Annotated in this window: 39 protein-coding genes, 6 tRNA genes and 1 riboswitch; of the genes, 27 read left to right on the top strand and 18 right to left on the bottom strand. The window is 47.7% G+C overall.

Annotation, left to right across the window (positions count from 1 at the left end; translation table 11 throughout):
- Positions 1-117: 117 nt before the first annotated feature.
- The 4 genes from HNR77_RS27510 to HNR77_RS27495 all read right to left on the bottom strand — a co-directional run bounded on the left by HNR77_RS27510 (position 118) and on the right by HNR77_RS27495 (position 4,936).
- Positions 118-1,536, bottom strand: coding sequence for a helix-turn-helix domain-containing protein (locus HNR77_RS27510; protein WP_184190962.1), 1,419 nt, complete (start codon positions 1,534-1,536; stop codon positions 118-120).
- Positions 1,537-1,808: 272 nt separating this feature from the next.
- On the bottom strand, positions 1,809-3,095 hold the full coding sequence (locus HNR77_RS27505) for a DUF5050 domain-containing protein (protein WP_184190960.1): 1,287 nt from the start codon (positions 3,093-3,095) through the stop codon (positions 1,809-1,811).
- Positions 3,096-3,207: 112 nt separating this feature from the next.
- Positions 3,208-4,041, bottom strand: coding sequence for an ABC transporter permease subunit (locus HNR77_RS27500; RefSeq protein WP_184190958.1), 834 nt, complete (start codon positions 4,039-4,041; stop codon positions 3,208-3,210).
- Positions 4,034-4,936: an ABC transporter ATP-binding protein gene (locus HNR77_RS27495; protein WP_184190956.1), complete on the bottom strand. Its 903-nt coding sequence runs from the start codon at positions 4,934-4,936 to the stop codon at positions 4,034-4,036. The genes HNR77_RS27500 and HNR77_RS27495 overlap by 8 nt, the downstream gene beginning before the upstream one ends.
- A 397-nt stretch (positions 4,937-5,333) precedes the next feature.
- Here HNR77_RS27495 and HNR77_RS27490 point away from each other — a divergent pair, with 397 nt between their 5' ends.
- Together HNR77_RS27490 and HNR77_RS27485 are read left to right on the top strand one after the other, a co-directional pair.
- The gene (locus HNR77_RS27490) at positions 5,334-7,169 is read left to right on the top strand and encodes an HSP90 family protein (protein ID WP_184190954.1); all 1,836 of its coding nucleotides are present in this window, start codon (positions 5,334-5,336) and stop codon (positions 7,167-7,169) included.
- The gene (locus HNR77_RS27485; protein WP_184190952.1) at positions 7,169-8,224 is read left to right on the top strand and encodes a hypothetical protein; all 1,056 of its coding nucleotides are present in this window, start codon (positions 7,169-7,171) and stop codon (positions 8,222-8,224) included. Before HNR77_RS27490 ends, HNR77_RS27485 begins: the two co-directional genes overlap by 1 nt.
- 71 nt (positions 8,225-8,295) lie before the next feature.
- Here HNR77_RS27485 and HNR77_RS27480 read toward each other — a convergent pair whose 3' ends face one another.
- The 4 genes from HNR77_RS27480 to HNR77_RS27465 all read right to left on the bottom strand — a co-directional run bounded on the left by HNR77_RS27480 (position 8,296) and on the right by HNR77_RS27465 (position 13,310).
- Positions 8,296-10,527 carry a serine hydrolase domain-containing protein gene (locus HNR77_RS27480; protein ID WP_311768685.1) on the bottom strand — a complete coding sequence of 744 codons (2,232 nt, stop codon included), beginning with the start codon at positions 10,525-10,527 and terminating at the stop codon, positions 8,296-8,298.
- Positions 10,528-10,576: 49 nt separating this feature from the next.
- A complete protein-coding gene (locus tag HNR77_RS27475; RefSeq protein ID WP_184190950.1) occupies positions 10,577-11,344 on the bottom strand; it encodes a DUF3169 family protein in 768 nt (255 codons plus the stop codon).
- A complete protein-coding gene (locus tag HNR77_RS27470; protein ID WP_111270466.1) occupies positions 11,344-11,571 on the bottom strand; it encodes a helix-turn-helix transcriptional regulator in 228 nt (75 codons plus the stop codon). The genes HNR77_RS27475 and HNR77_RS27470 overlap by 1 nt, the downstream gene beginning before the upstream one ends.
- 200 nt (positions 11,572-11,771) lie before the next feature.
- A complete protein-coding gene (locus tag HNR77_RS27465; RefSeq protein ID WP_184190948.1) occupies positions 11,772-13,310 on the bottom strand; it encodes a serine hydrolase in 1,539 nt (512 codons plus the stop codon).
- A gap of 251 nt (positions 13,311-13,561) precedes the next feature.
- Here HNR77_RS27465 and HNR77_RS27460 point away from each other — a divergent pair, with 251 nt between their 5' ends.
- From HNR77_RS27460 to HNR77_RS27435, 6 genes are all read left to right on the top strand, one after another.
- The gene (locus HNR77_RS27460) at positions 13,562-14,806 is read left to right on the top strand and encodes an outer membrane lipoprotein-sorting protein (protein WP_184190967.1); all 1,245 of its coding nucleotides are present in this window, start codon (positions 13,562-13,564) and stop codon (positions 14,804-14,806) included.
- Positions 14,807-15,211: 405 nt separating this feature from the next.
- Positions 15,212-16,399, top strand: a complete 1,188-nt coding sequence (alr, locus tag HNR77_RS27455; RefSeq protein ID WP_184190946.1) for an alanine racemase — start codon at positions 15,212-15,214, stop codon at positions 16,397-16,399.
- Between the two features lie 259 nt (positions 16,400-16,658).
- Positions 16,659-16,940: a CopG family ribbon-helix-helix protein gene (locus HNR77_RS27450; RefSeq protein WP_024630715.1), complete on the top strand. Its 282-nt coding sequence runs from the start codon at positions 16,659-16,661 to the stop codon at positions 16,938-16,940.
- A gap of 3 nt (positions 16,941-16,943) precedes the next feature.
- On the top strand, positions 16,944-17,294 hold the full coding sequence (locus HNR77_RS27445) for a type II toxin-antitoxin system PemK/MazF family toxin (RefSeq protein ID WP_024630714.1): 351 nt from the start codon (positions 16,944-16,946) through the stop codon (positions 17,292-17,294).
- A gap of 245 nt (positions 17,295-17,539) precedes the next feature.
- Entirely contained in the window at positions 17,540-19,729 is a 2,190-nt protein-coding gene (locus HNR77_RS27440; RefSeq protein WP_184190945.1) for an alpha-galactosidase, read from the top strand.
- Between the two features lie 462 nt (positions 19,730-20,191).
- Positions 20,192-22,405, top strand: a complete 2,214-nt coding sequence (locus tag HNR77_RS27435; RefSeq protein ID WP_311768684.1) for a Tex family protein — start codon at positions 20,192-20,194, stop codon at positions 22,403-22,405.
- 738 nt (positions 22,406-23,143) lie between these two features.
- Here the strand turns inward: HNR77_RS27435 and cmpA are convergent.
- Together cmpA and HNR77_RS27425 are read right to left on the bottom strand one after the other, a co-directional pair.
- Positions 23,144-23,287, bottom strand: coding sequence for a cortex morphogenetic protein CmpA (gene cmpA / locus HNR77_RS27430; protein WP_111270471.1), 144 nt, complete (start codon positions 23,285-23,287; stop codon positions 23,144-23,146).
- Between the two features lie 580 nt (positions 23,288-23,867).
- On the bottom strand, positions 23,868-24,218 hold the full coding sequence (locus HNR77_RS27425) for a hydrolase/acyltransferase (RefSeq protein ID WP_111270472.1): 351 nt from the start codon (positions 24,216-24,218) through the stop codon (positions 23,868-23,870).
- 118 nt (positions 24,219-24,336) lie between these two features.
- On the opposite strand from HNR77_RS27425, the gene HNR77_RS27420 reads away from it, so the two are divergent.
- The 3 genes from HNR77_RS27420 to HNR77_RS27410 all read left to right on the top strand — a co-directional run bounded on the left by HNR77_RS27420 (position 24,337) and on the right by HNR77_RS27410 (position 25,062).
- Entirely contained in the window at positions 24,337-24,798 is a 462-nt protein-coding gene (locus tag HNR77_RS27420; RefSeq protein WP_184190942.1) for a SprT family protein, read from the top strand.
- 93 nt (positions 24,799-24,891) lie between these two features.
- Positions 24,892-24,967, top strand: a tRNA-Asn gene (locus HNR77_RS27415).
- Between the two features lie 6 nt (positions 24,968-24,973).
- Positions 24,974-25,062 (top strand) — tRNA-Ser (locus HNR77_RS27410).
- Between the two features lie 311 nt (positions 25,063-25,373).
- Here the strand turns inward: HNR77_RS27410 and HNR77_RS27405 are convergent.
- Positions 25,374-26,072: an ArsR/SmtB family transcription factor gene (locus HNR77_RS27405; protein WP_184190940.1), complete on the bottom strand. Its 699-nt coding sequence runs from the start codon at positions 26,070-26,072 to the stop codon at positions 25,374-25,376.
- Between the two features lie 88 nt (positions 26,073-26,160).
- Here HNR77_RS27405 and HNR77_RS27400 point away from each other — a divergent pair, with 88 nt between their 5' ends.
- On the top strand, positions 26,161-26,808 hold the full coding sequence (locus HNR77_RS27400; RefSeq protein WP_184190963.1) for a flavin reductase family protein: 648 nt from the start codon (positions 26,161-26,163) through the stop codon (positions 26,806-26,808).
- Between the two features lie 119 nt (positions 26,809-26,927).
- Here the strand turns inward: HNR77_RS27400 and HNR77_RS27395 are convergent, their stop codons facing one another.
- Positions 26,928-27,824, bottom strand: coding sequence for a Cof-type HAD-IIB family hydrolase (locus tag HNR77_RS27395; RefSeq protein WP_184190938.1), 897 nt, complete (start codon positions 27,822-27,824; stop codon positions 26,928-26,930).
- Between the two features lie 4 nt (positions 27,825-27,828).
- Positions 27,829-28,605, bottom strand: a complete 777-nt coding sequence (locus tag HNR77_RS27390) for a DeoR/GlpR family DNA-binding transcription regulator (RefSeq protein ID WP_184190936.1) — start codon at positions 28,603-28,605, stop codon at positions 27,829-27,831.
- 380 nt (positions 28,606-28,985) lie between these two features.
- Here HNR77_RS27390 and HNR77_RS27385 point away from each other — a divergent pair.
- From HNR77_RS27385 to urtE, 11 genes are all read left to right on the top strand, one after another.
- Positions 28,986-29,057, top strand: a tRNA-Glu gene (locus HNR77_RS27385).
- 237 nt (positions 29,058-29,294) lie between these two features.
- Positions 29,295-29,370, top strand: a tRNA-Lys gene (locus tag HNR77_RS27380).
- A 20-nt stretch (positions 29,371-29,390) separates the two neighbouring features.
- Positions 29,391-29,473 (top strand) — tRNA-Leu (locus HNR77_RS27375).
- A gap of 155 nt (positions 29,474-29,628) precedes the next feature.
- Positions 29,629-29,976: a DUF3221 domain-containing protein gene (locus tag HNR77_RS27370; protein ID WP_184190934.1), complete on the top strand. Its 348-nt coding sequence runs from the start codon at positions 29,629-29,631 to the stop codon at positions 29,974-29,976.
- Between the two features lie 375 nt (positions 29,977-30,351).
- On the top strand, positions 30,352-30,777 hold the full coding sequence (locus tag HNR77_RS27365; RefSeq protein ID WP_260410951.1) for a helix-turn-helix domain-containing protein: 426 nt from the start codon (positions 30,352-30,354) through the stop codon (positions 30,775-30,777).
- Positions 30,778-31,072: 295 nt separating this feature from the next.
- The gene (locus HNR77_RS27360) at positions 31,073-31,498 is read left to right on the top strand and encodes a helix-turn-helix domain-containing protein (protein WP_184190932.1); all 426 of its coding nucleotides are present in this window, start codon (positions 31,073-31,075) and stop codon (positions 31,496-31,498) included.
- Between the two features lie 543 nt (positions 31,499-32,041).
- Complete coding sequence (urtA, locus tag HNR77_RS27355; protein ID WP_397367676.1) at positions 32,042-33,241, top strand: urea ABC transporter substrate-binding protein; 1,200 nt, start codon at positions 32,042-32,044, stop codon at positions 33,239-33,241.
- 126 nt (positions 33,242-33,367) lie between these two features.
- The gene (gene urtB / locus HNR77_RS27350; protein ID WP_184190928.1) at positions 33,368-34,273 is read left to right on the top strand and encodes an urea ABC transporter permease subunit UrtB; all 906 of its coding nucleotides are present in this window, start codon (positions 33,368-33,370) and stop codon (positions 34,271-34,273) included.
- Positions 34,274-34,300: 27 nt separating this feature from the next.
- Entirely contained in the window at positions 34,301-35,416 is a 1,116-nt protein-coding gene (gene urtC, locus HNR77_RS27345; protein WP_184190926.1) for an urea ABC transporter permease subunit UrtC, read from the top strand.
- Positions 35,355-36,164 (top strand): urea ABC transporter ATP-binding protein UrtD, encoded by an 810-nt coding sequence (gene urtD, locus HNR77_RS27340; RefSeq protein WP_184190924.1) that lies wholly within the window; start codon positions 35,355-35,357, stop codon positions 36,162-36,164. The genes urtC and urtD overlap by 62 nt, the downstream gene beginning before the upstream one ends.
- Positions 36,142-36,837 (top strand): urea ABC transporter ATP-binding subunit UrtE, encoded by a 696-nt coding sequence (urtE, locus tag HNR77_RS27335; RefSeq protein ID WP_184190922.1) that lies wholly within the window; start codon positions 36,142-36,144, stop codon positions 36,835-36,837. Before urtD ends, urtE begins: the two co-directional genes overlap by 23 nt.
- 89 nt (positions 36,838-36,926) lie before the next feature.
- Here the strand turns inward: urtE and HNR77_RS27330 are convergent, their stop codons facing one another.
- The 3 genes from HNR77_RS27330 to HNR77_RS27325 all read right to left on the bottom strand — a co-directional run bounded on the left by HNR77_RS27330 (position 36,927) and on the right by HNR77_RS27325 (position 38,765).
- Positions 36,927-37,550 (bottom strand): nitrogen regulation protein NR(II), encoded by a 624-nt coding sequence (locus HNR77_RS27330; RefSeq protein WP_184190920.1) that lies wholly within the window; start codon positions 37,548-37,550, stop codon positions 36,927-36,929.
- A 28-nt stretch (positions 37,551-37,578) separates the two neighbouring features.
- Positions 37,579-37,782 carry an XRE family transcriptional regulator gene (locus tag HNR77_RS30020; RefSeq protein ID WP_111270484.1) on the bottom strand — a complete coding sequence of 68 codons (204 nt, stop codon included), beginning with the start codon at positions 37,780-37,782 and terminating at the stop codon, positions 37,579-37,581.
- 281 nt (positions 37,783-38,063) lie between these two features.
- Positions 38,064-38,765, bottom strand: a complete 702-nt coding sequence (locus tag HNR77_RS27325; protein WP_184190919.1) for an urease accessory protein UreF — start codon at positions 38,763-38,765, stop codon at positions 38,064-38,066.
- 406 nt (positions 38,766-39,171) lie between these two features.
- On the opposite strand from HNR77_RS27325, the gene HNR77_RS27320 reads away from it, so the two are divergent.
- A tRNA-Leu gene (locus HNR77_RS27320) sits at positions 39,172-39,254 on the top strand.
- Positions 39,255-39,459: 205 nt separating this feature from the next.
- Here HNR77_RS27320 and HNR77_RS27315 read toward each other — a convergent pair.
- Complete coding sequence (locus tag HNR77_RS27315; RefSeq protein ID WP_111270486.1) at positions 39,460-39,936, bottom strand: glutathione peroxidase; 477 nt, start codon at positions 39,934-39,936, stop codon at positions 39,460-39,462.
- A 378-nt stretch (positions 39,937-40,314) separates the two neighbouring features.
- Positions 40,315-40,490: riboswitch (cyclic di-AMP (ydaO/yuaA leader) on the top strand.
- A gap of 117 nt (positions 40,491-40,607) precedes the next feature.
- Between HNR77_RS27315 and HNR77_RS27310 the strand changes: the two genes are divergently transcribed.
- Together HNR77_RS27310 and HNR77_RS27305 are read left to right on the top strand one after the other, a co-directional pair.
- The gene (locus HNR77_RS27310; RefSeq protein ID WP_184190917.1) at positions 40,608-41,036 is read left to right on the top strand and encodes a hypothetical protein; all 429 of its coding nucleotides are present in this window, start codon (positions 40,608-40,610) and stop codon (positions 41,034-41,036) included.
- Positions 41,037-41,156: 120 nt separating this feature from the next.
- Positions 41,157-41,888 carry an HAD family hydrolase gene (locus tag HNR77_RS27305; RefSeq protein WP_221444026.1) on the top strand — a complete coding sequence of 244 codons (732 nt, stop codon included), beginning with the start codon at positions 41,157-41,159 and terminating at the stop codon, positions 41,886-41,888.
- A 176-nt stretch (positions 41,889-42,064) separates the two neighbouring features.
- On the opposite strand, the gene HNR77_RS27300 is transcribed toward HNR77_RS27305, so the two are convergent.
- A complete protein-coding gene (locus HNR77_RS27300) occupies positions 42,065-43,414 on the bottom strand; it encodes an Nramp family divalent metal transporter (protein WP_184190913.1) in 1,350 nt (449 codons plus the stop codon).
- Positions 43,415-44,002: 588 nt separating this feature from the next.
- On the opposite strand from HNR77_RS27300, the gene HNR77_RS27295 reads away from it, so the two are divergent.
- The gene (locus HNR77_RS27295) at positions 44,003-44,422 is read left to right on the top strand and encodes an organic hydroperoxide resistance protein (RefSeq protein ID WP_184190911.1); all 420 of its coding nucleotides are present in this window, start codon (positions 44,003-44,005) and stop codon (positions 44,420-44,422) included.
- Positions 44,423-44,643 lie beyond the last annotated feature (221 nt).

Below are 44,643 nucleotides of genomic sequence, written 5' to 3'. Positions count from 1 at the left end.
ATGATACTTTAATTATAAGCGAAAAAGGTACAGTCTCCACAATTTTCTTGAGAGCTGTACCTTTAACATGGAATGGACTTTTTCAGTGGCCTCTCTGCCTGAGAGGGTCTTTTTGTATTATTGTCCGATCACACTAAGGCTGGATTTTTTCACATGTGCAGAAGCTCGGGATGCCGCGGGCTCCACTGTGTTGCCTTTTTGCATCCGACGGGAAGGCATCCATGATTTGCTGCCACGAGTTTGCAATGGGCATGATGCCCCGCGAGTGTTTACTTGCTCTGCCCAAACGGTATGTTTCCGCTCCTGATGGGAATCATGAGATGCTCCAGCTTCCAGCTGTTGGAACGCTGCCTGCTTCAGGTACAGCTTGGCTTGCGGCTCGCGGCCAGTGAGCTCAGCCAGGCGTAAGCAGGTCTGCCTCCAGTCGCTTGTTACTTCGATCATGACGGTGGGAGCAATATTTTTCAGATGTTCATAATACGGTTCACAGGAAGCATCCCCGATAATCAGATCAGGCTTGGCGCGGCGTAGCCGATCGAGCTTGCTCGTTAACGCAGGTGTTTGCGCTGCGGGTTTTGCCGAAGTGGCTGCAATGGCTTGATTGGTTTTTGGATGAAAACTCAAATTCAGTGATTCAACAGGCTGCAATCCTAACGAGCCTAGCTGTTCATCCAGGCCAATGCTGGACACTATAGCAACTCTTAAACGGTTTTTCTTCATATATATACTTGGTGCAATACCAAGCAGCTGTTTGAACTTGCGGCTAAAATAATATTCATTGCCATAACCGAGCGATTCGGCTACATCTTTGAGCGCGCAGTTATCCTCAGTTAATTGTTTCTTTGCTTCTTCAATACGCAGCTGGTTCAAATAATCGGTAGGAGACATGCCCTTGGCTTTTTTGAAACTGCGAGAGTATGAGCTTGGGGTGAGCCCCGCAATTTTCGCCAGATGATCCATGCTGATGCCTTCACTCATGAACCGTCGCATATAAGTAATGCTGCGTTCTACCGCAGGATCTACCTTTTCAAGATTAGCTTCCAGACGGTGTTCAGACAGGAAGTGCAGCAGCTCATGCAGCTGGCTATGTATGCTTATAAAGTAATCCGCATGCTCGCCACGATAACAGTCGTAAAGCTTGCTCATGCGTGATGCGGCCTCGTGTTCGTTTCGAATTCGTATTTTACCTGTTTGCCAATCCGAGGGCAGAGAGAGGGCGGGAGTCATTTGCCACTGACCACGTACTCGCTTCATTCGCATATGCTCCATACTTAACATTAGAAATTCGGTCATATCTGAATGGGATACTGCTTCGATTGTGGTACCTTGTTTAATCATAAACAATTCTCCGGCTTGTGCTTCATGCACGATATCATCCAGAGCCAGCAGGCCTTTGCCTTGTAAAATAAGACAAAGTATGGGCCGGGTTACCGTCATGCCTTGTACACGAAAATGTCTTCTGCGGCGTACACGGCACATTGAAGAGAGCAGTGGCAGAGAAGAGGTTTCGGTTAATTGGGGAAACGATTCATTCATTCGGACCATCCTTTTGTCTTATTTTCTTAATGATAACAATTATCATTCTCAAATGGAAGGCGTTTTGAAAAAAATATTTTGACGAAACACAAAACACGAAACACAAATCATAAATCGCAGATCACAAATCACAAAGCATAAATTGCAAAAAGAAATTAAAAAAGAGATTAAAAAAGAAATTAAAAAAGGATGACCGTCAGCCCTGTGGCTGAAAAAGTCATCCTTATTCTGGCTATACATAGTCATACATGAAACAACGTTCATGCATGTTTTTAATTCGGTGTGATCAACAGAATGTCATCCAGGAAAATGTCACTCAGTGCTTTTTGTCCTTTTCCATTGGCCGCTGAATAATATAAACGGTATTCGTCATTGGCATGAATGTAGAAGATTCCCGGAACATCATCACGCATGTGGAAGGTGTCCCATTCCTCGCCAGCAATTTTGCTGACCTTAAGCCCAGTGTTGACTGCATAGAGCCCGTTTTTACCAGAGATGTAAGCTACCTCGGCCTTGTCATTCATGTACTGATTCATAATGTAGGTGACATTGCTCAGATTCAGGTTGGTCGTTTTGCTTACCTTGGCAGCAGTGACGGTTTTGGCATAAGCTTTTTTGTCCGCATCAATAATTACGACCTTGTCGCTTCCCACCGAGCTGACCTCACGCACACTTTTGGAGTGAAGCTGGAACGTTTTTCCTGAGGTTGTCAGGGCATACGCTTTACCTTTGGTATAGTTGTACTCCTTGTCGGCGTCCAGACTGATTCCCTTATTGTACACGTACAGATTGCTGCTCCAGCCACCTGAATACACGGCATTGACATCCAGCTTTGCTTTGGCATTTACTGCAGTGCCTTTGCCTGTATTGTAGTTGGCTTTGTACATGACGATGGCATTGGTGGAGTAATAGCGCTCGTCAGGATTGGTGTTGACCATAAGCTGTAATTCATTTTTCGTAAAGTTTACAAAATAACGACTCTCTACAGCGCCTTTGGCAAGGCTTTGCACTGACCCTGTGCCGTTAGAGGCTTTGGACGCAACCCAGGTCTTGCCGTTAATCAGAGCGTTGTAGTAGACACGTCCTTTGGTCACGACAAGTAGTGGAAAATCCGTATCCGCCTTCTCTGTGATTTTGGTAGCCGAGGAGGCAGCCTGATCACCATTGGCACGGTAAATGTTACCCTTGGAGTCCAGGTAATAGATAAATCCGTTATCTGCATAATAATTGATTACATCGGTGGCAAAGGTCTCGGCTGCATCACTGGAGCCATCATTCGGAACGCGAAGCAGCGTGGAGGAGGTTGGAGTCTGTGTGTAGTATAGATACGATCCAGCCGCAACCATATCCACGCCTTCAAAATCAAGCAGTACCTCAGTTGTCTGGCTGCCATCACCGGATACTTTGTAGAGCACGCCATCCGAATCATAATAAATGGTAGATTGGCTTAGTGAAGCTGCTTGTGTATTGGTTCCTCCACTTAATGCCCCGACTGCCACGAAACTCAGTAGCAGTAAAGTGCAGAGGGCGCGCTGCAAAAATGCAGACTTTTTCTTCATTTGAACATCGTCACCTTTCATCGTGTTATGTATGTATTGCTTTTTTTCTATCGTAGCTTATATCGGTAAACAATGGAAGATTTGTTAGATGAATAAGGCAAAGAAGATAAGCTTAAATCTGACTTTCCGCGAGCTGCTGGCGGCGATTCCAGACGGTCACCAGACGAAGCAATATCCAGCTCATAAGCAGCATGACGGCTCCGGTGCCCAGAAGCATCCACGGCCCAATCATTAACATGCCCGTTGCCTGACCAGCAATTAGACCCAGCAAGGGCAGTACGACAAGTCCGCCGAGCTGATAGGCTTCCTGGAATCCCCGTACTTTCGCGGATATAAGTACATTGAGCAGAATGACAGCAAGACTGCAGGTGGGCACAACCCAGAGGATCAGAATGATCCAGTTCACATTCGGGAACATCAACTTGTCGAACAGGGGATACATCAGAATATTGGCAATGATGCCATACAGGATAAATGTAATCCAGGATAATAAAATAGAGGGAATCAGAGCTGCGAGCACTTTCCCTTTGAACAAGGTTTCCATGCTCATAGGGGTAAACAAGAGTCCCTCCAGTGTTTTGCGTTCCTTTTCTCCGGCGAAGCTGTTCGCAGTCAGTATGCTGGAGGCCATCACCGGAATGATGAGAAATAATGGTGCGAACATGTATAAACCCAGATAATAAACGATCCGTTGATTGTCTGTGGTCATGCCAGCAAGAGAAGACAGCTGTCCGCCCTGCATCGCTTTATTCAATGTTTCCATAATGACGTTGATATTGTTAATCGAATGCAGATTCATGCTGGATGCTGCCCAGATCAAAGCAGAGGGCACAATGATGCCAATAATCAAGGGTACGATCAGCATAGGCAGCCACAGCTGCACACTGGATGTAACCGAACGGATATCTTTACGAATGATTGCACGCAATGCTTGACGATTATTCATGAGCATTCGCCTCCCTGATGGCAAAATAGATGCTTTCCAGATCATTGCCCTCGATTCGTGCCTGATACACTTGACCACATTCAGTTAACTGCCGAAGCAGCTGTGGAATCTGTTCACGAGAGGATAACTGAAACGTAGCTGAATGTGAATTTGCAGCAACAGGCGAGAAGGCTCCAGTTATCCAGCCATTCGGCATATCTGCCTCGACCTCCAGTCGTGGTTCAGATTGATACCGCTGAATGATCTCCTGTTCGGTGCCCTTCTCCACAATGCGACCTTTCTCCATAAAAATATAATGATCACACACAGCGGACAATTGGGTCAGCACATGTGATGAGATCAGAATAGTCATGCCTTGCTCCGCATTCAGCCGGCGAAGGATACGCAGAACCATCTGAATTCCATCAGGATCAAGACCGTTGGTCGGCTCATCGAGGAAGAGAACAGAGGGACGGTGAAGCAGCACACGGGCAAGGCCCAGCCTTTTTTTCATACCTGTGCTGTATGTGCCGACCTTGCGATGCTGATATTCCTGAATTTCAAGCAATTCAACCAGTTCGTCAATTCGTTCAGCAGGACGTTTTAATGCAAAGGCATCCGCGAAAAAAAGCAGGTTGTCCCGACCGCTCATATTTTCATACAAGCCGCTTTTCTCGGTCAATGTGCCGCAGATGGACAGCACCTTTTCTGTCTCTTGCGACGTATTCATGCCCTGGATCATCACTTGGCCATCGTTTGCCCCAAGTACGCCGTTCATGATGCGGATCAAGGTCGTTTTACCCGAGCCGTTAGGCCCGATCAGCCCCGTCACGCTGCCCTGCTGAATAGTGAAGCTGACATCCAGCAATGCGGGCAGTGTGCCGAAATGTTTGGTTATGTTACGTACTTCAATCATGTACAATCACCGTCCAATTCCTGAGTTTGATGATTATACGTGCAGCTGGCTCCAATCGTTCAATGCAAGACTAAAGAAGTGTATTTTCACTTCTATAGTCCCGGGTTTTGAGTGCATAATTCCCCGGGAAATTTCAATAAATCGGGTCTAAGGTTTGTTTTTTTGACAAGCTGTACGAGGTATCCTTGAAAAGAAGAACTTATTTTATCGTTTCATAGCTATCGTAAATGGCGTAATAGAGTATAGGCCCGTAATTTGGTCTCTGACCTATGGAGCGTATGCCCTTTATTACGATGCTTACATAATGAATTCGTCTAACACATCAGTATGTTCAGTGTGGTTGTCTTGCAACTGCTTACCTGCTGTGTCGGACTTGGAAGGAAAGGTGAATAGATTCATGAGTACACCCAACGAATATCGTTTTCAGGTAAACCTGAGCGGTATGATCCAGATTTTATCGAATCATCTATACAGCAGTCCAAAAGTATTTCTGCGCGAGCTTATGCAGAATGCAACAGATGCGATTACTGCTCGCAAGGAGGTGGAGCCTGGTTATCAGGGAGAAGCTCGGATCGAGCTGACAGGAACCGGGGATCAATTAACGATGATGGTGGAGGACAACGGGGTAGGTTTGACCGAAGCGGACATCCATGAGTTTCTGGCAATGATCGGACAATCATCGAAGCGTGGGCAGCAGGCGCTGCTGGATGGCGAGACCTCGTTTATCGGCCGTTTTGGCATCGGGCTGCTTAGCTGTTTCATGGTCAGTCATGAGATTGTCATGCTGACGCAATCGGTCAAGGGCGGTCCGTCCATGGAGTGGCGTGGCAAGCCGGACGGTACATATACGATCAGGCAGCTGGACACACAATTGTCCCCGGGAACCAGAGTATATCTGCGATGCACGCCGGATGCAGCTCACTATTTCGAAGCGGAGTATGTGAAAGAAGCATTATTCTATTACGGCGCTCTGCTGCCTTATCCAGTCACACTGATTCATGACGGAATCCAGACGATTGTGAACAACGATTCTCCGATCTGGCTTACACGTCCTGAGCTGGCACGTTCCTGCCGGGCGGAAGTGCTTGCTTTTGGTGAACGTCTGCTGGGCGAGAAGTTTCAGGATTTTATTCCGCTGACGACAGCTACCGGACGTACAGGAGGTATTGCGTATGTGCTGCCGCATGCAGTGAATCTGAACGCGAAGCGGTCTCACCGGGTGTATCTGAAGCGCATGCTGATTTCGGAGAAAGCCGAGAACATTTTGCCGGACTGGGCCTTCTTTGTAAAGTGTCTGATCTGGACGGATGAGCTGCAGCCAACAGCTTCGAGAGAGCATTTTTACGAAAATGAAAAGCTGGAAGAAGTGCGCTCCGAGCTCGGAGACGCCCTGCGGATGGGGCTGGCAGAGATGGCCGAGCAGCAGACCGAACGGCTGCAGAAGCTTATTCGTCTGCATGCCCTTTCGATGAAGGCACTGGCTGTTCAAGACCAGGAATTCTACGCGATGATTCACCGCTGGCTGCCTTTTGAGACAACGCGAGGACATCGGGAGCTTGGTGAGCTGATTGATGAAGGTGAGACGCTTTATTATACCGGCTCCATTGACGAATACCGCCAGATTCACCATGTGGCTTCAGCACAGTCCATGCTGGTCGTAAACGCAGGTTACATCTACGATAAAGAACTGATGGCGATGCTGCCTCTCATACTGAACAATGTAGAGACCGAGCGAATTGAGCCGGATGAAGTATCGATGACATTCACGGATGTTGCACCTGCTGAGCGTAACCAATATTATGATGCATTGCGTCTGGCCGATTCGGCGTTACAACGATTCCGCTGCCGGGCAGAGGTGAAGGGCTTTAAGCCAGCTGACCTGCCGGTGTTGTTCACTCTTTCGCAGGAGTCATCCACGCTGCGTGCGCTGGAAAAAGCCAGCGAAGAGAGCACAGACTTGTTCTCCTCTGTTCTCGGTTCGTTGTCAGCAGGCATTAATTCAGCGGGGTACTCGACACTGTATCTGAATGTGAACAATCCGATTATTAAACGGGTATTAACATCGCCAGATAACCAGATGACACCGATTGCTATAGAAATGTTGTATGTCAACGCACTGATGATGGGGCATTATGCGATGAACAAGCAGGAGCTTGAAGTATTGAACCAGGGAATTGTACGGTTTATTGATTGGGGTTTACGTGCAAATACGAATCATGAGGGAGATGCCTGATGAAGACAGAGATGGATTTTGAAGATTTGATGGAAGAGGCCTATCAGCTGCCAAATGGTTCGGCGAAGCTCGGTCTGCTGGAGGAAGCAGCGCGGGTAGCCGATGTCAATGGCATGGTGGAAGAGGCATACGAAGCACGCTCAGAGATTGTGGATGTAGCTACCTTCTGTGGGTATCCGATGAAAGCTTTGATCGCTTTCTCCTGGCAGCTTGGCAAGTTTGATCAGCAGCCAGACATGTATGATGAAGAGACGTTACTGTGGTCGTACAAATGGATTCTTGGCAAAATGCCCGATTTTCCGGAGATTTCACGCGAGAAGATTATGGAGCTGCTGGAGGACTTCGGAGCACGGTTCAAGTCCTATGGGTACAGCGAGCGTTCATACTGGTACTATCGTTTCCGCATCTTTATGGATTTTGGCGAACTGGAGGAAGCGGGACGCAGCTATGACAAGTTCAGAACGTTGGACCGCGACTTCATGAGTGACTGCGAGGCGTGTGAGCAGGATGAGATTATGCGTTATTTTATGTTAAAAGGAGACGACGAGAAGGTGCTGGAAGTGGCCAAGCCGATTCTCAAAGGACGCATGAGCTGTGCGGAGATCCCACACCTGACCTTGTCCGAAGTTCTGATGCCGCTGTATCGTCTGGGACGGAAGGATGAAGCAGATAAACATCAGGTTAAAGGATATCGCTTGATCAAAGGTGAAAATGATTTCGTGCAGAGTTTTTCAGAGCAGATGGAGTATCTCACACTTACGAATCCGGCTAAAGGGATTGATATCCTCGAAGAAACACTGGTGCTTGCAGCCGATCATGAAGATGCATATGCCAAAATGATGTATTATGCGAAGGCAGCTTCGTTATTGCGGCGCTGGACTGAAGAAAAAGACGCGGAAGGGTACCGCTTGCGTCTGCCAGCTTCCTTCCCGTATGAAGGAGACCCTGGAGACCTGCTCAAACTCGCAGATTATTTTGAAGAGCATGCCCGGGCTACCGCAATCAAGTTTGATCAGCGTAATGGAAACACCCATGTATCCTCGTTAATTGCATAATTTAAAAGGCTTGTTCGTGAAGGGGAATCCCTTTCGAACAAGCCTTTTTGCTGTTTACTTTTATGGCCTATTTATTGAACCGATGTTGCTGGAGGAGCGCTCTCTGTTGTTGGAATCGGTGTAGTCTCTGGCTTGCTCTCAGGCGTTTCAGCTTCCTTAGCGGCTTCCTCCGCTGATGGCAGCTGTGGTTGCTCTGGCTGCTGTGCAGCCATCAATTCAGCGACGATGCGATCTGTCGGCTGGGTGATTAACGCATACATAATCGCAGCGTGTTCCTGGCGAATGAGAGGTTTGCGTGACAGGAAGTCCGCTGAACCGTCCTCCAGGATTTTAACCTCAGGGCCGTAGATGCCCAGCTTCACCATCATTTGCACCGCAGGCACAGCCCAAGCATCGGTATGGCCTGCAAGCTTAACTTCCTTGAACAGTTCGCTTGAATACTGCAGCTGCAAAGCTCGCCACATCATCACCGCCGCTTCCTGCCGAACGATAGCTTGATCCGGTTTGAACTGTTTCTCATCCGCGCCTGTAATCAGACCCATCTCATAGCCAAGCTGGATATAGCCAGCTGCCGAATGATCTGCCCAGTCGGTATTCGAAGGCGGTGTTGTTTTGCTTGGTTTGAGCCCGCTTAAATTCAGAATATCCTTGATAAATTCAGCTCGGGTTACTGCTGTTTTGGGCTGGAAGGAATGGTTCGCTTCATTCTCCAGATATCCAAGAGATTGCAAACCATGGATGGCTTGAGCATAAGGACTGTTGTTCGGAACATCCCGGAAACCAGCAGCTTTTTGCCCTTTTTTAGCATACCCGAATGGGTTGAGATAAGGCTCTCTCATGTAAGTGGTTCCATCTTCGTATGTTTTGAATGCCGTGAACTGTCCGGTTAATTCATCTTTGAACAGATTGTCTTCCAGTTGAATCAGCTTGCGTTCGCCAATGAACGGATCACTAATGCTGAGCGCACTGGATGTTTCGCCGCCAGCTTGCAGCTTGCTGATGATTGTGCTGATCCGAAGGTCAGCATATAATCCGTTAAAACGCTGCAGCTCTTCCGCAGATTGCGGTGTGTATTCCTTGAACGGTACTGGTTTGGCGTATTGCGGATAGAAATGCTGAATAAAGGCCGTGTAAAGCATACTGCGAAGAGCCCCGTTCTGATTATACGTCAGGAAGACACCTGTGTTCTGCTCGGGAATAAAGAAGAGATAAGAGCTGTAACCTGTCAGGTCGCCTGCTTTGGTAATCACACTGGAACTGCTTCCTGCCCCTGGAATCTGGAAGGGAGCTTCAAAACCATATGTTGTGTCGGGCATGAGCGGATGAATGGAGGAACGATACTGCTCCATGCTTTTCACAGTAGCAGGTTTCAAAATCTGTTGATTATCCTTCTTGCCGTCATTCAGAAAGGCGATCATAAACTTGCCGATGTCATCTGCGGTAGACAGCATGCCGCCTTGAGGCAGCGGATTTGGATCAATGAAGTACAGGTCACCCGGCTTGTGTGATGCATCATAACCGGTTGCGAGTTGATTTTGAAATTTTTCATTTAGCAGAAAGCTGCTATTGTTCATGCCCAGCGGTTTAAAGATATGCTCTTGCATGTACGTTTCAAACGGCTCGCCGCTGACATTTTCCACAATCAACCCAAGCAGCAAAAACGAGAAGTTATCATACATGTAGGCGCTACCAGGCTTTCGTACAACAGGAGGCATGTGCTGCTTCGCATAGTCCTCCATCGTTATGTACTTGTCAGGGTCTGTGTGGATGTCTTCCAGCTGTGGATCACGAATCTCAAATCCGGTCGTATGTGTCAGCAGGTGTTCTACGGTTACAGGAGTGTCAAATGGATTCTCGAATTGCAAACCTTTTACATAGGTCTGAAAATCGGCCTTCAGGTCCACCTTGCCTTGCTCCACAAGCTGCATGACCGCAGCGGCTGTAAAGGTTTTGGAGACAGAGGCGACACGAAAAGCGGTGTTCTTCGGATCGACAGGTGTTTTTTGCTCCAGATCGGCATAGCCGTATCCTTTTTCAATCAGCACTTGACCATCCTTTACCACAACAACTGAAGCACCAACATAGTGTGGCTTGGTTTCAGGCGATGCGAAGAATTCGTCCAGAAAAGCGGTGGCAGACTCCGTGTTCAGTGTTACCGGCTTTTCATTGTCAGCTGCTGATGAAGATGTCTCTGCTTGCACTTGGGGTACCAAGAGGCTTAGGGACAGAACTGCCGCCAACATTGCGCTGGTCAGGGCCGTCCAGGTGGAACGGGTAGTACGATTTCGATAAAATAAATTCACGTCATCACTCCTTTAGTTATTTTTACCAAAGCAGGCTGTTCACTGTGTATTACTGGTTCTGGGCGCGATAGGTTTCACGAAAATAAACGCCGATGTTAATCATCCAGATGCCAGCCAGCAGCACGATTGGGAAAGCGGTAAAGGTAAAGAGTACAGAATATAACACCAATGCAGCCATTCCAATGCCCAGAAGCAGGTTCATCATCTGAAACGAACGATAGGCTGCGCGATAGACAATCCACTTTTCACCTTCATCCATTTTTTTAAAATGATTTTTTCTCATATTTAATGAATCTAAATCCAGAGCACGATCAGGGAAATATCGATTATATCGCTTGATTGTGAGGTTCTGCAGAACAACGACGACAATGATCGAGATACATGAGGCAACAAGATTCCCGAGAATAAATAGATTTGGAGATTCAGCAGCGTGGCTGTTTGCCTCGTATAAAGACAAAGCCAAGGCAACCCATGCGAATGCTGTAATGACCCCGAAGCTGCTAAGCATTAAGGCTCTTCCCAGCGAACGTTCCGCAGGGGAACTCAGGGAGGTACTATCATCTGTAAAGTCTGCATCCGGTTCCTCGAGGCGGACGGATGGTGTGCGAGCCAGACTAATGCTGTTCCAGATCACCGTTACGAGGAACATCAGAGCAACAAGCAGGAATAGCAAGTCATAGTCATAATAAATGGACGGAGTCCAGTTCAGGTCGGAAGGCAATTTTCTAAACAAAGCTGCGGTCATAAAACCGACAACGGCACCACCGGCCGCGTATAGCGGAAGGCGCATTCGCCGTTTTTTTTGAGGATGCGGCATTAGCTGCTTGATTCATGAGTAATTCCACCTTTCAACTCGAATATTTTTTCAACAGACTCACCGAAAACATGAGCTATTTTCAAAGCAAGAACGACCGAGGGAGAATAATCTCCGCGTTCAATCAGAGCAATCGTTTGACGGGATGCACCGATGAGCTTTGCAAGTTCAGCCTGGGAGAGACGGTCTCTCGCCCGGAATTCCCGAACATGATTATGTAATTCTTCCACATACTCACCTCCATGGTTATAATGTATATGATTATTTTCAAAATGTAAACTATAATATACAAAATGATAATGATAATTTACGTAATTTCTGATTGCGTATAGCTTGATTAAGCATAAAAAAAGAAGCCTTTAAAGGCTCCAGTAAACTTGTATTTGCTTGTGTTTCTCGTTTGCTGTACTCATTGGGCATACCTTGATGATTACTGAATTCTGGTAAATACAATCGGATTGGCATTGGCCTCAGGCACCAACGGAGCGGATACCGAGGCAGCTGGTACGGGCTGATTCTCGCTTACCTCAAATGTAAAATCCATCTCCAAGCCAAACAGGACCAGTGAGACAGAGAACGTATGCTTGCCAACATACTGCATAGGCATGTCGATGTTGTTGAATCTCGTTTGCAGCCCCTGATCTGTCTCATGCACAAGCAGTTCTCCATAACCAGGGTGCTGGTAAATTCCAGTATAAGTAGAAGCCGGGGCATCCAGAGGAAGTACAGCAGAGGTCTTCTCAGAGTTTGCTTCTTCATCTGCCTGTGCTTCTCCCTTAGTCAGTGTCTCTTTAAGCTGCTTCTGTGCTGGCTGGTCTACTTCTTGTTCTCCCTGTCCCATGAGTCTCAAAAGCGTGGAGGTCCAGTCCTTAGGCTCCAATCCGAGTACACAGTCCATAATATAAAAGGCAACCGTATAAGGGATAACACTTCCATTGGTGTTGCTTAAAACAACGATTCCGATCTGCTCATCCGGCAAAAAGGCAACTTGTGAAGCGAAACCGTCGATAGCTCCGCCGTGATGAATCATGGCGTGTCCTCGGTAAGGGTCTATCATCCACCCTAGGCCGTATGTGCTGATAGGCAGTTCTTTGCTGTGAAACGGAGAATCAGAAACCATCTGAGGCCGGTGAATTTCAGCCATCTGTTCTGTGGAAACGAGAGCTTTGTCCTGCCATTTGCCATGCTGTACCTGGAGCTGAAGCCATGCAGTCATATCCTTCAGGTTGCTGTTGATTGAGCCGGCAGGGCCAATTGTATCAATGACACGAAAAGGTATGCTCACGTTCTGCCCTTCCTGCTCCATGTAAGGCAGCGCGTAGTTCGCTTGCTCCTGCATTTCTTGGACCGTAAAGAGACTGGAGTTCATACCCAGCGGGGTTAACAATTGGTCTCGAACAACCTGCTCCCATGAAGTTCCCCTGAGGTGACCGATGAGATAACCAGCAGTCATGTACATCAGGTTTTGATACTGCCATTTACTGCGGAAGTTCTGGTTCGGTTCAAGGTAGCGCAGGCTGTGCACCAGTTCTTCTCTGGAGCGAGGGGAATTGTACCAGACCATTTCATGCCTTGGCAGACCTGAACGGTGACATAACATATCCCTCATGGTAAGGCGGTCTGTAGCAACCGGATCGAACATCTGGAAATCCTGCAAATAGCTTTTGACCGGTTGATCCCAGTCGAGCAGTCCCTCATCGACAAGCTGCGCCGCTGCTGTTGCGGTGAATGCTTTGGTGCTGGAGCCAATGGCAAACAGGGTATCAGATGTAACCTTCAGTTTTTTTTCCAGATCACGGTAGCCATATCCTTTGGACCAGATGACTTGATCCTTGTGAATGACAGCAACTGCTGTGCCAACACCCTTCCATTGTTCAAGCTGCTTGGTGACAAAGTTGTCTAATCCTTCAAGTTTATTTTGAAGTGGTGTGGCTGTGGCTGTGGTTTCAGTCGTAGATTTAATTGTCATTTCCATCCCTCCATTCTGAGAACCTATGGAATCGATTACGCCTTTATTCATTATCCCTGTTTTGGATAAAATTCTCATCCTTCTCAAGACGGATCTGCTTCTCAGTCCTGAGGTTTTCACCGTTTCGGGCATTGCTTGTCAAACTAGTCCGCATATATCGAACAAGTCCCTCATAACATGTACTAATCAAGTAGGGGTTCTGCTGTATGCACAATCCTGAAGTGAAAACATGTGCTAAAGGGGATGATGTCATGCGCCGAATATCATGGATGCTTGCCATGGTATTGGTCTTATCGGCCTTACTTGCCGCCTGCGGGAAGAAGGATGCGGCAGCTGTGGTCAAAGATCTGAATGAAGTCGTGGGAGAGATGGAAAGTTACCAGGGAGCAGGTGTCATGACACTGCATACTGGAGAAACACCGCAGCAGTATAAGGTCGAGGTGTGGCATCAGAAGCCGTCCTATTATCGTATTGCACTTACAAATGCCAAAAAGGATGTTACACAGATTGTGCTTCGTAATGATGAAGGTGTATTTGTACTGACACCGAGTCAGAACAAAAGCTTCCGCTTCCAAAGCGATTGGCCGGATAATCAGGGTCAGGTTTACTTGTATGAAACGTTGATTCGAAGCATTACCGGAGATAAAACTCGGCAGTTTGCGGATGAAAAAGAGAGCTATGTATTTGATGTCGCTGCCAACTACAATACACATGCACTGGTCAGACAGAAAATCTGGCTGAATAAAAGTGATTACGCTCCGAAACAGGTGGAGGTATCCGACTCCAACGCTAATGTCGTTGTGGACGTGAAGTTTGACAGCTTCAAATTTGGAGCTGATTTTGGCAAAGATGCTTTTGACATGCAGCGGAATATGACGGCTGCAACGGAAGAGGGAAATAAAACAGGAACCGGAACTGGAACTGGAACTGGAACTGGAACAGATGCAGGTGCAGCTCCTGCAGAGAAGACCGATGATGCAGGCGCACAACAGCCTGCCAATCCTCAGACGCCGGATGCCGACGGAGCAGTTACTGACGGACAGTCAGGTGTAAGCGATGGAACGAAGCCGCAAGGAACTGAAAATCATGAAGGATCAGCAGGGGCAACCAGTGAGCAGGGAAGCGAAGAGCCTACCTCAGCTGCACCGAATGAATCAGACAGCTTTGGCGTCATTCAACCGACTTATGCACCCGAAGGAGTCAAGCTGAAGGATGATCAGATTTTGGAGGAAGCCGGGGATTATTCCGTCCTGCTTCGCTACGAGGGCACATATAACTACACGATATTTGAAGCAAGACCTCAGGATCGTGCCGTGTCTCTTGCTCCTTCACGTCTGGTTGATCTCGGATTCACCGCAGGTATGATTAGCGGAGATGCTTTACAGACGCTGACATGGACCGTTGATGGTGTGGAATACCGGATTACCAGCGCGGATTTGCCTGAGAATGAGATGGTGCGTATCGCGACCTCCATGCAGGAAGAGTCAGGCAAATAAAAAGGACACGCATAGCGGTCTTGTCGTAAGGAATGCTATAGAGCATCGGAGACGTCGTTTCTCTGGTGCTCTGTTTCATTTCTACGATGCTCTGTTTCGTTTCAGTTAAGTACAGAAGATGCTGGCAGGTTCAGTCCAAAATAAACAAAATACGCTTCTATGCGGACTGAAGCGGGTAATATGTTGATGTAAGCAGAATATATTTGAGGTGACTCCATATGCGGGTATACCATCAGGTTATATTGCTTATTGCTCTTCTTCTGTGCTTGATTAGGGTCACAACCAGGCTCCTGCAGCATAGGTTCACAGCTGTGAAATTTCTGTTCATTTGACAGTCACATGCTGTAGCATTACGATGGAGTCTGACGTGAGCCGGATTAAGAAGACTAGAGAAGGTGACTTAACGTGCAAGGACAATATCGGCCGACCCAGGTAGAGATTAATTTGGATCATTTGCGAAGCAACGTAACAGCTTTCCGCGAGGCTTTGCCTCAGAGGACAAAATTTCTCGCCTGTGTTAAAGCCAACGCATATGGGCATGGCGCGGTGGAGATGGCCCGAGAACTGGAACGACTGGGTGTGGATTATTTAAGCGTGGCCTTTCTTGACGAAGCGCTTGAACTGCGTCTGCACGGGATTACAAGTCCGATTCTGGTATTGGGGTATACACCGCCTGAAGGTGTTGCTGCAGCTTGGCAGCATAATGTGACCATCACATTGTTTAGCAGAGATGTGCTTGAGGCAATTAGACAACAAGATGCCAGCTGCTTTGCCAATAAGCTGAAAGTGCATATCAAAATTGACAGTGGCATGGGCAGACTGGGTCTGCTGCCTGGTCATGAGGCCATTGAATTTATTCAGGAAGTGTCCTCCATGGAGCAGGTTATGCTTGAAGGCATGTTCACTCATTATGCCAAAGCAGATGAACAAGACAAGACCTATACACTGGAACAGTATCAACGGTTCCAGAGCGTTGCACAGACGCTCTGGGATCAGGGATGTGTCATCCCGATTATACATACGGCGAACAGTGCCGCTGCCATTGATACACCTGAATTATCGTATGATATGGTCCGTGTGGGCATCAGCCTTTATGGGCTGTACCCTTCCACTGAGGTGAATCATCAGGCAGTGAAGCTGCTCCCGGTATTGACACTGAAGACCAAAGCGGTTCTGGTCAAAACACTGCCCCCTCATTGGGGAATCAGTTATGGAACCCGTTATTTTACGCAGGAAAATGAACGAATAGCGACCTTGCCTATCGGTTATGCAGATGGATTCTCAAGAATGCTGACGGGCAAAGCACAAGTCCTTGTGCGTGGCCGCCGCGTTCCTGTTGTCGGTACAATCTGCATGGACCAGTGTATGGTGTCGCTGCAATCTTTCGCACAGGAAGCGGAAGAAATTCAAGCCGGCGAAGAGGTTGTTCTCATCGGTCACCAGTTGGATGGAGTCATTACCGCCAGCGAGGTGGCAGACCAGCTAGGTACGATTGACTATGAAGTGATCTGCATGATGGCTCATCGCATTCCACGGGTCTATATCCGTGATGGTGAGGTAGTCGCCAGAATGAATCCGCTTTTGACAATCTGATTCGCTAATTGGACACGATTACCGGTAAACTTTTTTTCAGAACAGAAGGAAAACTGTCGCCACATCGCGAAATATGTACGATATTCGGAATAAAATCCTGAAATGCGATGTTTGGTCTGTACGAATAATGTTTCCCGTGTTTATAATGGAGTACAGCATACTTGATATACGCGGGGCATATATATTCCTTTGTATAAAAGTTCTGGAAAAGCGTAATACTGGTTCACAATGGCGAAAGGTTTGTGGGGGTGGAAGAAAGGTGGCCAACTTGCAGAACACCAAGCGGATTATGATCAGTTTGCCTGATTATCTTTTGCAGGAAGTGGATGGCATCGTAGCGCTGGAGAATTCCAACCGCAGCGAATTGATTAGGCAAGCGATGAAGCTGTACTTGACGGAGCGGAAGAAACGTTATATCCGTGAATCAATGCAGCGAGGGTACATGGAGATGGCGAAGATTAATCTGACCATGGCATCCGAAGCCTTTCACGCGGAGGAAGATGCGGACAGCACTCTGGACCGCTTAGTTAGCGGGGTGTAGACAGTGATCGTAAAACGTGGTGACGTTTTTTTTGCGGATCTTTCTCCCGTTGTCGGTTCCGAGCAAGGTGGAGTCAGGCCGGTTCTGGTGATCCAGAACGATATCGGCAACCGGTTCAGTCCAACCTGTATCGTGGCGGCTATAACCGCTCAGATTCAGAAGGCAAAGCTGCCGACGCATGTCGAGATTGATGCGGCTGCTCATGGCTTTGACCGGGACTCGGTGATTTTGCTCGAACAGATTCGGACGATTGATAAGCAGAGGCTGACTGACAAAATTACGCATTTGGATGAAGAGACCATGAAACTGGTCAACGAAGCGTTGCAGATCAGCTTGGGCTTAATTGATTTCTAGGTCGATAACATAGCGCTGTATGCGCTTTGTCGACTGTTCGTGGACAACGGATGTTCCTGCGAAGGAACACACAATTTCAGAATGTAACCAAGAGAGCGTATGATACCTTAGAGAGGTGTTGTACGCTCTTTTGGTTAAGCGAGATGAAATATTTGAAAGCGTAGAACATTGAGAAGCTTTTCGTTATAATGAAACCTGAGAAACCGTTTACCCGAAAGACCTATATAGATAGATGGAGGAGACATATGAGCATTTACATCAATCAAGAGAAACTTCAGTTCCATTTACAGACCCGTGAGGCGAGTTACGTGCTTCAAGTGCTGCCTTCGGGATATCTGGTGCATTTGTATTATGGCAAAAAATTGCGTGATACCGACCTGAGCTGGCTTCATGTACGGACCGAAAGAGCGTCCTTCAGCCCGAACCCGGTGCCTGAGGATCGCACGATCTCGTTCGACACCCTGCCAGTGGAGCTGCCCGTCTATGGTACGAGTGATTTCCGCAATCCGGCAGTTCAACTGGAACTGGAGAATGGCTCATCGGTATCCGAATTTACGTATAAAGGCCACCGAGTGGTTAAGGGGAAAGAGGCGTTAGCGGGACTGCCTGCAACGTATGTTGAATCCGAGGATGAAGCAGACACGCTGATTATTGAGATGCAGGACAAAGTGTCAGGCGTTAAAATTGAACTGATGTATACTGCGTTTACTGCTTTTAATGCAATTACACGTTCTATGCGTATCGTTAATGAGAGCGCTAATGTGGTGAATGTGCTTCGGGCTCTCAGTTCTTCAGTAGATCTGCCGCATGCGGATTATGAGCTGCTGCAGCTCTCGGGTGCATGGACCCGTGAACGTGATATCGTTCGCCGTCCGCTCGCCTCCGGTTTGCAGGGCATTGAGAGCCGTCGCGGCGCCAGCAGCCATCAGCAGAATCCGTTTATCGCCCTGATGACACCGGGAACGGACGAAGATCATGGCGAAGTTTACGGCTTCAGTCTGGTATACAGCGGAAGCTTTACCGCACAGGCAGAAGTGGACCAGTTCTTTACAACGCGTGTATCACTCGGTATCAATCCGTTTGAGTTCAGCTGGAAGCTTGAGCCGCAGGAATCGTTCCAGACACCGGAGACGGTGATGGTTTACTCTGCAGCAGGTCTGGATGGCATGTCCCAATCCTACCACGAGCTGTACCGGGAACGTCTGGCACGCGGTAAATTCCGCAATGCAGAGCGTCCGGTGCTGGTGAACAACTGGGAGGCGACGTATTTTAATTTCAATGCGGACAAAATCGAGCAGATTGCGCGTGCCGGTCAACAGCTCGGCATTGAATTGTTCGTGCTGGACGATGGCTGGTTTGGCCACCGGGACAGTGATAACTCGTCGTTAGGGGACTGGATTGTAGACAAGAACAAGCTTCCACAAGGGCTGGATGACCTCGCTAACCGTGTAACAGGTCTTGATATGCAGTTTGGTCTGTGGTTCGAGCCAGAGATGATCTCGCCGGACAGTGAGCTGTATCGTGCGCATCCCGACTGGTGTCTGCATGTGCCGGATCGCCGCCGCACTGAAGGAAGACAGCAGCTTGTGCTGGACTTCTCCCGTCAGGATGTGCGTGACGAAATTGTGCGCATGCTGTCTGATGTTCTGGGGTCTGCACCAATTACTTATGTGAAATGGGACATGAACCGAAGCATGACAGAGGTGGGCTCTGCCTTGCTCCCGGCTGACAGACAGCGTGAAACAGCTCATCGCTACATGCTCGGACTGTATGAGGTGATGGAGCGTATCGTTACAGCCTTCCCGAATATTTTGTTCGAAAGCTGCTCCGGCGGTGGTGGACGTTTTGACCCGGGTATGCTGTATTACATGCCTCAGGCATGGACGAGCGATAACACGGATGCAATTTCCCGTTTGCGGATTCAATATGGGACAAGTCTTGTATATCCTGTAAGCTCGATGGGATCACATATTTCAGCAGTGCCTAACCATCAGGTGAACCGCATCACGTCTTTGGAGATTCGCGGCCATGTCGCTATGTCGGGCAATTTCGGGTATGAGCTGGATCTGACCAAGTTCACAGAAGAAGAGAAGGCCATTGTGAAGGCACAGGTTGAGCTGTACAAGGAAATTCGCAGCACCGTGCAATATGGTAAGTTCCGCCGTCTGCTTAGCCCATTTGAAGGCAACGAGACAGCATGGATGTTCATTGCACCGGACGGCAGTGAAGTGATTGTATTCTACTTCCGTGTTCTCTCTGAACCGAATGCACCGCTTCAGCGTCTGAAGTTGAAAGGACTTGATCCCGATGCGGACTATCGTCTGAAAGGCGGATCAGAGACATTTACTGGTGATGCCTTGATGTATGGCGGTATCGCCGTGGGTAGCGAGTCTGGAGATTATTTGAGCGAAATGTTCCGATTTGAGCGTGTGTAAATAACTTGAACTAGAGATTTTACACAGTCCACTCCGATGACAGAATAACCTTCCATTCGCTGTTATCCCCAGATTTTTTGATTCCCTCTCTATAGGGAAAAATCCGGTGATAAAGGGTAACGCTACGCTATTCCAGGTTTTTTCTGTCCTCTCCGTTAACGTGTAAAAGAAATTTTCAACTTATTTAGATGAATTGGTTATTTTGAAGAAGACCCGAGGATGTCATTATGGCATTCCCGGTCTTTTTTTCGTTCAACGGGGAAGGATGTTGAGGAGTGTAACAACGCAATAGGATGAATGCCTGCGGAAGGATAGAAAATTCAGCGTGATTTTGTGATAATATAGGGTAGAGTGTGAACTAAGCCGCATGAGCTTGGAGATGTAACTAATACTGTTATTACAGCAGCAGAGCTGCCCTGAAATGAGAAGCATGAAGTATTCAGGAAGGAAAGAGGGATTTATTTGTCTGATCAGGAAACGGTTCTGGGACCCAATGAAGAAGCATTAAAGGCGGAACGCCAAGAACGAATTATCAAACAGGTAGCCAAGGAACTGTCACTGTCTTTGAAGCAGGTTCGTACGACATCCGAGCTGCTGGACGAAGGCAATACCATTCCGTTTATCGCGCGTTACCGTAAAGAAATGACTGGAGAACTGGATGAGAACCAGCTGCGCCAGATCGAAGAGAGACTCGTGTATCTTCGTAATCTGGAGGACCGTAAGCTGGAGGTCATTCGTATCATAGACGAGCAGGGCAAGCTGACGAAAGAGCTGGCGAAATCCATTACGCAAGCTGTAAAGCTGCAGGAAGTGGAGGATCTGTACCGTCCGTATCGTCAGAAACGGAAAACTCGTGCCAGTGTGGCCAAAGAAAAAGGTCTGGAGCCGCTTGCGGTGTGGATCTGGGGACAGCCTAAGCAGGGAGATGTTCTTCAAGAGGCTGCACGTTACATCAATGCAGAACTGGGTGTTGACGATGCGGAGTCTGCCTTGCAAGGCGCCAAGGACATTCTCGCCGAGAACATTGCCGATGATGCAGCTATTCGTGCCTGGATTCGCAGATATACGCTCGATCATGGTCAGCTTACTTCAGAGGCTAAAGATACCGAGCAGGAGTCGGTATACGAGAACTATTACAGCTATCGTGAATTAGCGAAAAAAATGCCGCCGCACCGGATTCTGGCAATTAACCGCGGAGAACGTGAAGGCATTCTCAAGGTGGGGCTTGATGTTCCTTCCGAGCCGGCTCACCGTCATATGGAAGGCCAGATTATCCGCGGAGCTTCTGCGGTACAGGACATTTTGCGAGCTGTGATTGAGGATGCATACAAACGGTTGATTGCACCGTCCATTGAGCGTGAAGTGCGCGCGGAGCTTACGGAAAAAGGTGAGAATCAGGCGATTTCGGTATTCTCCGCAAATCTGCGTAATCTGCTGTTGCAGCCACCAATTCATGGGAAACGCGTACTTGGTGTCGATCCCGCGTATCGTACAGGCTGTAAACTGGCGGTTGTAGACGATACAGGCAAACTGCTGGAAGTAGCAGTAACTTATCCAACACCTCCGCATAACAAGAAACGGGAAGCGGCAGAAGTATTCCACCGTTTGATCAAGCAGTACGATATCGGATTGATTGTTATCGGTAACGGTACCGGGTCACGTGAGACCGAGCAGTTTGTAGCCGAGATTATTCATGAGAATGGTGACGAGAGTCTGGTTTACCTGATTGTAAACGAGGCAGGTGCTAGTGTGTACTCCGCCTCCAAGCTGGCCCAGGAGGAGTTTCCTGATCTGGACGTGGCTGAACGCAGTGCCGCATCTATTGCACGCCGGGTGCAGGACCCGCTGGCTGAGCTGGTGAAAATTGATCCAAAAGCAATCGGTGTAGGGCAGTATCAGCATGACGTATCCCAGAAGGTTCTGGAAGAGAGCCTGAAGGCCGTTGTGGAATCCGCAGTTAACCATGTCGGCGTGGATGTGAACACGGCTTCACCGTCCTTGCTGTCTTATGTAGCCGGAGTTAATGCAACCATTGCCAAAAACATCGTTAAATATCGAGAAGAGAACGGACGCTTCACAAACCGTCGCCAGCTGCAGAAGGTTCCTCGTCTTGGTGCCAAAACGTATGAGCAGTGCGTTGGTTTCATGCGCATCTCGGAAGGGGAAAACCCGCTGGATCGCACGCCAATTCACCCTGAGTCATATAAGGTTGTAGACCAGCTGTTCAAGGAGCTTCAGATCGAGCTGGACAAGCTCGGAAGCAAAGAGTTATCTGTGCTGCTGTCTGAACAGCAGACAGAGCAGTTGGCTGTGAAGCTCAATGTAGGTGTGCCTACACTACGCGACATTCTGGACAGCTTGCAGCGTCCTGGGCGCGATCCGCGTGAAGAAATGCCGCTGCCAATCTTCCGTACGGACGTGTTGAAAATCGAAGATCTGGTGGAAGGTATGGAACTGCAGGGTACCGTGCGCAACGTAATTGACTTCGGTGCTTTCGTTGACATCGGCATCAAGAGTGACGGGCTGGTCCATATATCTCAACTGAGTAACGGATATGTAAAACATCCGATGGATGTCGTATCTGTTGGCGATAATGTAACGGTCTGGGTTCTGAATGTGGATACGAAAAAAGGCCGTGTCGGCCTGACCATGAAAAAACCTGCTTCTGCTAAGTAATTTTTTGGATGGAAAATAAGGCGTATTCCGATGCATAAGCTTGAATGAGCGGACACCAAGCATGACGTGAGCAGGTATTGCGTTGTGCGAACACGGAGTAGATCAGGAATGTGGCATGATGCGATGTGCGGGCACGGAGTAGGGGAATATAAGGCCCTATGAGGTGTGCGCATGGCGTAAAGTAAAGATGTAATATGATGCGATGTGTGGGCACGGAGTAGGGGAATATAAGGCCCTATGAGGTGTGCGCATGGCGTAAAGTGAAGCAGTAATATGATGCGATGTGTGGGCACGGAGTAGGGGAATATAAGGCCCTATGAGGTGTGCGCATGGCGTAAAGTAAAGAAGTAATATGATGCGATGTGTGGGCACGGAGAGGGTAAATGTGGTCCTATGGGGTGTGCGCATGGCGTAAGTGAAGATGTAATATGATGTGATGTGTGGGCGTGGTGCGGTTGATGTAAAGCGTACTGAGCATGTCTAGCATGTTGTATTGTAGCGTATGAAAGGGCACAGCCTTCCCGATTCGGGAAGGCTGTTTGTACTTAAGTATTCGCGTTCGTCATGCTCGGATAGGAAATGGATGATTATATTGGACAATGGCATGGTATGGAGGAGACGCTCAAGCTTTGAGGTGAGGTGCTCGGCGAGATGCTGCAGAGTAAGGAGACCAACTCGAATTAAAAAATCAAGTTAAAGCAGAAATCATCAGTAGATAGCCAGCTCTTTTAGGCCAGCTTAAATTTCATTCTCCACGCTGCGCTGTGAACCGTTCGCAGGTTTGCTGCGATAGAAATACCAGCATTCGTTCAGCAGCTTGATCTGGCGACTGTCCTTTTTGTGAAACGCTCGCATAAGCTGGTTGCAGAGCCATTGAGGCAAAGGAACCTCCTCCTTTTGCATAATTCATATGTACGTTAGCATATGTAGCAATAGCCTGGACTGTGCGAGATTACTCAAGGTCAGCTGAAAATGAAAAGGTCACATAAGATGGATCATTTGGAATGGACATTACTTTCAAATTCTAACGATCTCCAGAAACGCTATTTGGCTGAAATTAAACGCTTTTGTTTTCTAACGATCTCAGGAAAGCTTATTTGGGCAAATCGGTGTAAAAATGGGCGTTTATCGTGGGTTTTGAGCAAAATAAGGTTTCTGGTGATCGTTACATTTTTAGAGAACCCTATTTAGCCTAAATAAGCTCATCTGAGATCGTTAAAAAATAAGGTGTGGGGAACAGGCTTTGAAATTACTCTCACCCAACCCAACCTATACTTTGCTCAGACCTGAGCCCAACGCGGCAGTCACACGTTAAGATACCTCCAGCTCAGACAAAGCATGGTCATGTTCAATATTGTTCAGTATTGCGAGGTTGTTATCCTGAAGAAATCTATGAGCGGCTGGATGAAAAAAAAGCGCATCACCCTGATCAGAGGCGGCACGCTTTGCATTTTGACGAACATTATTCCATTTCTTCCTCATACCATTGTTCCAGCTGGGCTTGTAACGCCCGAATCTCGGTTAACAGGGAGATCAGCGGATAATTGCTTTCACGCAGAGCGGCGAAACGCTCTTCAAGAGCATTGATATAATCAAGGCCGCCGATAATGGACAAGTCTTCGTTCAGTAGGTCAAGCTGATCACATTCGGCGATAGCCCAGGGCAAAACGGGTACATCTGCTGCAGTGAGTTTATCAATTTCCTTGTGCAGACGCAGATTAAGTGCACTGAGTTGGTAAGCATAGTCCGCAGGCATTTCAACAAACTGCAATTGCTGCCCCTGCTGCAGGATGACATAGCGCATTGTAGGCATAACGAGTATTAATCTCCCCTCATACATTCTACTTGACAGTGTAGCCTACGAAACGGTTAAAATTCAAGTATTGTGCCGGAAAAACAAACGCGCCGAGGGGGTGCAGAAGGGAACAACGATGGAAAACAAGGAACTGCAGCAATGGATTGAGCAGATTTCACTGGAGCACTTCGGGGTTCCGTTCACCCATGAGGCGATTTTCAACCGTCGTCTGACGACAACAGGCGGGCGTTACATGCTCAAGAGCCATCGAATTGAAATTAATCCGCATCAGCTGGAAGTGTACGGAAAAGACGAGGTCGAAAAAATTATTAAACACGAGCTGTGCCACTATCATCTGCACATCCGAGGACGGGGGTATCAGCATCGTGACCCTGAATTCAAGGCGCTTTTGCAGAAAGTTGGCGGCTCAAGGTTCTGTCAATCACTCCCCGGAGATAAGGGCAGAAAACCGCTGCCATATCGATACAAGCTGTTGTGCAGGAGCTGTGGTATGGAATATTTGCGTAAACGAAAAATAGACCCTAAACGTTATCGCTGCGGTCGATGCTCGGGAAAATTGACACTTCAAAACATCTGATCTGGCACTTTTTAAATCGGTTGTAAAAATTGATGAAAGGCATGTTGACTTGAATTATTAATCATGATAAATTAATGTTATTCAAGTTAATTTTCCCTGATAGCTCAGTTGGTAGAGCACTCGACTGTTAATCGAGTTGTCACAGGTTCGAGTCCTGTTCGGGGAGCCATTTCTTGGAGAGATACCCAAGTGGCTATAAGGGGACCCTCTGCTAAGGGGTTAGACTGCGTAAGCGGTGCGAGGGTTCGAATCCCTCTCTCTCCGTTCTGAAAATACTTCAATGCCAGAGATGAGAACCCTAAAGGTTCGTCGGAGCATAAGCTTCGATAGCGATACATCGCAGTCTCGAACAAAGTGAGAGTATCCCTCTCTCTCCGTTCTGAGAATACTTCAATGTCAGGGATGAGAACCCTAAAGGTTCGTCGGAGCATAAGCTTCGATAGCGATACATCGCAGTCTCGAACAAAGTGAGAGTATCCCTCTCCGTCTCCAATAAAATTTGAAACCTCTTCAAATGAATGAGTCAATCATTCATTTGAAGAGGTTTTTTTGGTTTTTTTTAGCGTGTAATCCGTCTACAGGGAAATTTCCAGCACCTCATATAAACCTGACTTCCCAGCCTCGGTTACTTCAATAGAGCGGCTTCCTGTTTTTTGACGAATCCAATTCAGTTCAAGTAATCGGTGAAAAAGCTGTTCACCAAGCAAACCGGATAGGTGATGACGGCGTTCGCTCCAGTCCAGACATTTACGAGCGATGGCCCGGCGTGATCCTGGCTTTGATTGAAGCTTGATTCCAAATGAGCTGAACCACTGCAATCCTTTCTCCGTGATTAGATAATTCTTACTTTGGGACTCTTTGGGTTCAACCAGATAACCTTTCTTAAGCAAAGTTTCACAGAGTGAAGTCCCGAGTTTCCCGGCCAGATGATTGTAACAGGTACGTGCATAGCTTAACTGCTGCAGCTGATTGGATTGCTTTAATGAGCGAATCTGTGCCGGTGGAGCGATGCTGGCCATTTTCTCAATCAGATCAGCAATCTCCTGGCTTGCGAGACGATAATACCGATGACGACCTTGCTGTTCTACTTGCAGTAATCCTCCAGCTACCAATTTAGCGAGATGATTACTTGCTGTTTGTGGACTGACACCTGCCATGTAGGCAAGTTCTCCTGCAGGCAACGCCCGTCCATCAAGCAAAGCGGCGAGGAATATAGAGCGACTTGTATCAGCAATAAGTGAGGCAACAACAGTGATATTCGGGTATGCATTCATACTTCGATGATAGCTGAACTAATGTTGTATTACAATGGGTTTTGAATTCTAATTATCCGAACAGGAGAGGTGTAAGGTGAGGAACAATATGCAACAGCACAGCACTACAAAACAAACTAGTGAATGGGATCAGACGGATCGGCATGAGTCCATTAATCCAAGTATTTTATACTACGGAACACCTGTCATCATTCTGAGCACATTAAATAAAGACGGGTCTACCAATCTTTCTCCACTATCGTCATCTTGGGCACTGGGAGACTGTCTTGTGCTGGGTGTTGGCACGCAGGGCAAAGCTTATGAAAACCTCTGTCGTCATCCCGAGTGTGTCATTAATCTGCCGGATGCCTCCATGTGGCGAAACGTTGAAGCGCTGGGGCGCACGACAGGAAGCTCACCTGTGCCCGAAGCTAAAAGACAGATGGGATATGCGTTTTGTCAGGATAAATTCACTGCAGCAGGATTGACATCTCAGCATTCGGTTCGGGTAGCGCCTGATAAAATAGCAGAATGTCCGCTTCAGATAGAAGCGGTTGTACAACATATGCGCCTCCCGGAGCATACACCGTTTATGGCGATTGTAGAAGTGAAAAAGGTGAAGGTACACGCCCATACTCGTCTGATCTCGGAGATCAACAGGATTGATCCGGAGCAATGGCATCCATTGATTTATAATTTCCGTCATTATTACGGGCTGGGAGAGAGACAGGGAGAAAATTTTCGGGCAGAGAAATAGCTGGAGAATGAGGGGGATTGAGAGCGCGAGCGAGAGGACACTACTTAACATGTGGCTGAATAACAAACAAGCACAGGCTCGGTTAACGAGTCTGTGCTTGTTTCCACTATAATGACCTTTTACTGGCCTTCGGAAACAATGGTTTCCACAGGAGCGATAGGTTTGCCTTCGAGTAAGCTATAGATGGCATGAGCGACACCGTGCTCAACATTGGTGCGTGTGATCGCTTTAGCCATGGCGCGAATCTCAGGTTCAGCGTTGCCCATCGCAATGCCGAGTCCTGCCATTTGCAGCATGGAAACATCATTGAAGTTATCGCCGATAGCGGCGGTGTCCTGCATAGAGATATTCAGGTGTTCTGCCAGCTTCGTAAGGGCATTGCCCTTGGATACATCCGGGTGCTGCATCTCGAAGTTATGCTCAAAGGATACAACCATGGCAACATCGGATCTGGAGGAGAAGTGCTCGCGTCCGGCTTTGACTTTTTCCGGATTCATGGAGAAGGCCATAATGTTATAGATACAAGCTTCTGCCGGAATTTCGAGATGGTTTTTCACACGGTGATAGTCTTTTTTGTTGTAATGTTTTTTGATGGAATGGATCATGCGCTCGATATCTTCGCCGGGTTTTGAACCTAAAACACGTTCCAGCTCGGCAAGCATTGCTTCGTGAGTGCTGATGGCTGCGTAAATACCCATCTGAGTCGAAGCTTCATAATAAATTTGCTCATCCTCCAGCCATTGCATGACAGACGCTGCTGTGTCACGTTCCAGCGGAAGGTGGAATAAGCGTTCTCCGTTCTCGTCATGAATGGTTGCACCGTTGGAGCCGATAATCGGGGTTTTGATTCCGCCCTGGCGGCTGATGTCAACAACATCTGAATATACACGTCCTGTTGCGATGGTAACTTTCATGCCAGTCTGCTGTGCTTTTTGAACAGCCTCTGCGTTTTCACGGCTAATCTGGCTATCTCGATTCAGCAGCGTTCCATCCAGATCGGTAGCAAATAATTTCATATCTTTACAACTCCTTTTCTTGTGTAGGTTCGGGAATGAGTAAATCAACCTGTTGTTCTGTTAAAAAATCAATCCACTCCTGATTCGGCATTTGATCAGTAATTAATACGTCAACCAGAGTCCAGTCTGCAAAACGGTAGCCATAACGTCTGCCCATTTTGGAATGGTCGGCAAGCACAATGACCTTTTTGGCAGATTTCATCATTTGATGTTTAATCTTGCCCTCTTCTTCGGAAGCGCTGAAGCCATCCAGTGTGAGACCGCCAATGCCGATAAAAACTTTATCCACATAGTAGTGGGAAAGGGTTTCGATCACAGGTGTTCCATATACATAACGCTGTTCCTTATCGAGTTTGCCGCCAAGCAGTCGGATTTGAACTGCCGTGTGATTGGATAACAGCTCGGCAGAGTGTAACGAGTTGGTAATCACGGTGCAGGATTTGCCGTTCAAATTCTCTGCGCAGGCCTGCACAGTTGTAGAGGAATCCAGAATAATGGTTTCACCTGAACGAACAAGAGCAGCAGCGAGTTTTCCAATCGCTCTTTTTTCCTCGGAAACGTACTTGAGTCTTTCCTGGTACGATCTGAATTCCTGTGGAGGAGAGGGGAGAATGGCACCGCCACGTGTGCGGATGATGGCTTCCTGTTCTTCAAGCTTAATCAGATCACGGCGCGCAGTATCTCGGGATACATCAAATAATGTTACGATCTCTTCAGCCGAGATACGATTGTGTTTGCGTAAATGCTCAATGATGAGCTGCATGCGTTCTTCCTGAAACAAACGTAAAGCCTCCTTGATTTAGGGATGACCGTGCGTTGTACTATAGTTAAATTATAAGTAATTATAATGGGATGTGCAATGTTGTAAGTGAAAATAAGTTTTTATAAGTTTTTGACTGTTAATTTACAAACTCAGCGTATAGGCATGACAAGTGTATGATTTTTTGATTTAAACGATTACGTCTATACTGAGTGTTAGAGAAGGAAAATAGGTCGATTTGATGGGGTGAAATTTTAGTGAATAAGTCGATTCTAGGGCTAAAATAATTGTAAAGAAAGAATAATTATCTGCTTAAGAAAAAAATAAAAAAAAGTATTGCACTAATCTATTTTCCTGTGATATACTCATTCTTGTCGCCAAGAAAGACAGCTTGTTCATAAGGCCCGTTGGTCAAGGGGTTAAGACACCTCCCTTTCACGGAGGTAACAGGGGTTCGAATCCCCTACGGGTCATAGTATTTTATGCTATATCAAGGGATGAGAATCCCAAGGGTTCGTCGGAGGATTGCTTCGTTAGCCACTGCTTCGCAGTCTCGAACGGAGTGAGAGTATCCCCTACGGGTCATAGTAATTTATTGCTACTCTTCTTCACCGTTTAGAGATTCGCATTCTTGATTAGGATTTCTTTAAAGTTCACTGCTCTGTATCATTTAATGAAGCATGGCATAACATCAGGTGGAGTTGCATCAAGAGCCATTAGCTCAGTTGGTAGAGCACCTGACTTTTAATCAGGGTGTCGAAGGTTCGAGTCCTTCATGGCTCACCATTTACAAAACAATTAAATATGCGGTCGTGGTGGAATGGCAGACACGCTATCTTGAGGGGGTAGTGGGTGTATACCCGTGGAGGTTCGAGTCCTCTCGACCGCATCACAGCAACAAATTGAAATGGACTTTCATGATTATTCATGAGGGTCCATTTTTCTTTATCCTTCTCCGCTGCTTCTTATTTGTAGTAGGTGTGTAACTAAAACTGATCTTCCGACGTTACTCCTATATAACTGTTATGAACTGGAGGGAAGGGAATGACACGTTTGAGGTGTATGAGTTGGTCAGGTTATGTACTGGTGTTAATGGTATTAGTAACAGCCGGGTGTGGAGATGTTACCAATGACAGCTTGGATAATTATCGGGATCAAGGGGCTGTCGATGTGTCGAGGGAGGCGGATTTTGAAGCTGTCGTCACAGAAAAAGGGGAAAAAACAATAACGGTTATTGGCATGGGGGCAGTTTCTCAAACTTATATACTTGCGACGAATGAGGTTGCCTATACTGCGGAGGTTGGTGATCGGGTACGTATATGGACAACAGGGCGATACCAGGAGAGTCATCCGGTTCAAGCAACTGCGATCAAGATCGAGCGAGTTGAATGAAAATGTTGGGCTCATGTGATCGTGTTACGTTGGTGAAAAACATAAAGAGACTAGGTCTTGGGAAGAGAATTGCGATGAGCTCCCGAGTTCCAGGCATGGTGTTAGTAACTTGAACGGGTTCTAGGACGTGTCTTGAAACCTACTGAAGTGCATCTTTTACCGCCTTTTCGCCCCCTGCTGCGTCACTTTCCCTTGACGTGCCCCGGCACGTCTGCGTAAAACTTCCTGGCTTGGAACGAAAATTCAGCAAAATCTGCCGCCTTCAGAGTTTTCAGACACGCCCTAGATATTATAGGCTGAGCCTTCATAAATATTGTGCTATAATTCTATCATGTGACTATGCGTTGATTATTACGGTTGGAAGGCGGTCCTTGCATGCAGTCAATCTATGAGCGAATTGAACACCTGATTGCCGAACGAGGCATGACGAAGAAGGCTTTCTGTCAACAGCTAAAGATTAGCACAGGTAATCTGGGTGACTGGAAGCGCGGAAAATCTATCCCGAGCACCAATAAACTGATTGAAATTGCTTCGTTTTTCGATGTGAGCCTGGACTGGCTTATGGTAGGACGTTTATCGAAAGAAGCCATTGTGCGGGAAAAGCGGGAGGATTATTTTTTTAACGTGTTGCGGCAATTGGATTGCCAGGAGAGTGAGTTGTCGACTGCGGAGCAGTCTTTTATCAGTGAATATATTGAGTTTACCCGCTATCGCAAATACAAGGAAAGTAAAGAAGGTCGCGGTTATCTCTACCAGGCTGAACAGGATGATGAGACAGCGTCGGACCAAGAAGAAAAGTGAAGCTTGGGGTAGTACTGCTGCTGGCGGGGCAGGAACGAATTGTGTTTTGTGGTGATGTGTGTTTAAGGATTGTACATAAAAAGCTCTATCTGCAGCACGTTTCTCCGAAGACAATGCGGAGCTTTTTTGTAGTTAAGGCTTGGACTGATCGTGGAAATGGAATGCGAAGTGGTCGAGATGTAATCATTGATATTCGGAAAAATGAAGATGCTTCAAAGTTTTATCGGACTAATGTTGTGCTATAATTCTATCATATGATATAGGTTGATTATTACGGTTGGAAGGCGGTTCTTGCATGCAGTCGATCTATGAGCGAATTGAACACCTGATTGCCGAACGAGGCATGACGAAGAAGGCTTTCTGTAAACAGCTGAAGATTAGCACGGGCAATCTGGGTGATTGGAAGCGTGGCAAATCCATCCCGAGCACCAATAAACTGATTGAAATTGCTTCGTTTTTTGATGTAAGCCTGGACTGGCTTATGATAGGACGATTATCGAAAGAAGCCATTGTGCGGGAAAAGCGGGAGGATTATTTTTTTAACGTGTTGAGGCAATTGGATTGCCAGGAGAGTGAATTATCGGCTGTGGAGCAGTCTTTTATCAGTGAATATATTGAGTTCACCCGTTATCGCAAATTCAAGGAAAGCAAAGAAGGTGACGGTTATCGTTACCAACCGGAACAGGATGATGACAAGGAGCCGGAGCGGGACGAAAAGTAGGTGACTTCCTTATCGTTTTGTACAGCAAGGCGGAGAAATGGTGCAGTACACTTTGTAGTATCTGGTGTGGGAATACAGTACCTGGCACTGCAAAAAGCGCTACTACAGGTGAAATTTGAATACTTGATGAGCATGCGGATGAAAGCCTCGTCTGTTCCGAACATCTTCGGACACAGCACAGAGGTTTTTTTGTTGTTATAGTGGTGCTGTGAAAGACTGGAAAATCCTGATGCTGAACACTACGGCAACCCAGAATGCTGAATTGAGGTCAAATTTGTTCTTTGTGTTAAATATAATTACATGAAGTTACCCTAAAGTCAATTGATTTAAGATTTTATTAACAGAATGCATGAAACTCTTATGCATAAAATAAAATTATGTAAGATATATTGACATTAAAAGTTCTGGACTCCATAATTTGGTTCAACGAACGTTTAAGTTATGTTCTGCCTTAATGTTCGTAAGTAGACTAAAAAAAGGGAGTGCAGACTATTGAAGAAGAGGTCATTCCGATTATGGGGTATTCTGCTCGGTGTAATCCTGATGGTAACAGGGTGTGTGGAAGGCAGCGCTCCGCCTGTGGCCTCCGGTTCTGATGGAGCCGGGAATGCGGCTGGAACCAGTAACACGATCAAAGTTGGCATTCTTCATTCCTTGAGTGGAACGATGGCCATTAGTGAAGTTTCGGTGAAAGATGCAGAGATGCTTGCCATCGAAGAGATTAACGCAGCAGGCGGTGTTCTGGGCAAGCAGATCGAACCTGTCATTGAAGACGGTGCATCAGATTGGCCTACTTTTGCAGAGAAGGCGGGAAAGCTGCTGCAGCAGGATCAGGTAGCGGCTGTATTCGGGGGATGGACTTCTGCCAGCAGAAAAGCGATGCTTCCGGTGTTTGAACAAAACAATGGTCTGTTATTTTATCCCGTGCAATATGAAGGTTTGGAATCCTCCCCTAACATTTTCTATACGGGTGCAACAACCAATCAGCAGATTGTTCCGTCGGTAACCTGGCTGCTGGAGAACCGAGGCAAGACGTTTTATTTGCTGGGTTCGGATTATGTTTTTCCACGGACAGCCAATCAGGTGATCAAGGCGCAGCTTGCAGCAGAGGGCGGCGAAGTTGTAGGAGAGGAATACACACCGCTCGGACATACCGACTACAGCACAATCATCAGTAAAATCAAAGCGGCGAAACCGGATATCGTCTATAACACGTTAAACGGAGATAGCAATGTCGCTTTCTTCAAACAGCTGAAGGATGCGGGAATCACTCCAGATCAGATCACGACGTTGTCCGTAAGTGTGGCTGAAGAGGAGATTCGGGGAATCGGTGCAGATGTGCTCAAGGGGCATCTTGCTTCGTGGAATTATTACCAGACAACAGAAACAACTGAGAATAAAGACTTTGTGGCGAAATACAAAGAGAAATACGGTGTGGACCGAGTTACGGCAGACCCGATTGAGGCAGGTTATGTGGCTGTTTATCTGTGGAAGGCAGCGGTGGAGAAGGCTGGATCAACAGATGTTGAAAAAGTGAAGCAGGCTGCCAAAGGTCTGGAACTGGATGCACCCGAGGGTAAAGTCACTGTAGACGGAGAGAACCAGCATATATACAAGCCGGTGCGAATTGGTGAAGTGCAGGAGGATGGTCAGTTCAAGGAGTTGTGGAATTCGGGCTCTCCTGTGAAGCCTGACCCATACCTGAAAACATACGAGTGGGGAGCTGCTCTAAGCAATAAATAGTTGTGGCGGCAGTATGTGAATACTCAGTTGATTGACAGAAAGAGAGGTAGGGGTGAAACAACACACCCTTGATCGTTATTGCGGTAAAGCGTTGTTGTGATAAATGAACGTAAAGGAGGGCCTGCAATGGAGATGTTTGTTTTACAGCTATTCAACGGACTGAGCATTAGCTCGATTCTGCTGTTGATTGCCCTGGGACTCGCAGTCACATTTGGCCTGATGAATGTCATCAATATGGCACATGGCGAATTGATCATGATTGGCGCATATGCGACCTATGTGACGCAAAATTTGTTTATGTCTTATGCGCCGGCGTCCTGGTTCGGCATGTACTTTGTTGCAGCGCTGCCCATTGCGTTCGCGGTGGCTGCTCTGATCGGGTGGTTGCTTGAAGTGATTCTGATCAGGCATCTGTATGGCAGACCGCTGGATAGTTTGCTCGCCACCTGGGGTGTGGGCATGATGCTGCAGCAACTGGCACGCTCGATATTCGGTGCTCCGAATGTTGGTGTGTCCAGCCCCGCCTGGCTGAACGGCGGGTGGATGATCTCAGAAGGTATTGTTTTCCCGTATAAACGAATGTTTATCCTTGGACTTGTGGCTGTAGTTTTGCTGTGCATGTACCTCTACATTTATCGCACGGCTTCAGGCAGACGAATGAGAGCGGTGATGCAGAATCGGAATATGGCCGGCTGTCTGGGTATTTCCACACGACGGGTCGATGGCATGACGTTTGCAATCGGTTCAGGGATTGCCGGTATTGCAGGCTGTACTTTAACGCTGGTTGGCCCGATTGGCCCTTCTCTTGGCACGTATTATATTGTGGATGCCTTCATGGTCGTTGTGCTCGGGGGTGTGGGGAAATTAATCGGAACAGTGTGTGGTGCGCTGGGCATCGGCATGCTCAACACATTGTTCGAAACGTATACCTCGGCCTCCATTGGCAAGGTGCTCGTGTTTGTATGCATCGTTGCATTTTTGCAATGGAAGCCTCGGGGGCTGGTTGCGATTCGCACGCGAAGCCTGGATTAACAGGGAGAAGGAGAGGAGGATTGAAGCATGCCGGCATTACTTAAAACAGGGAGTTTGAAAACAAGGATCGTCTGGGCGGTTGTGCTTATTCTGATGTGCCTTGCGCCGCTGGTTTCGACGGAATTTCGCCTGAGCTTGTTAGCCAAGTTTTTGGCGCTGGCCATTCTGGCGATTGGACTGGATCTGATCTGGGGATACGGGGGTGTGCTCAGTCTTGGGCATGGGGTATTTTTTGGTCTTGGCGGCTATGCCATGGCGATGTATCTGAAGCTTCAGGCCAGTGGCGCAGCTATCCCGGATTTTATGGGCTGGAGTGGTCTCAGCGGATTGCCATGGTTCTGGGAGCCTTTCCGCTCCTTCCCGGCTGCGCTAATCCTTGGCATAGCCATTCCTGCGCTGCTGGCCTTTGTGCTGGGTTGGTTCACGTTTCGCAATCGGATTACCGGGGTCTATTTTACAATTCTAACCCAGGCTCTCGTGCTTATTACGGTAACGTTATTTGTTGGCAAACAGGAGTGGACGGGTGGAACAAATGGCATAACGGGTTATCAAGCGATCTTTGGGTTTACGCTGCATTCAGCAGGCACTACGATTGTGCTGTACTATATAACACTTGCCATTCTGGTGCTCGCTTATCTGCTCTGCCGCCGCATGGTGAACAGTCGTTTTGGGCAGGTGCTCGAGGCTGCGCGTGATGGGGAGAATCGGGTTCGATTTCTGGGGTATGACCCGGCGGGTTACAAAACGCTGGCATTTGCTTTGTCGGGCGCCCTTGCGGGTATGGCGGGCATGTTGTTTGTGCTGCAGGTAGGCATTATCTCGCCATCCATGATGGGCATTGTTCCCTCCATTGAGATGGTGCTGTGGGTTGCCTTGGGAGGACGCGGAACGCTGATCGGGGCGGTCATCGGCGCTGTGATGTTGAATGCGGCGAAAACGGGAATAAGCGAGGCTTATCCGGAAGGGTGGCTGTTTGTGGTTGGCGGACTCTTCGTCACGGTTGTTCTGTTCATGCCGAACGGAATTGTAGGTGTGTACCGAAATATCGCCCGAATATTACAACGGAGAGGGGAGAGTTCACATGTCCAGGCTGCTTCAGAAAAACGAAAAGTCTTCGGAGCTTCAGGTGATACTGGCCGCTGAGGATATAACGGTGGCCTTTGGAGGTTTTGTTGCAGTCAAAGGTATGAATCTGAAGCTCCTTAATCGTGATTTGCACTTTTTGATCGGACCGAATGGCGCGGGGAAAACAACAATGCTGGATGTGATCTGCGGCAAAACAAAACCGGCATCCGGTTCGGTAAAGCTGATGGACGGTACGGAGTTGACAAGACTCAAAGAGCATCAGATTGTTCGCAAAGGAATAGGGCGCAAATTCCAGGCGCCTTCCATCTTTGCCAGTCTGACGGTGGAGGAGAATTTGGCACTCGCGGCGGAGACACGCCGTCTACCCTTTCAAGCCATCGGAATTCGCAGACACGGCGCAAGGGGAGAAGCGATGGAGAGTGTTATGCTTCAGACGGGACTGCAAGACCGGATCGGCGAGCGTGCCGGTGCGTTGTCGCACGGGGAGAAGCAGTGGCTGGAGATCGGTATGCTGCTGCTGCAAGAGCCGCAGGTGCTGCTGCTTGACGAACCTGCCGCAGGCATGACGGATGAAGAAACATACCAAACAGGGCGTCTTTTGCAAGAGATCGCGGCTGAACGCTCGGTAGTTGTTGTAGAGCATGATATGGAGTTTGTGCGGGAATTTGCCGCCAAGGTGACGGTGATGCATGAAGGGAAGCTGCTCAAGGAAGGCACGATGGCTGAAGTTCAGGCAGATCCAAGAGTGGCGGAAGTGTACTTGGGGACAAGGGGGCAGGCGAATGTTGAGATTGCAGAACGTTGAGTCTGGGTACGGGGAGAGTCGTGTGCTTCGTGGTGTGAATCTGGAAGTGCTGCCCGGGCAAGTGACATGTCTGATGGGTAGAAATGGCGTGGGGAAAACGACATTAATGAAAACCTTGATGGGATTGCTTCGAACACGAGAGGGAAGCGTTCACTGGAATGGCCGGGAACTGGCTTCACTGGAACCGGCTAAAAGGGCAAAAGCAGGTATAGGTTATGTGCCGCAAGGGAGGGAAATATTCCCGCAGCTCACAGTGAAGGAGAACCTGTTGCTCGGACTGGAAATGAGTATGTCTGGCGTGAGGGCGTTCCCTGAGGATGTGCTTGAGATGTTCCCCGTGCTTGCTTCCATGTATGGGCGCCAGGGTGGGGACTTGAGCGGCGGGCAGCAGCAACAGCTTGCGTTTGCGCGAGCGCTGGCCTCCCGCCCTGGCTTGCTGCTGCTGGATGAGCCGACGGAAGGCATTCAGCCTTCAATCGTTGAGGATATCAGGCGGGTGATCCTTAAGCTGAAAGCGCAGGGGACAATTTCGATTCTGCTGGTGGAGCAAAGCGTTGATTTTGTGCGTAGTGCCGCCGACTACATTTATGTGATGGACAAAGGCGTTATGACGCTGCAGGGGACCCCGCAGGAGCTCGATATGTCCCAGTTTGAATATCATTTGTCTGTATGATGCGATTCCATTATCTGATGCCATTGTTGCGAGAGGGTTCAGTGTGTGCTTGAATTCGCCCAAACATGATAGAGCTGCGCTGCATGCCTTTAATGACGCTTATCCAGAATGTTGGAATACTTCGGGTACAGCCGCCGAATGCATTCAGGACAGATATCATGGGTGAACTCGGCAGAGGTATGTTTCTCCAGATAACTTTCCACGGAGCTCCATTCGTCGGATTCGTCCTTGATGTGTTTGCAAACGGCGCAAATGGGCAGCAGGCCATACAATGTGCGTGCTTCAGTCAGGGCTTGTCTTAACTGCTGCTCGGTCCTTTTCTGTTCGGTGATATCTGTATGGGCAATCAAAGCAAGGTTATCGCCGAATATGGGGCCGTCATGTAACGGGGTTAGCTCTACAAGAAACCACTTTTCTTCATTGAACGGAGTGGTCACAGAGATGTCGTATGTATGAGCTTGCTTGAAAGGTACAACGTTATGCCTCAGATGCTGCGCAAACCTGGTTGGTGGAACATCCCTTTGTGCTGTCCACGCTTCCATCAGGTGAAGGTAATGGTTATGGCGGCTGCCTGAGTGTGAGAAAGGTTTGTAGAATCCACGCTCCCAGGCCCGGTTGCAGCTTCGGATGATCCAATGTTGATCAATGATGATTAGCTGATGATTGGTGGACTGGAACGACAGGCTTTCGAGGTCCGATGTCATGTGTCTCATGAGTGAAGTCCTCCTTGGATAAAAGATGTTATCGCAGCTCCTCTGGTATGTCCAAAATATCAGCGACCTGATGCCTGAATCTCGTAGCTTTACGTGTGCCGTGAATAAGATTGGACAGGCGGTAGGGTGGGATGCCATGCTGTTCGCAAAAGGTTTTTTGGTCAATCTGCAGTTCGGTTAGTCGCCGTTTGATAGCCCAACCGAACGGAGTGACGGGTTTCTTCTTGTTCAAAAGGGTTCACCCCTGAGTGGAATTATAGTATTCAGCAGGCGTTTCTTCGTGTAAACTGAATAGAAATGCGAGCTGTAATCTCCATTATATACGTAAATGCGTCATCTAACAATTAAAAAATACGGAAATAAGTGTATTTTTTGAATTAAAATGACGTATATGCGCTGTTTATGGACCTCCAAGGCCATATGTAGCAAGCCTTCATAAACGAAAAAACACGCCAGCAAGGGGGTTGCGGCGTGTTTTTGAATGGAATCAAGAGAGGTTTGTTGGGGAGGTGCTCATGCTCTGTAAGCGTGAAGCCCGGCTCCGAGCATATGGAAGCTGGGGAATAACGTCTTCATAGACAGTGATGCAGGGTGCATGTGTCCATCTGGAGAAGAAGCACTCACGGTCTTCCATTCGTGCTCAAGGTCTGTGGTCAGGCGACCGAGCAGATCCTTGGTGACATTCTCGCTTAGAGGAATAGCTTTGGAGGCTTCGGATATACAGGCATACATGGCTGAATGCAGATAACCGAGGACCGCCTCTTCGACGGGGATGTCGAGGTGGTGGTTAATCCAGGCGTGAACGGTGGGGAGACAGCCGACAGAACTGTATTTGGTGAAAATCTGTTCAAGCGGTTTGAAGTCGATCCAGGGATGCAGGGCGTGAGATAGCTTGATTAAACGCTTGCCGATGGTAGCTGCCTTTTCTCTAAGCTCGGCAGGTGTTCGCTGCACGTGAACAAGCTTGTCGATCAGGGCGATGCGCCAAGTGTCTTTGTGATCGATTGCGGTATATATGCCTTTGATGGCCATACCTTCAAGACGAACCAGACTGGGATGCAGCTGGCAGCGCATGAACGATTCAAGATCCTCGGCTGTACGGATGGTGCCTTCCTTGATATGTGTATCCATGCCGAAGAAATGGGAGAACCCTCCAACCTGAACAGAAGGATCAAGCAGCTTCACGTAATCTAGCAGCTTATTGCCACGGTTCACGATCTTTCGCCTCCAGTGCTTTTTTGTGTTATTTTATATTACATAAAATACTCTTTTCTAAATCTTATGTGCTTAAATCCGAATTATATGATATATATATTCACATAATTATCCGTGTTTTGTCAATGGTTTGCATTGAAAAATAGCTTAAATTTCGTTATTTGTTATTTTTCATGTTATATAATATAACAATTATCTTATTCTCCTTTAGAAATAATATTTGAAAATACGATGCTGCAAGAAATTCATTCTGGTTCCACTGCGGCCTTGGCATTTTTTCGGAATCAGATTCAGGATATGCGCACATTCGGGGAAATATGACTGATTTTTGGCGTATTCAAATAAATGCTTTACATTTAGATAACATTCCGGTATAATCAATTCTGTTGCCGATAATTTACGACATGCGGTCGTGGTGGAATGGCAGACACGCTATCTTGAGGGGGTAGTGGGCGTACGCCCGTGGAGGTTCGAGTCCTCTCGACCGCATCATATGAAGCGTTATTGAAGGAAGCTTCCCTGTACGGGAGGCTTCTTTTTTTGTCTTTTGATCCTGCATAAATAACAGCTAAAGGGCGACAACAGTCGGAGATAAGTTTCATTAGCTGCGTAAAAAAGCCACCCTGTAAACCGAGCAGAACCGAGGCTCTGTGGTTTGGGGCAGCTTTTTTCAAAGTGTAGAAATGTGTGTTATTTATTTCAATAATTTCTGAATATCCTCTACAATTTTATCGGGTGTAGTCTGGGGAGCATAACGCTTCACAACGTTCCCTTCCTGATCGACAAGGAATTTTGTGAAGTTCCATTTGATGGCCTTGGAGCCGAGCAGACCTGGCGCTTCCTTCGTAATATGCTGGAATAGCGGGTGAGCACTGGCACCGTTAACGTCAATCTTCTCAAACATAGGGAAGCTTACGCCATAGTTCATCTGACAGAACTCAGCGATGTCATCAGAGGATCCCTTCTCCTGGGCAAACTGGTTGCTGGGAAATCCAAGGACCTCGAAAGGAGCATCCTGGAATTGGTCCTGCAGCTCCTGCAGGCCCTTGAATTGAGGAGTGAGGCCGCACTGGCTTGCGGTATTTACAATTAACAACACTTTACCGCGATATTGGGACATTTCAATCTCTTGTCCGCGAAGAGTATTTACTTTGTAATCATAGACTGACATGGGGATCGCCTCCAGCATATTATATTGATATGTTTATTATATTTTATGCAATTAAATAATGCAAAATCAATTTACAGAGAACACTATTATCCTCATCGGCTCGACTTTATTCATAGAAGGAATGCAATTCGCTTGAACAATTTTTGTGCGGGCGAGAATTAGACAGCTTGGAAGAGTTGGATAGCGTATAAGCTCATTGTAAGCGTTATTATTGAAGCTTATTGCCGGAATTCTGACGATTCGGTGATCTGCCCGGACTTTACATGATCATGGCACGGGTGTATGATTCAAAGCGTAATTTGAATTTTAATTATATTGTACCTGAAAAACGAAACAGACGATGATATCGATCGGTCTTACATGCAAGATTTACGAACGATGTTTCAATCGCTGAGTTTCCATTCATCGTGGGTGGAAAACGGGGGAACCAACAGGATGTGCTGCATTACAGCAGCAGACATCCATGGGGTGAATTTTCCGGTGACAGCCGGAAATAGGGCGACTCTCGCGCCCGAATCCGTCAGCTAACCTCGTAAGCGTTAAAGGGAGAGGCAACAAACCGCACGCTGGTCCATGGCGTTTTCTCCATGGATTATTTAAGAAGCGTTTCGGAGGCCTTGGTCCCCACGCTTCTTTTTTGTTGTCTTTTCACGCCAAGGGAGGAACGAATGATGGATACAGAGATGATTTTAGTAACCGCTCCGAATGAAGCTGGACGTAAATTTGTGAAGCTGCTGATGTACAAAAAAATGCCTTTTGCCGTTCTGACAAACAGTGCGGGTGAGGAGCGTAAGCTCCGCCGGATCGGAGTAGAGCATGTGATTCGTATGAATACAGCAGCAGCTCAAAAATGGTTTTTGCCGCAGACGAGCGTAGGCAACGTATTTATTTTTGAGAACAGTCTGAACCTGACTTGCCGTTACCTGCAGATTGTTCGCTCCTGGACATCCAAGTCTCTGTGTGTGATAACGGAGCAAAGTCATCCAAAAGGCATTTATCGAGGTATGGGTGCGGACAAAATTGTGTATTCGTTAAATGGAGAAGTTGGATTCTTGCTTAATAGTTGCAATAAACTCGAAGCTGAAGCAAGCAGCTTATGATTGATCCTGTGTAAGGTGCCTGTTATAATTGCAGGTATGGACTAACGGAATCTGAGGAGACTCATGCTTGTCGTGGGTCTTCTTTTTTTATGGATACAGCATGCGCGCACGGGATCTTCATTGAGCGGCGTACAAGGAGGAATTGGCTTGCCGGATATTGCCGGGTTGAAGTGGTTGTTTTTTGATGTAGGGGATACGCTGGTGGATGAATGGGAGCCTGTTGACGATATTATCGGGCAGTTTGTGCGTGAGGCGAATGCTTACGGCTATCCTGTAAAGATTGAGGATGTACGGGAGCTGTTTGAGCAATGTTACCAGAACTACGAACAATGGCCTATGAAGGTAGCTATGCGGACATACATTCAGGATGAAGGTCACCGCAAGCAGATTCAGGACAAGCTGAAATTCCACAAAGAGCTGGAGCGGCCATTTCCTTCTGCAGCCAAGGTGCTCAAGCAGCTGTCGCAGCACTATCACATAGGCATTATTGCGAATCAGAGCCCGGGGACTGAAATGCGGCTGGAGAGTTATGGACTTCGAAAATATGTTCATGTACTGGCCTGCTCGGCAGAAGAAGGAGTGTCCAAGCCCGACCCGGAATTGTATGCGGTTGCCCTGAAACAGGCTGGTTGTGCCCCGGAGGAAGCGGTGATGATTGGAGATCGGATTGACAATGATATCGTTCCGGCTCGCAGTCTGGGCTTGCATACCATTCGTATTCTCCAGGGATATGGAAGGTTTCAGCCGGTGCAGTCAGAGCATGAGCGTGCAGACTGGACGGTTAAATCATTGGATGAACTGTTGCCGCTGCTCATGCCAGATGCATCTTCGGATGAGAATAGTTCCAAGTGAGTAGGTGAGTGCGGGTTAGAACAGGTCAGGTTAGTTTAGGGTTAGATTAGATATAGGTTAGATATAAAGATACGACTGAGGCTGTATGATAAAAAAGACACATAAGAGGCTGATGCACCCGGTAGGATAAAACCGCAGCGCATCAGCCTTTATTATTTGAGAGACGATAATAAACTTTAGAACAGCATAATGGTCTGGATAATCAGGTACACGTTCAGCACTACAATGATCGCAGCGATAATCCAGGAAACGATCTTTAGCCAGAGTTTATTAACAAATGGCCCCATGCTTTTTTTGTCACTTGTGAACATCACCAGCGGGATAACGGCAAACGGCAGCTGCAGGGACAATATAACCTGACTCAGAATCAGCAGTTCCTCTGTCCCGTGTTCGCCCGCGATGGCGGTCACAATGACGGCCGGAATGATTGCGATCAGCCGTGTGACGAGACGACGCAGCCAGGCCGGAATACGAATATTCAGAAACCCCTCCATGACGATCTGTCCAGCAAGCGTACCTGTGAGGGTAGAGTTCTGACCTGATGCGAGCAAAGCGACGCCAAACAGGATGCTGGCAACGGTCGTGCCGAGCAGCGGAGTCAGCAGATGATATGCATCTGAAATCTCGGCAACCTGGGTCATGCCTGCGCTGTGGAATACTGCCGCAGATACAATCAGGATGGCTGCATTAATGAACAGGGCCAGCGTCAGCGCGATAGTTGAATCCATCGTGGTGTAACGAATCGCTTCTCTTTTCCCCTGAGCTGTCTGCTCGATCTGGCGGGTCTGTACGATGGAAGAATGCAGATACAGGTTATGCGGCATGACCGTAGCACCAATGATGCCGATGGCAATGTAGAGCATAGCCGGGTTCTGCAAAAGCTCACTGCTGGGTACGAATCCGTGCAGTACACCGCCCATGTCCGGTTTAGCCAGAAAGAGGTCGATCCCGAAACAGAGCGCAATGGTGGCCATCAGCACAATGACAAGGGTCTCCAGTGCGCGGAAGCCTTTATTTTGCAGGACAAGAATGATCAGCACATCAACAGCGGTAATAATCACCCCATACAGCATGGGGATATTAAACAGCAGTTTGAGGGCAATTGCCGAGCCGATGACCTCAGCCAGATCGGTTGCTGCAATAGCAAGCTCACACAGAATCCATAACATCATAACTACAGGGAAGCTGAAGCGTTCACGGCAAGCCTGAGCGAGATCCCGTCCAGTAACAATCCCGAGCTTGCCTGCAAGAGATTGCAGGACTACAGCCATCATATTGGATATAAGGATAACGGATAACAAGGTATAACCGAACTGGGAGCCGCCTGCGATATCCGTAGCCCAGTTGCCCGGGTCCATGTAGCCAACAGCGACGAGATAACCCGGACCAACAAAGGCGAGAAATTTTTTCCACCAGACTGCATTTTTGGGAACTTTCATGGAGCTGTGCGCTTCACCTAGTGACGGAGCCACTGCTGCTGCAGCATATTCACCGGATGGCGTATTGAACGGATTTCGTTGACTCATAGATGGATCACCTGACTTTACATTAAGATGGGGGCCGATTACCGGCCGAATAAATCATGTAAATTGTATAACTTGCACTTGAACGAATATATACATAGTTAAGTTGTGATGAACACGATGTAGTTATATCTAAAATTTTATGTTCATATTTACATTGTACACACTCAATAGTTTTTGTCTAGTGCAACTTTTATGTACTGAGACAAAAGGTGTGAATTTCAGGGGGTTGTACTGTGTGTGTGATTCATCTCACCAGTATTATGACAAATTCTAGGCTTGCCCGGATCGGGTAAATTAATGAGTGTTAATAATTGAAGGAAAAGAGCCTTGGAAGGTTGTTCTGTCATCGGAGTGGATGGTGTAAAATCTTTTATATAGAAGGAGCTTCAACAGGAATCATGTGAAGAGTTATAAATGGATGCATGAAATGAAGCCAAATGTAAAAGCTGTTAAAGAATATGATCTAAAAGCTGTTGAAGAATAGATGTAAAAGCTATTAAAGAACAAGGTCAAGGCGTTTCAAAACGAGCCAGAAGTTTAAAATGAATTGTAGGCAGTTCAAATTTTAGCAGCGAAGGAGAGATTCTGATGGAAGCTTTATATACAGCAACAGCAACGGTAAAAGGTGGACGCACAGGCTCGGTAGCTTCTTCGGACGGTGTACTGCAGCATGATCTGAAAATGCCGAAAGAGCTGGGTGGTGCTGGCGGTGAAGGGACAAACCCTGAGCAGCTGTTTGCAGCCGGGTACGGAGCCTGTTATGAAAGTGCTCTGGCAAACGTAGCCCGCAAAGCAGGTGTGAAATTGGAAAATGTCGTTGTAACGAGCAATGTATCCATCGGTAAAGACCCGGCAGATGATGGCTTCAAGCTGGCGGTGCGTCTGGATGTAAGCATGCCGGGGGTGGATCACAGTCAGGCAGAGGAGCTTGCTCGCAAGGCACATGACTTCTGCCCGTACTCCAAAGCAACACGCGGCAACATCGACGTTGTGCTGAATGTAGTGTGATTGCACAAATAAGATGGCTCTTCTTCAAGAGTTATGCGTAAAATAAAGAGCAGGGTATCTTGCGATACCTGATGTTCAAGCACCAAGCCCTGCTGGCAGCTCAGCAGGGCTTGGTGCTTGGTTATCGTGCGCCCGGCACGGGCGATAACTTGGCGGTGAAAGTCCGCTACAGGCTTGGCAGTAGGAACTGTTAGCCAAGGGCAAGGGTGTCCGTCGCGAGG

Source organism: Paenibacillus sp. JGP012 (assembly GCF_014203995.1).
GTDB classification, from domain to species: domain Bacteria; phylum Bacillota; class Bacilli; order Paenibacillales; family Paenibacillaceae; genus Paenibacillus; species Paenibacillus silvae.
This window is presented reverse-complemented; position numbering and strand designations above follow the sequence as displayed.

What these genes read in the sequence shown, in the direction of transcription:
- HNR77_RS27505 (WP_184190960.1), bottom strand. Translation starts at nt 3,095, where the DNA reads ATGAAGAAAAAGTCTGCATTTTTGCAGCGCGCCCTCTGCACTTTACTG.
- HNR77_RS27490 (WP_184190954.1), top strand. Translation starts at nt 5,334, where the DNA reads ATGAGTACACCCAACGAATATCGTTTTCAGGTAAACCTGAGCGGTATG.
- urtD (WP_184190924.1), top strand. Translation starts at nt 35,355, where the DNA reads ATGTCCAGGCTGCTTCAGAAAAACGAAAAGTCTTCGGAGCTTCAGGTG.
- HNR77_RS27365 (WP_260410951.1), top strand. Translation starts at nt 30,352, where the DNA reads ATGCAGTCAATCTATGAGCGAATTGAACACCTGATTGCCGAACGAGGC.
- urtE (WP_184190922.1), top strand. Translation starts at nt 36,142, where the DNA reads ATGTTGAGATTGCAGAACGTTGAGTCTGGGTACGGGGAGAGTCGTGTG.
- HNR77_RS27510 (WP_184190962.1), bottom strand. Translation starts at nt 1,536, where the DNA reads ATGAATGAATCGTTTCCCCAATTAACCGAAACCTCTTCTCTGCCACTG.
- HNR77_RS27370 (WP_184190934.1), top strand. Translation starts at nt 29,629, where the DNA reads ATGACACGTTTGAGGTGTATGAGTTGGTCAGGTTATGTACTGGTGTTA.
- HNR77_RS27425 (WP_111270472.1), bottom strand. Translation starts at nt 24,218, where the DNA reads ATGCCTACAATGCGCTATGTCATCCTGCAGCAGGGGCAGCAATTGCAG.
- HNR77_RS27500 (WP_184190958.1), bottom strand. Translation starts at nt 4,041, where the DNA reads ATGAATAATCGTCAAGCATTGCGTGCAATCATTCGTAAAGATATCCGT.
- HNR77_RS27465 (WP_184190948.1), bottom strand. Translation starts at nt 13,310, where the DNA reads ATGACAATTAAATCTACGACTGAAACCACAGCCACAGCCACACCACTT.
- HNR77_RS27485 (WP_184190952.1), top strand. Translation starts at nt 7,169, where the DNA reads ATGAAGACAGAGATGGATTTTGAAGATTTGATGGAAGAGGCCTATCAG.
- HNR77_RS27400 (WP_184190963.1), top strand. Translation starts at nt 26,161, where the DNA reads ATGCAACAGCACAGCACTACAAAACAAACTAGTGAATGGGATCAGACG.
- HNR77_RS27475 (WP_184190950.1), bottom strand. Translation starts at nt 11,344, where the DNA reads ATGCCGCATCCTCAAAAAAAACGGCGAATGCGCCTTCCGCTATACGCG.
- HNR77_RS27315 (WP_111270486.1), bottom strand. Translation starts at nt 39,936, where the DNA reads ATGTCAGTCTATGATTACAAAGTAAATACTCTTCGCGGACAAGAGATT.
- HNR77_RS27310 (WP_184190917.1), top strand. Translation starts at nt 40,608, where the DNA reads ATGGATACAGAGATGATTTTAGTAACCGCTCCGAATGAAGCTGGACGT.
- HNR77_RS27420 (WP_184190942.1), top strand. Translation starts at nt 24,337, where the DNA reads ATGGAAAACAAGGAACTGCAGCAATGGATTGAGCAGATTTCACTGGAG.
- urtA (WP_397367676.1), top strand. Translation starts at nt 32,042, where the DNA reads ATGGTAACAGGGTGTGTGGAAGGCAGCGCTCCGCCTGTGGCCTCCGGT.
- urtB (WP_184190928.1), top strand. Translation starts at nt 33,368, where the DNA reads ATGGAGATGTTTGTTTTACAGCTATTCAACGGACTGAGCATTAGCTCG.
- HNR77_RS27330 (WP_184190920.1), bottom strand. Translation starts at nt 37,550, where the DNA reads ATGAGACACATGACATCGGACCTCGAAAGCCTGTCGTTCCAGTCCACC.
- HNR77_RS27300 (WP_184190913.1), bottom strand. Translation starts at nt 43,414, where the DNA reads ATGAGTCAACGAAATCCGTTCAATACGCCATCCGGTGAATATGCTGCA.
- HNR77_RS27360 (WP_184190932.1), top strand. Translation starts at nt 31,073, where the DNA reads ATGCAGTCGATCTATGAGCGAATTGAACACCTGATTGCCGAACGAGGC.
- HNR77_RS27405 (WP_184190940.1), bottom strand. Translation starts at nt 26,072, where the DNA reads ATGAATGCATACCCGAATATCACTGTTGTTGCCTCACTTATTGCTGAT.
- HNR77_RS27495 (WP_184190956.1), bottom strand. Translation starts at nt 4,936, where the DNA reads ATGATTGAAGTACGTAACATAACCAAACATTTCGGCACACTGCCCGCA.
- HNR77_RS27440 (WP_184190945.1), top strand. Translation starts at nt 17,540, where the DNA reads ATGAGCATTTACATCAATCAAGAGAAACTTCAGTTCCATTTACAGACC.
- HNR77_RS27460 (WP_184190967.1), top strand. Translation starts at nt 13,562, where the DNA reads ATGCGCCGAATATCATGGATGCTTGCCATGGTATTGGTCTTATCGGCC.
- urtC (WP_184190926.1), top strand. Translation starts at nt 34,301, where the DNA reads ATGCCGGCATTACTTAAAACAGGGAGTTTGAAAACAAGGATCGTCTGG.
- HNR77_RS27295 (WP_184190911.1), top strand. Translation starts at nt 44,003, where the DNA reads ATGGAAGCTTTATATACAGCAACAGCAACGGTAAAAGGTGGACGCACA.
- HNR77_RS27395 (WP_184190938.1), bottom strand. Translation starts at nt 27,824, where the DNA reads ATGAAATTATTTGCTACCGATCTGGATGGAACGCTGCTGAATCGAGAT.